A 57,671-nucleotide genomic window follows, 5' to 3' on the forward strand; every position below is an offset into this window, starting at 1 on the left:
TGTTATTTATGTTACTAAGGCAAATATGCACGCGGGAGGTATTCGACAACCCATTGCTATACAGCGTTCAGATATTTTGCAGCGCGAAGTACACCAAAACATGATTATTCGAAGCCTACTATCAGGTGGGCTACTAATCATGATTTTCCACTATTTAGTTCAATTCTTTTATTCTCGAGAGAATTTAACGGCGTTGTTGTTAGCATTTGTCTGCTTTTCAGCCCTGCTACGAGGGGTAAGCACTGCCGGTTTGTTGGAAATATTCATTCAGCCTATATCAATGAGGCATTATGAGATTAGCATTAAGGCTGAGTATCTCAGCGTGCTCTATATGTCAGTGTCCTACTTTGGGTTTTTATGTTTTTTAATGCCAAGGCTAGTACCGAAGCGCATAGTTTGGGGAGCGTTTGGCTCGGCGGCAATCGGCACCATTGCCACGATTATCATGCCGGCACCATTAGTTTCCTCTTTGTTAAATTACTACCTGGCTTACCTAGGTTTTTGGTGTGGCGCTATTTTACTCGTCATTATAATTGGCATAAGGCAAAAGCGGCGCTTTGCTTGGCTAATATTATCGAGCGCGCTCATTTTAGGTGTAGGTGCCGTTAACGATGTTATTGCCTCTAAAAATGCACTGCACAATGTTTATGTTGTTGAATATGTTTTTTATGTGTTCCTATTTTTCCAAGCCCAGCTGGTAGGGTTGCAGCTGAAAGAAAGCCGTGAAGCATCCATTGTGTTAAAGCAGGAAAAATTAACTCTTCAGCGCGCGCATTCCAAAGCGCTAATGGAGAGCCACCTCGATTTTTTGACGGGGCTTGCAAATAGACTGGCTCTCACTGAGTGGATTGAAGCCTTTGAACATGAAGGAAGTACACCGCCTAAAGTGACCAGTGTCATTATGTTTGATATTGATCACTTTAAAAGTGTAAATGATACCTATGGGCATGATGTCGGTGACGAAATTTTGGTATTTGTAGCGTCGCTTATTCATGGTTACTCATTGCGAGCTTCCGATTTTAAGTGCCGTTTTGGCGGAGAGGAGTTTTTAATTATTTTGCCTGGAGCCATGATCGACAAAGCTAAAGAAATTGCGGAGTCGCTCAGGGGAACGCTTGAAGAGTCAATCGCATTTAGAAAAGGTGATACTGAAATAAAAATTACCGCCAGTTTTGGCGTTGCCGAACTTAATCTGGCTACTACGGAGCCTCTCAATACTGTCATTCTTAAAGCAGATGAAGCTTTATATCGATCAAAAAACAGTGGCCGTAATAAAGTATCTGAGTAGGCTTCAATATAGAGTAACTTGAGAGCGCCTAATGGCGCTCTCTTAACAATTAGAACAGTGACTCGACAGCGCTGTCGAGGTCTTCTTGCGCCTCCGGAGGAGCTTCTTCGGCACTGAAATCAATTGTTACGTTAGAATTAGTATACTCCGTAGGAACGCTGCCTTCTTTAAAGTACTCAAAACGTGCGTCGGGTGTACTTGGCGTAGCAAGCAAGCCAGTTTTAGGGTCGATGCGAACTTGGGTAATACCAACGGGTTGTGGGAGGTTGTTCAATGGCTTATTTTTTAAAGCCGTGTTCATGAACTCAATCCAACCAGGTAAGGCTGCTTTACCCCCAAACTCATTGTAGCCTAAGGAAACATTGCTGTCGTATCCTACCCAGGTAGCGGCGACTATATCGCCGTTGTATCCTGTAAACCAAGCGTCGACGGCATCGTTTGTGGTGCCCGTTTTACCGGCTAAATCGTTGCGAGGAATCGCTCTATAAGCCGCACGGCCAGTTCCTTTGGTGATGACGTCCTTAAGCATGGAATCTACTAAAAATGCCGTTTGCGGCGATAATACTTGGGGTGCATAACGTTTCGCTAAGGTAGTTTTTGTGGCTTCTTCGCCATCTACATTCAGCTCTAGAGGCGTAATGTTTATAGCTTCTGCACTTTCAGGTGCCTCGGGCTCTTCTTCGAAGCTTTCCGACGCTTCAGGACAACCGCGGCAAACAATCGTCGGGTTTGCTTCAAAAATAATATTACCATTTAAATCTTCTATGCGATCAATGAAGTAAGGTTCCACTAAATAGCCGCCATTCGCAAATACCGCGTAGCCTTGTGCAATCTGCATAGGTGGCATGGCTGTACTGCCTAGAATCAAGGTCATATCATTGGCCAGCGATTCCTTTGCAAAGCCAAATCGTGTTGCGTAGTTTCGAGCATAAGACACGCCAATGTCATCTAGAATTCGAATGCCTGATAAATTGCGAGACTGATAAAGTGCTTGGCGCATCGGAATGGGACCGAGGTATCTGTCTCCAGAGTTTTTCGGTCGCCATACATCTTCTTGAGCCGAGTCGGCTCTTACAATAGGTGCATCGTTAACGATCGTTGCAGGTGTGTAGCCCTTATCTAAAGCCGCGCTGTAAACAAACGGCTTAAAGGTAGACCCTGCTTGGCGTGCCGATTGTGTGACTCGGTTGTACTTATTAAGGCTGTAGTCAAAGCCGCCGACAAGGGCTTGTACTCTGCCATCGGTCGGTGAAAGCGCGACAAGTGCTCCTTGAGCGTTTGGGATTTGGGCGAGTAAGAATCCATCGCTGCCTCCCTCTAGTCGAACGAAATCTCCTGGGTTGGCAACTTGAGTCCCATCAGTAATGGCAGGGCCGAATTCGTCAACTTTTATCCTTTCTCTTGCCCATTGAATGGATTCAAGGTCTAAAGCGATTGCCGTATCGTAGCCTTTAGGCTGAACAACCAAGCCATCTGGGCCGCTTTCTAATACGAGAGCGGGGATTAAACCGCCATATTCCGGCGTCTTATTGAGCACCGTTAAGCGCGATTCTTTATCAGTTTCGATATCAAAGTCTTCATTTTCAGGAGAAGACTCGGGACCTAAATAACCATGACGACGGCTATAGCTCACCAACGTTTTACTCACACCACGATTAGCGGCGACCTGAAGTTCGCTGTTTATGGTTGTGTATACAGTGTAACCATCGTTATAGGCGTCTTCTCCATAACGTTCTAGCATTTCCGCGCGGACCATTTCAGCTAAATACCAAGCTTCAAAGTCGGGGTTATTGCCATGATATTTAGCCGTAATGGGTTCGGCTTTAGCCAGCTCGTATTCGGCTGTCGTGATAAAACCGTTTGTGTACATAGCCGAAAGCACCGTATTTCTGCGCTTCTTAGCACGCTCTTTATTTGCAATTGGGTTTGCCGATGAAGGCGCTTGATGCAGACCCGCAATCATTGCAAGTTGAGCTAAGGTTAAATCATTGATGTCTTTGCCATAGTACACATTAGCCGCGGCTTGAATTCCGTAGGAGCGATAGCCTAAAAAGTGTTTATTGATATAAAGCTCAAAAATGTCAGCTTTAGTCAGCTCACTTTCCATTTTTAACGCCAGCAATATCTCTGTGAACTTACGAGTAAAGGTTTTTTGCTGAGTTAAAAAATAATTTCGAGCGACTTGCTGTGTGAGCGTTGAGCCGCCGGCGCCTTCTTTATCGCCAGTTATTAAGACGTCGAGGACTACTCTGGTGAAGCGTACTGGGTCGACTCCGGCATGTTGCTCAAACCGCTTATCTTCGATTGCGATGAGTGCTTGGACAAACCGAATGGGAATTTGATCGTAATTTAAAGGTGCTCGACGTTGCTCTCCATATTCGGCAATTAATTTGTTGTCCGCGCTCAAAATACGCATTGGAGTTTGTAATTTAAAGTCTCTAAGCTTCTGAACATCGGGCAAAGCGGGGGATAAATATAGGTACATACTGGCAGAAATGAGAACTAAGCCACAAATTCCAGCAAAGAGTGACCAAATAAATAGTCGTATTGTTTTAGTCAAAAATTTCATGTTTTTCCAATCAAAATAAGGAGTTACGTCACGTTTTAGATAAAAGCCCCCCATTATAAGCAGAATTTGTCCTTTTTATACATTGCGGATTGGTCTATTGTGTTATGTAATAGTTAATGTAAAAACTAAGAAACGTTCGTAAGTACGTGTTGTTGAAGGGAAACATCCGTGGCCTCCTTATTCAAAAAGAAACAAAAAAGGTTACTTGGTGTCGATATCAGTTCTACTTCGGTGAAACTGATGGAGCTAAGTCGTAATGGAGATGGGTATCGCGTCGAAGCATACTCGGTAGAGCCATTGCCTGAAAATGCAGTCGTTGAAAAGAATATCAACGATGAAGCTGCTGTGGGTGAAGCTATTGAAAAGCTCTATAAAAAGTCTCGTTCGAAAATTAAAGAGGCTGCCGTTGCGGTAGCCGGATCGTCGGTGATTACTAAAACCATCGAGATGAATGCAGGCTTGACCGATGAGCAGATGGAAACGGATATTGAGGTCCAAGCGGATCAATACATACCTTATCCGCTCGATGAAGTTGCGATTGATTTCGAAGTGCAAGGTCCGTCTGCCAAAGGCGACAATCTTGTCGACGTTTTACTCGCGGCTTGCCGTAAAGAAAACGTAGAATTGCGCCAAGATTCATTAGCCATTGCCGGTCTTACTTGTAAGGCGGTCGATGTTGAAGCTTTCGCTTTAGAGCGTGCTTACGGTTTGTTGTCCGATCAGCTAGAGAAGTCTGAAGAAGGAACCACCGTCGCTATTGTCGATGTTGGCCATACTATGACTACGCTCAGTGTATTAAATGAAGGCAATACCATTTATACCCGTGAACAGCTTTTTGGCGGCAAGCAATTGACTGAAGAAATCATGCGTCGTTATGGCATGACTCAACAAGAAGCCGGGTTAGCGAAAAAGCAAGGTGGCTTGCCAGATGATTACACCAGCGAAGTACTAGAGCCATTTAAAGAGGCCGTTGTGCAGCAGGTCAGTCGTTCATTGCAATTCTTTTTTGCGGCGTCTCAGTACAACGATGTCGACTACATTATCTTAGCGGGCGGTACGGCTTCTATTCCTGGTCTTGCCCAACGTGTACAAGAAAAGATTGGAACCAATACAATCATTGCCAATCCGTTTGCGAATATGACGTTGTCAAATAAAGTGAATGCTGCAAACCTGACAAACGATGCCCCTGCGATGATGATTGCATGTGGATTAGCCTTGAGGAGCTTCGAAGATGGCAAATATTGATTTACGCCCATGGCGTGAAGAGCGCCGTGAAGCGAGACAAAAACAATTCTTGCTAGTGCTGTTGCTCGTTGCGGCCTGTGCAGGCGCTGCTGGGTTTGGTTGGAATCAATCGGTTCAAGCTAAGGTAGACTACCAAGTTACCCGCAACACCTATATGACGAACAAAATTAAAGAATTAGACGGTAAGATCAAAGAAATTGAAGGTCTACGCCAGCAACGTGAAGCTTTAATTGAGCGTATGAATGTCATTCAGAGCTTGCAGGGTGATCGCCAAATTATCGTCCATGTGTTCGAAGAACTGGTCAGTGCTACTCCCGACGGTGTTTATTTTAATAGCTTAACTAGTAAAGGTTCGGTCCTTGAAATAAATGGCTTTGCGGATAAAAAATTGGCGATATCTGATTTCTTACGGAATCTTGATCGATCTGAGTGGTTTTCAGATACGTTTTTACAAAATGTAGAGGCGATCAAAGAAGGTAATGACGTCGTGGGCAATAACTTCAGCTTAAAAGTGAATGTTACGAATCCTCTGAAAATAGAAGAGGATGCATAATATGAGTGCAAAAAGCTTTTTCGAAGGATTTAAAGAATTCGATTACGAAAACCCAGACTTCAATAACATAGGGTCTTGGCCCTTGGTTGTTCGAATGACGGCGTTATTGTTAGTGGCCGTATTAATTGTGTTCGGCTTTTACTGGTTTGCTGTAAAAGGCTCGCAAGAGCGTTTTGTTCGTGAACAGGGCAAAGAGCAGGGTCTTAAAGAGCAATACCGTACTAAATCGTTCCGCGTTGCAAACTTGGATGCATTTAAAGAGCAGCTAGCCGAGATGGAAGAAACCTTCGGTGCACTTTTGTCTCAGCTTCCTGATGAAACAGAAATGCCAGGATTGCTTGATGACATAAGCACAACGGGTACGCAAAGTGGTTTAGAGATTGATAAAATCACACCACGAGGCGAGCAAGTTAAAGAGTTTTACATTGAAACGCCAATCGATATCACCGTTCGTGGTTCGTACCATGAAATGGGTAACTTCGTAAGCGCAATGGCGGCGATCCCCAGAATTGTGACGCTCCATGATTTTAGCATAACGACTCTGTCGCGAAGCTCAGCAAGTGATGAAGCCGCTGCACCGCTGACCATGCAGATTTCAGCCAAAACGTATCGTTATAAGGCGGAGGACTAATGATGAAAAAGTCTTTATTACTGCCACTAGCGGTTGTATCTGTATTAACCGCCTGCGTTCAGCAAGATCCATTGACCGATCTTAAAGCATATGTAAATGAGCAAGATTCTCGGCCTAAAGGCACTATTCCGCCACCGCCAGAATTTATACCACCAGATCTGGTTTCTTACACGGCCAGTGGTAACCGCTCTCCTTTTGAAGTTCCTCGGCCTATTGAACTTATTCAAGAAGAGCGAGCGGCTCCAAAGAGTAACGTGAAACCAGATTTTGATCGGGTGAAAGAGTATTTAGAAACGTTCCGTATCGAAAACATCACTATGGTGGGTACGTTAAACGGTTTAGATGAAGAAGAAGTGTTATGGGCCTTAGTGAAAGACGGCCAAAGCGAAGTGCACCGCGTAAAAGTAGGCAACTACTTAGGGCGTAATTTTGGTCGCATTATCGATATTTCAGAAACGCAAATAGATTTAATTGAAATTGTCCCGTCAGGGAACGATAACTGGGTAGAGCGCCCGAGAGCCATTGTTCTCGATGGCATAGAGCAATGAGCAAGGGTGGTGAGGTGAAAATAGTGAACGTTATAAAAAGTTATAAAGCACTGCTTGCTTTCGTAAGTATCTGCTTCCTGTCGAACGCGGTTGCGTCGAGTTTAACGGATTTGGAAGTATTATCGTTATCAGGTGACCGGACCCAGATAGTCCTAACCTTTGACGGAATCGCTCCAGAGCCCGTTGGTTATAGTATCGAAGATCCAGCGCGAATTTCGCTTGATTTCGCCGGTGCTTCTAGCCTACTTGGCGAAAAATACATACAGATCGGCAGCGGAAACACTCGAAATGCAGCGATTTTAGATACTGGTGACCGTACACGCGTTGTATTTAGTCTGACAAAATTAGTAAGCTATGCAACGGAAGTTAACGGCAATGTGGTCTCCATATTTATTGGTGATGGTGCAGAGTCTTTAGTTTCAAAAACTAAACCAACGTCTGCTGCAACGGCAACGCCTGCGGTATCAAGTGCTCCGGCCTTATCTGCTAAAAGCAACGAAGTTCAAAATGTTGATTTCCGCCGTACTGAATCGGGAGCAGGCCAAGTAGTTGTAGAATTTGCCAACGCTGGTGCGAACGCTTCTGTTTTCGAAAAAGGCGGCGATATTTACATTCAGGTAGACAGCTTTGAAGTTCCTTCTGAACTGCGACGCCGATTAGATGTTGTGGATTTTGCAACGGCCGTGCAGTTTATTAACGTTTATAATGAAGATGGTCACGCTATCATTCGATTAGAAGTTGATGGCGCTTATGACTATTTAGCTTATCAAGCCGACAACCGAATGACCGTTGAAGTTAATCAATTGACTGCGGCAGAAGAAGAAGAGCGGCTTAAAGAAAAATTCCCATACAGCGGCGATAAGCTTTCGTTAGTCTTCCAAGATATTGAAGTGCGTGATGTTCTACAGATTATTGCAAACTACGTTGGCATAAACCTAGTTGCTTCTGATTCGATTAACGGCACTATTACACTTCGCTTAAATAATGTGCCTTGGGATCAAGCCTTAGACTTAGTACTTAAAACCAATGGCCTAGATAAACGTCAAAACGGCAATGTGTTGTTAGTTGCGCCAGCGGCAGAATTAGCTGAGCAAGAGCGTTTAGAGCTTGAAGCGCGTAAACAAACAATACAATTAGCGCCGCTTAGAACCGAGTACGTGCAGATTAATTATGCTAAAGCCGAAGACATTGCACAAATCATTCAAGCGCAAAGTGGTGGCTCTGATACCACGACAACGACCAATGAAGACGGTTCCACGACAGAAACCTCGACAGCGTTATCGAATGGCTTCTTATCGCCACGCGGCAGTGTTGTAGTAGATACACGTACCAATACGCTGATCGTGACAGACGTTGCCATTAACTTGAGCGGCATTCGTCGAGCCATCGAAGTATTTGATGTCCCGGTTAAACAACTGTTGATTGAAGCTCGAATTGTTACGGCTCGAACCTCGGCAAGTGAACAGTTTGGTGTAACATGGCAAGGCGCTGCAGAACCTAATTTAGGTGGCAACCTCAGTACGCCAAGCTCTTTCTTTGTAGGATTACCACCAGGTGCCTCTAACAATACTTTCTCAATCGGGCTATCTCGTGCGGGTCTTTCATTGATTGATCTACAGATTGCCGCCTTAGAAAGCCAAGGGGATGCTGAGGTTGTTTCTCAACCTAAGGTGATTACCTCTGACGGACAATCGGCCAGTATCTTCTCGGGTCAAAGTATCGGTGTTACCGGTCCTGATGGTGAAACCGTATTTGTTGAAGCTGGCTTAAAGTTAGATGTTATTCCTCAGTTAACGCCTGATGACCGTGTCATTATGCAATTGAAAATTAACCAGGATTCTATTTCTTCTTCGGGTGCCGTAGGTGCTGTAACGTTAGATGTGAACAACGTGACAACCCAAGTATTGGTCGACAACGGAGCGACACTCGTCCTTGGTGGTGTTTACCGAGTGGGTAAAAACACCAGTACGGATAAGACGCCAATTTTAGGAGACTTACCTTTTGTAGGTGGCCTGTTCCGTCGTACGTCGGAAGTTGAAGAGAAAACTGAGTTATTAATCTTCATTACACCGAAGATTATTGAAGAGGGAATCGTGGCGAACTAATGCCTCTACAGAAACACCTCATATTAGTCGGACCAATGGGCGCAGGAAAAAGCACCATTGGTCGATTACTTTCAGAGCAGCTTAGCTGCTCTTTTGTTGATATCGACAAAGAGATTGAAGAGCGTTCTGGTGCGACGATTCCCTGGATATTTGATATTGAAGGTGAAGAAGGCTTTCGTGATCGCGAAACTCAAGCCATCGTCGAAATGTGTAAAGAGCCTCCGCAGATAATAGCGACGGGAGGTGGGTGCATTTTAAGATTGCAAAATCGGCAATGTATCGTGCAATCTGGCGTGGTAATCTATTTAGCGACATCGGTTGAGCAGCAATTGCAAAGAACGGGTCGTGATAAAAATAGGCCTTTGCTGCAAACCCAAAACCCTAAAAAAACATTAGAAGTTATGGCAGAAGTCCGCAACCCGCTTTACAGTGAGGTGGCAGATCTTTATATCGATACCAACTTAAAGCCAACCAAGCTTGTAATGCAGGAAATCCTTTCTTTTTTAGAAGAGTAAACATGAAAACAGTAACTGTTGCCTTAGGTGATCGGTCTTATCCAATCTATATTGGTGACTGCTTGTCTACACCGGAGCTTCTTTTAAAAGCCATACCTCATTTGGAAGTCATGATTGTAACGAATACAACCGTGGCTCCATTGTATCTAAATAAGATAAAACAGGCGCTTGAAGGAGCGAATAAATCTGTAGAGGCTGTTGTATTGCCCGATGGCGAGCAACACAAAACTCTTGATACGATCAATTTGATATTCGATGCATTGCTAGAAAAACCCTACAGTCGAAAGGTTGCCTTAGTCGCACTTGGCGGTGGCGTTATAGGTGACATGACTGGGTTTGCGGCCGCCAGTTATCAGCGGGGCGTAGACTTTATTCAAATCCCTACAACATTATTATCTCAGGTAGATTCCTCTGTTGGTGGCAAAACAGGCGTAAACCATCGACTGGGAAAGAACATGATTGGGGCGTTTAAACAACCTTTAGCGGTTTTTATTGATCCAGCTGTGCTCAATACCTTACCGAAAAAAGAATTTGCCGCAGGGTTTGCTGAGATTATTAAGCATGGTGCATTGCACGATGAAAAATATTTAAGCTATTTAGAAGCAAATATCGACGCTATATTTGCATTGGAGTCTAATGCCTTAATTGATGCAATTTCTAAATCGTGTGAAATAAAAGCATCTGTTGTCACGCAAGATGAAACAGAGCAAGGAATTAGAGCAACGCTCAACTTTGGTCATACCTTTGGCCACGCTGTTGAAACTACCATGGGCTATGGCACCTATTTGCATGGAGAAGCGGTGGCAATAGGCATGGTGATGGCGGCACATATGTCAGCACAATTAGGGTACATCACTGCTGAAGATGCCCAACGCTTATCACAGTTAATTAAGCGAGCCAGCTTACCTGTTGAGTCGCCAAAAGGCATGACGGCTGTGCAGTACGTAGATGCAATGTATAGGGATAAAAAAGTAGATTCAGGCACGTTAAAGTTGATTCTACTGAAACGCTTAGGCGAAGCATTCGTGACCTCAGACTTTTCAAAAGAAGATCTTTTACGCACCTTAAATCATTTTTGCCATTAAAGAGCACTATTACTCTAGACAGCGAGATTAATAGCCGCTTAAATGGCTGTTAATCGCATAGGTTGGAGAAATACGTGGATTTATCTGAACAATCCGAACGAATGCAGTCCTTTTATGGCTTGAAATACGATCCTTTTGGCGCTCTTGTCGATGCAATGGTATTTAGTGGTGCAGGGGGTCGTTACGAAATAGCCGAGACGATTCGCCACCTGCTGACTTATAGCCCCCAAGACGGTTTGGTGATTGGACCGGCCGGGTCAGGCAAGCGAATGCTTATACAGCATGTGGTTAAAATGCTTGAAGACCATTGGCGTATTGCTTGGATAGATGGCAGCGAAATAGAAACCCACGACGAATTTCTGCGTGAGATTGTTGGTCAATTAGGATTAGGGCTAAAAGTTGAATCCGATGTTGAGCTAATGACTCAGCAAATCAATCAAATAGTTGCATCTCGAACTGAAGCCGGTGAAGCCTTTCTGTTGGTTGTTCAATTCGCCGATCATTTGCCAGAGCCGATCCTTGCTCTGGCACATCAATTTAGACCCTCAGCAAGCCTTGATCATCGATTACATCAGTTATGGTTGATCGAATCTGAAGCGGCGGCTGCAGAACTGCATGAAGATGATTGGTTCAACTACCCCTTACTGCCCTTAACCGATGAAGATGCCACCTTATATTTAAAAGACAGGTTGGTTGCGGCAGGCAATGTTGGCGATTTGCCGTTTGCAGCTAAAGATATTTCGCGCTTAAATCAAATGTCTCAAGGCTCTTTACTGTCTCTAAATGAGCTCGCAAGAGACTATCTTATTGGCTCTACGTTTCGAACCGCTGAAAAAACCAAAGGTTTTCCGCTAACTCATGTGATCGCAGGTGTTGCCGCGCTAACCATTGTGACGATCGCTTTGCTTTATAATTTAAATGAAAACAAAGACCAAGTTGATACCGTCGAAGTTCCAGTAAGCTCGGCGCCACTTTCTAACGTACAACAAAAGCTGGCGGATGCCGCTGCAAAAATTGATGCTAAATCGCAGCAAACATCGCCAACGCAAGCTCCGAGTACCACTGATGCCGAAAAAGCGCCTGGTGAATCAGAGCCAGAACCCAGCTTGAACGAAACTTCCCCGCAAAGCGATTCAACTGCGCCAGCCACTGAAGAAGTGCCTGATCAGCCAGTTCAAGCGCAGGCAAGTGAAGTAGCGGTCGTTGCTGAGTCTAGTGTGCCCATGAGCAAGCCGACTCTTTTAGACAGGGCTGAGGATGCGCAATTCACCATGCAGTTAGTGGGAGTAAGAGATCGAAGCAAGTTAGACTCAGTGACTAAAGAGTTTAGTGCCCCGGAAAAAGTCGACATAGTTGAAACCACCTACCAAGGAAAACCTTGGTTTGTGCTCATATATGGGCAGTTTAACTCCAAGGCAGAGGCCGAAAAGGCACTGACTGAATTGCCTAAACGGTTTGAAGGAGAGTCTCCTTGGATCCGCTCGTTTAGGGATGTTCGGGAGACTGCTGTAAATTAATATAGCTTATTATACCGTTATAATTAGGTTGAAGATGTAATTGACCTTAAACTGACGTTCATCAACTAATTTGAAATCGCTTTAAAAATCGTCGAAACACATAAATTTCAGGTGCTTTAAGGCAAAACAAAGGTGAACGTTAATGAGTCAAGGTTTATATAACCCGGCGGAATTCCGTGACAACTGTGGTTTTGGATTGATCGCCCACATGGAAGGTCAGCCTAGCCATAATTTATTGTCTACGGCTATTGAATCGCTTACATGCATGACCCACCGAGGCGGCATAGCAGCCGACGGAAAAACAGGTGATGGTTGTGGTTTATTGTTACAAATGCCTGAGCGTTTCTTTAAAGCGCAAGCGCGCGCTTTGTTTGAAACTGAATTGGGTGACTCTTTTGCCATAGGCATGATCTTTCTAAGCCAAGATCCTGTTAAAAATCAAACGGCACGTTCCATTTTAGAATCTCAAATTGCCGATCAAGGCTTAGAAGTTCTTGGTTGGCGTACTGTTCCAACAAACACTGAATTTTGTGGCCCTATGGCGCTTGAATGCCTACCGGATATTCAGCAAATATTTGTTCGCGCAAAATCGGACGAAAAACTCGATATAAAACTATACACCGCACGTCGTAAAACTGAACAACAGTTGATAGAAGATGAAGAGTTTTACATTTGCTCATTGTCAAACACCGTTGTTTCGTACAAAGGTTTGGTCATGCCGGTAGACCTACCGGGTTTCTATTTAGATTTAGCCGACGACAGCCTAGAAACCGCTATTTGTGTTTTCCATCAACGCTTTTCTACGAACACAGCACCAAAGTGGCCTCTGGCACAGCCGTTTCGTTTGGTGGCTCATAATGGTGAAATTAATACCATTTCAGGCAATCGAAATTGGGCTAAAGCCCGTGCTTCTAAATTCAAAAATGACAACATCCCACACTTAGATGAGTTACAGCCAGTTGTGAATACAACTGGTTCAGATTCTTCGAGTATGGATAACATGATGGAGTTAATGCTACTTGGCGGCATGGATTTATTTAGAGCTTGCCGAACTATGATTCCGCCTGCTTGGCATAACGTAGAAAACATGGATGCCGAATTAAAAGCATTTTATGAATTTAACTCTATGCATATGGAGCCATGGGATGGTCCTGCGGGCATCGTTTTAACTGACGGTCGATACGCCGTATGTATGCTTGATCGAAATGGTTTACGACCGGCTCGCTGGGTAATCACGAAAAATGGCTACATTACCCTGGCCTCTGAAACAGGAACCTTTGACTACAAACCAGAAGATGTAGTGGCCAAAGGTCGAGTGGGTCCTGGTCGAATTGTGGCCATTGATACTCAAACGGGCGAGTTTTTAGAAACGGAAACTATTGATAACCGTTTGAAGAAAGCCCACCCATACAAAGATTGGCTTAAGAAAAATGCCGTTCGACTACGCAGCCGATTCGAGCAAGCAGAAGAAGGTGACGGCTCAAGTTTAAACAGTGAAACCGTTAACGTGTATCAAAAGTTGTTTCAGGTGAGTTCAGAAGAGCGAACGCAGGTGTTACGTATTTTGGCTGAGACTGGTCAGGAGGCGGTAGGTTCAATGGGCGATGACGCACCCATGGCCGTTTTATCGCACAAAATACGACCCGTTACGGACTACTTTCGCCAGCAATTTGCTCAGGTAACCAACCCACCGATTGACCCATTGCGTGAATCTGTCGTGATGTCGTTGGAAACGTGCCTGGGTCCTGAAGCAAACCTATTTACCCCGCAAGCTGAGCATGCTACTCGTTTAATTTTAGCGTCTCCTGTTTTGTCGCCGCTGAAGTATAAGAACATGCTTCAACAAACGTCAGCTCAGTTTAAAAATAGAACCTTGTCGTTGAGTTATGGACAGAACGAGACGCTGAAAGACGCCATTGTGAAATTGGCCGATGCTGCAGAGCAAGCCAGCCATGATGGTATTAAGATTTTAATTTTAAGTGACAGAGCACTTGAAAAAGGTTCGTTGTTGATACCTGCGGCGATGGCAACGGGTGCGGTTCATCACCGATTAGTAGATAAGGGGTTGCGCTGTGATACGAATATTGTGCTCGACTCAGGCGCTATTCGCGACCCGCATCAGTTCGCCGTGGCATTAGGCTTTGGGGCAACCGCTGTGTACCCATATCTAGCCTATGAAGTGATTGATGACATGATTCGCACCAGCGAAGTGATTGGTGATCATCACATTCTGCATAAGAATTATCGCAAAGGCATCAATAAAGGCTTGCTTAAGATCATGTCCAAAATGGGCATTTCTACCGTAGCTTCTTATCGTGGCGCGCAATTATTTGAAGCCGTAGGGCTTTCAAAAGATATTGTAGATTTATGTTTTAGTGGCGTCACCACTCGTATTGAAGGCGCGCAGTTTGAACATTTTCACCAAGAACAAATTCAATTAGCCGCCGATGCTTGGAAAGCTCGAAAGTCTATTGATCAAGGCGGCAAATTAAAATATGTGCACGACAGTGAGTATCATGCATTTAACCCAGACGTTGTTACGGCATTGCAAGATGCGGTTCAGCAAGGTAATGAAAAGCGATACCGTGATTTTGCACGTTATGTGAATGAACGAACGCCTGCAACGATTCGCGATTTACTGCAATTAAAAAGTGATCGTCCTTCGCTAGATCTGTCTGAAGTTGAGCCTGTGGAAGAGATTTACCCTCGCTTTGATTCGGCCGCGATGTCTTTAGGGGCACTTTCACCAGAAGCGCATGAAGCGCTTGCGGTGGCCATGAATGAACTCGGTGGTCGGTCAAACTCTGGCGAAGGCGGTGAAGACCCACGCCGCTATGGCACTATGAAACGATCTAAAATTAAGCAAGTAGCGTCTGGTCGATTTGGTGTAACGCCCGCTTACTTGATGAGCGCTGATGTTATTCAAATTAAAGTTGCTCAAGGTGCAAAGCCGGGTGAAGGTGGTCAGCTACCTGGGGGTAAAGTTAATAAGTTAATTGCCGAACTACGTTATTCAGTCCCTGGTGTGACGCTTATTTCACCGCCACCGCATCACGATATTTATTCAATTGAAGATTTAGCTCAGCTTATTTTTGATTTAAAAGAGATTAATCCTGAAGCTCTGATCTCAGTGAAACTAGTGTCAGAGCCAGGCGTTGGAACCATTGCAGCAGGCGTTGCAAAAGCCTATGCCGATCTAATTACTATTTCAGGCTATGATGGCGGAACTGCCGCGAGTCCGTTAACCTCTATTAAGCATGCTGGCTCGCCATGGGAGCTTGGTTTGGCGGAAGTGCAGCAAACTTTACGCGGTAATAATTTACGAGACAAAGTTCGCTTACAAACTGATGGTGGTTTAAAAACTGGGTTAGATGTAATTAAAGGGGCCATATTTGGAGCCGAGAGTTATGGCTTTGGTACCGCGCCAATGGTCGCCTTGGGTTGTAAGTACTTGAGGATTTGCCATTTAAATAATTGTGCAACAGGGGTTGCAACACAAGACGCGATGCTGCGCGAGAATCATTTCCGCGGCACTGTTGATATGGTTAAAAACTATTTCCGTTTTGTTGCAGAAGAAGTACGTGAGCACCTAGCGCATTTAGGGTACCGATCTTTATCTGAATTAATCGGTCAAACTCAAATTTTAACACCTCGTACCGATTTAACCGGCAAGCGCAGTACGCTCGATTTATCCAACTTATTGTTCAGTGACCAAATTCCGAGTGACAAGCCACAAGTGTGTCTAGTTGAGCGAAATGAACCGTTTGACAAAGGTGAGAAGCAGCGTGAAATATTTGCTGCAATCGAGCAAGCGATTGAAACTAAATCGGGGGGTGAATTCAATTTCACCATAGGCAACTGTGATCGCTCAATTGGCGCATTGGCCTCTGGCGCGATCGCTAAAAAGTACGGCAATTTGGGGATGTCAGACTCTCCAATTACCTTGAATTTATCGGGCATTGCAGGGCAAAGCTTTGGCGTTTGGAATGCTGGCGGGTTAAATCTAGTGCTAGATGGCGATGCAAACGATTACGTTGGTAAGGGTATGTCGGGCGGTAAAATTGTTATTCGCCCACCGAAAGGCAGTGCCTTTGAAACACAGAAAACTTCTATTATGGGTAATACCTGTTTATACGGCGCAACCGGTGGTGAGCTGTATGCAGGTGGTGCCGCAGGTGAACGTTTTGCCGTACGTAACTCAGGGGCGCATGCCGTAATAGAAGGCGCTGGGGATCACTGCTGCGAATACATGACCGGAGGTATGGTCGCCGTATTAGGGAAAGTAGGCGGTAACTTTGGTGCTGGTATGACCGGCGGATTTGCCTATGTGCTAGATTTGGAAAATACCTTTGCCGACAAATATAACCGCGAGTTGGTGGATATTCACCGCATTCACATTGAACAAATGGAAAATCACCGTGATCATTTATTCCGCATAATTGCGCGATTCGTAGATGAAACACACAGTGCATGGGGTGCCGAATTGTTGGATAACTTTGACGACTATATTGGTAACTTCTGGTTAGTGAAACCAAAAGCGGCCGGGTTAACAGACTTGCTTTCTACCACACGTGCACGCACTGAATAATTGACGGAGAACTGAAAATGACTGAACGATTAAATAATGATTTTCAATTCGTTGATGTTGGCCGTCGAGATCCAGCCAAAAAAGAATTGAGCGCGCGTAAAGAAGAGTTTGTTGAAATATACGAGCCTATGGGTCAACGCCAAGCGGCGGAGCAATCGCATCGTTGTTTAGATTGTGGTAACCCCTATTGCGAGTGGAAGTGCCCAGTGCACAACTATATTCCGAACTGGTTAAAACTGGTCAGTGAAGGAAATATTTTAGAAGCCGTTGAGTTGAGCCATCAAACAAACTCATTACCAGAAGTGTGCGGACGAGTTTGCCCGCAAGATCGACTTTGTGAAGGCGCGTGCACACTCAATGATGACTTTGGTGCGGTCACCATTGGTAATACAGAAAAATATATTACCGACACCGCTTTCGCCATGGGTTGGAAGCCAGACTTAACCAATGTCACCAAAACCGATAAACGCGTTGCAGTTATCGGTGCAGGTCCAGCTGGATTAGGGTGTGCTGATGTGCTTATTCGTAACGGTGTGACACCGGTGGTATTTGATAAATACCCAGAAGTAGGTGGCTTGCTGACTTTTGGTATTCCAGAGTTTAAATTGGAAAAAACCGTCATGTCTAAACGCCGTGAGCTTTTCACAGAAATGGGGGTAGAGTTTCGTTTAAATACCGAAGTGGGCAAAGATATTGAGTTTCAATCGATTATCGATGAATTCGATGCGGTATTTTTAGCGATGGGAACTTACACTAATATGAAAGGCGGCTTTGACGGGGAAGATTTAGACGGTGTCTACGATGCGTTACCCTTTTTAATATCGAACGTGAATCACAATCAAGGTTGGGAAAAAGACCCGAGTGAATTTATCGATATGAAAGGCAAAAAAGTTGTTGTACTTGGCGGTGGTGATACCGCGATGGACTGTAACCGCACCTCTATTCGCCAGCAAGCTAAATCAGTCACTTGTGCTTATCGTCGAGATGAAGCCAATATGCCAGGCTCGGTTCGCGAAGTCGGTAATGCCAAAGAAGAAGGCGTTCAGTTTCTATTTAATCGTCAGCCAGTAGAAATTGTTGGCGACGGTAAAGTAGAAGGCGTTAAGTTGGTCACCACCAAGCTTGGTGAGCCGGATGAAAACGGTCGTCGTCGCCCTGAGGTGATTGAAGGTAGCGAAGAAGTTCTTGAAGCTGATATCGTTTTGGTCGCCTTTGGGTTTCAACCAAGTCCAGCGCCATGGTTTGAAAATTTTGGTATCAAGCTTAACGATTGGAAAGGCGTTATTGCACCCGAGCAGCAAACCTATAAATTCCAAACCAGCAATGAAAAAATATTTGCCGGTGGCGATATGGTTCGCGGATCCGATTTAGTCGTAACGGCAATTTACGAAGGCCGACAAGCGGCAGAAGGCATAATGGATTATCTTGACGTTTAAGCGTTAAGTTATTGTTCTTTTCAAAAAGCCCGCCTATTTAGTCGGGCTTTTTTAGGTCTTTAATTCCAGGAACAATATCCTGGGCATTCAAGTGCTGGGTCAACGATGCTAAATAATCAGAAAAACAGCCATCGTATTCGGCCACTAACGCACAAGCTTGATGCGCTTGCCTTGCCAAAGGCGTGGTAAATTGTATACGCCGTGACATACCTTTTAATGCTCGCTCAATACCCCACGAGTGTGCGTATGCGTTAAACCAATCATGTTCAGTCATCCAAAAGAGTGTTTGCTCGAAACGAGGGCTAAGTGGGAGTTCTTTAAATTGGTTCAGATGTTGGTAGCAATTGTTTGCAAACCGCTCTAGTGGCACGGGGTGTAACGTTTGCCAGTGCTTTGCCAAGTAGTGATCGATCAGAAGATCAATCACCAGTGGCGATGTTTTTCTAAAAATTGGTCGTAACGTCTGTCGAATCGATTCAAGCTCGTCGCACTGGTCGGTAAATTTATCGATGGCTTGGTGTCGGTCGAAATGGGTTAAAAATATAGGTGATGCTTCTTCGCTTGGACGCAAGCCAAAATCTGGCCACAGGCTGCCCGCAAGCGCTGCTGGCGATTGGTCAGAAAACAGGCAATGGCCAAGAAAGTTCATAGTTAGGTAAGCACCATCGTAAGTTGATGAAAGTCACAGTATAATGGCTAACTTACTTAATTAGGGGTCTAAGTTGTGGCTGAATTGAAAAATGATCGCTTTTTGAAAGCGTTGATGCGTGAACCCGTTGATCGAACACCGATTTGGATGATGCGACAAGCTGGGCGTTATTTGCCTGAATATCGTGAAACACGTGCGCAAGCGGGCGATTTCATGAGCTTGTGTAAAAATGCCGATTTAGCGTGTGAAGTTACCTTGCAGCCTTTAGAGCGCTACCCCTTAGATGCGGCCATCTTATTCTCAGATATTTTGACTATTCCTGATGCAATGGGTTTAGGTTTATATTTTGAGCAAGGCGAAGGACCAAAGTTCAAGCAGACCGTTCGTTCGGAGGCTGACTTAAGCCGGCTTATTCAGCCGAAAATGGATGACCATTTAGGCTATGTTATGAATGCCGTCAGCACCATTCGTAAAGAGTTGAATGGCAAAGTGCCTTTAATTGGCTTCACGGGTAGCCCTTGGACGCTTGCGACGTACATGATTGAAGGTGGCTCCAGTAAAGATTTCCGTCACAGCAAAGCCATGCTGTATTCGCAGCCAGAGCTGTTGCATGCGTTACTTGATCAGTTAGCTGATGTCATTATTGACTACTTGAATGCGCAAATTAAAGCGGGCGCACAAGCGGTTCAAATATTCGACAGTTGGGGCGGCAGTTTAAGTCACGCGGCCTATACCGAGTTCTCTTTGAAGTATATGAAGAAAATTATTGCAGGTTTAACCCGTGAGCATGAGGGTCGTAAAGTGCCTGTGATTATGTTCACCAAGGGCGGTGGTCAGTGGCTCGATGTGATGGCCGATAGCGGCGCTGACGCGCTGGGACTAGATTGGACCACCTCTTTGGCCACGGCCCGTGCGCAAGTAGGCGATAAAGTGGCATTACAAGGCAATATGGACCCGTGTGTATTGTACGCCAGCCCAGATAAAATCCGCATTGAAGTGGATCGCATCTTGGCCGAGTACGGCGCAGGTACCGGACACGTCTTCAACTTAGGCCACGGTATTCATCAGTTTGTTGATCCAGCACACGCTCAAGCCTTTATAGAAGCCGTTGTTGAATTGTCTCCAAAGTATCATCGTTAACCTTAAACGACCGCGCGGCTGCTCGGCCGCCCGGTACTATTGTTCTCATCGCTAGAAACTGCGACACTAAGCCAACAACAACGCTAATTATCTGATTTTAAACAGGTTCCCTAATGTCCGAACAGAACACTGATCTTTCAGAATCGATTTCTTTAAGTCAATTTACTGAAAAAGCGTACTTAGATTATTCGATGTACGTCATTCTAGATCGCGCCTTGCCGCATATTGGCGACGGATTAAAGCCCGTTCAGCGGCGTATTGTTTACGCAATGAGCGAGCTTGGCTTAAAAAATACCGCTAAGTATAAAAAGTCGGCTCGTACCGTCGGCGATGTACTGGGTAAGTATCATCCGCACGGCGACAGCGCCTGCTACGAAGCCATGGTGCTGATGGCTCAGCCGTTTTCTTATCGCTATCCTTTAGTCGATGGGCAAGGTAACTGGGGTTCACCGGACGATCCAAAATCGTTCGCGGCCATGCGTTATACCGAATCGAGATTGCATAAAAACGCTCAGCTGTTGTTGTCAGAATTGGGCCAAGGTACCGCCGATTGGGTGCCTAACTTCGATGGCACTATGGACGAGCCGAAGGTCCTTCCCTCTCGCTTACCTCATGTACTGCTCAACGGTACTACGGGTATTGCCGTAGGTATGGCCACCGATATTCCGCCTCATAACTTGAAAGAAATTGCAGCCGCCTGTATTCATTTGATCGATACGCCAAGTGCAAGTGTTGCAGATATCATGATGCATGTGCGCGGACCCGATTTTCCGACAGGTGCGGAAATGATCAGCCCTCGGGCGGACATTGAAAAAATTTATGAAACTGGCCGCGGAACCTTGAAGATGCGCGCCAAATATATCCAAGAAGGTTCCGATATCGTCGTAACCGAGCTGCCACACCAAACGTCGGGCAGCAAAATTCTTGAGCAGATTGCAGCCCAAATGCAGGCTAAAAAGTTGCCCATGGTGGTTGATCTTCGTGATGAATCCGACCATGAAAACCCAACGCGCTTAGTGATTGAACCGCGCAGTAACCGGGTTGATGTCGATGCAGTGATGAACCACTTGTTTGCCACCACCGATTTAGAAAAAACCATTCGTGTAAACTTGAACATGATTGGTATTGATGGTCGTCCGCAAGTTAAAGCACTAAACACTATCCTATCTGAGTGGCTTGAGTTCCGTACCGATGTCGTCCGTAAGCGCTTGCAATACCGATTAGATAAAGTGCTCGCGCGTTTACATATTTTAGATGGCTTGTTGATCGCCTATTTAAACATTGATGAAGTAATCGAGATTATTCGGACTGAAGATAAGCCCAAAGCCGAGCTAATGAGCCGTTTTGGCTTAAGCGATATTCAGGCTGAATCGATCTTAGAAATTAAACTTCGCCAATTAGCCAAGTTAGAGGAAATCAAAATACGCGGTGAGCAAGATGAGCTTTCTGCTGAACGTGAAAAGTTGGAAAAAATCTTAGGCTCTGCCGCTCGAATGCGTACTTTGATCAAGAAAGAAATACTAGCCGATGCTGAAGAATACGGTGATGATCGCCGCACAGCATTAGTGAGCCGAGCGGAGTCTGTGGCATTTAGTGAAAATGAAATACTCCCTTCAGAAGCCGTCACCGTGGTCTTATCACAACGTGGATGGATTCGCAGCGGTAAAGGTCATGAGGTAGATCCGGAAGGTTTAAATTATAAAGCAGGCGATAGTTTTGCGTTTGCTGCGGCAGGTAAGAGTAACCAACCAACGGTGCTACTTGATTCAATGGGCCGTTCTTACTCATTGCAAACGCACCAGTTACCGTCAGCCCGTGGTCAAGGAGAGCCTATTACCACTAAGTTAAACCCGCCACCGGGTGCCGAAATGAAAGGGTTGCTTGTTGGAGAGCCCGATCAGCAATTCTTAGTCAGCTCAGATGCCGGATATGGGTTTATTGCGAAATTAAGTGACATGGTCAGTAAAAATAAAGCCGGTAAGGCGTTGTTAACTTTGCCCAAAGAAGCCCAAGTTTTGCCTCCTCAACCGATATCGCAAGCATCGACTGATTACCTCGCGGCCGTTACGAATGAAGGTCGGCTTTTGGTCTTCCCGGTTCGAGATTTACCAGAGCTGGCCAAAGGTAAAGGCAATAAAATTATTAACATCCCCTCTAGCCGAGCCAGTGCTCGTGAAGAGCTTATGGTGGGCGCAAAAGTTGTGGGCGCCAAAGATACCTTGTTGGTGTTCTCTGGCAAACGTAAGCTGAAACTCAAAGGCGCAGACCTAGAACACTATCTAGGAGAGCGCGGAAGACGTGGCAATAAGCTACCCCGTGGCTTCCAAAATGTATCTGGGCTCGATATCGAATAGAGACAACAAGCCTCTACTGCAAGCCCCTTCACTGTCATGGTGTGGGGGCTTTTTAATGCCCGAAGCTAAATGTACTAAATAATCCGAACACCTAGAAATATGCTGCTAAACTGAATTGAAACAACAACATTCGAAACGCAAAGGGTGAGCTATGAGCTTTGAAAGCCAAATTTCTAATTATTACGAAAAGCTAGTCGTGGACGACCTTTCAAAACGGCCCGAACTCGACAGTATTGATGAAAGTGAGTTAATTGACATTGCCTGTGTCGCTTTAAACCAGTTACCGGCACGTTATTATCGTTACTCAGTCGATATGGCTTTTTATTTAGCCGCCCAAGAAACGCAGGCGATGGAGGATGAGGTAAGCAAGGCCGTGACTTACGCCTTGTCATTTGTGCAGTCGAATAAAAAAACGCAGTAGGCCACAATGTGGCACTACTGCAAAGGTCGTACTACTTACAGGCTACCTAATAATATATTGGCCATAGCGAATTGCTTTTACTAACTCCTTCGCCGCTTTCTCTGGTGACACAGGATTGCGTGTCAGCTCGCCTATTCGCTCTAAAAAATACCCTTGAATAGTCCCGGTGGTGGCCATGCCATGCGCAATACTGGGCAGCAAGGTACCTTTTTCACTCGACGATAAAAATTCATTCATGGAAAACTTAGAACAATAATCAAATCGAGTAAGAGACATGTCGGTACGCACCGGAATGGAGCCTTTGTTAAGATTGAATGCTTCTTGGAACGGTTCGCCCATAATATTTCTAGCGAGTGCTGTTTGGGCGATTTGATCTTCCGGTTTAGTCTTTTTCAATTTAAACATGGCAAAGCTGTCGATGTTGAACAAAAACATTTCTTGAGTGCCTGGAACGGGTAAGCAAAAATAATCGTTGTTGGGCTGCTTGTTAGCGTTGGTAAATTCACCTTTTGCCCAATCACCCATGACCTGAAACGCCGCTTCGCCGGAGATAACACTCTCAGTTGCATCCGTCCATTCCGTTACAGCATTTAGGTTTGCGTATTGAAGAACTTGGTAATAGCGGTCAAACACCTGCGCCAGTATTTTGCTGTTTTTAGCATTAAAGGTGTGATCGGCAAAAACGTCGCTATAAAACTCAGGACCACCCACGGAAAGTGCTAATGTTTCAAAAAGCGTAGCGTGTTGCCAGTCTTGATCACCCAATGCAATTACTTGGTAACCGGCTGAGGCAATTTTTTGAGCCGCAGCATCAAACTCTTGCCAATTTGTGGGTGGCGTAATGTTGAGTTGGTTTAGTATGCGTGAATTAGCCCAAAGCCAGTTAACTCGATGTACGTTTACCGGAACCGCAACGAAATTGCCTTTGTGTTTCATTACGTTGGCTACTTCAGTCGGTAATATATTGGCCCAATTTTGCTCGGCGGCTAAATCATTTAAGTTGGCTAAAAAGCCTAATCTAGCCCAACGTTGAATGTCGAGCCCTTTAATTAAGGCTGCTGTTGGAGGGTCTCCTTTCAGGACTCGAGCTTGTAATTGTTGGTTTGCATTTTCACCGCCACCTCCGGCGACTTCGAAATCTAGCCATTGGTGGCTACTCTCTGCCATCTGCTCTTTTAAAACTTCTAATGCAGCGGCTTCCCCGCCCGAAGTCCAGTAGTGTAAAACTTCTACTTGCCCAGCAAAGGATTTTGCTAAAAGAAGGGTAATGAGTAGAGGTACTGCCAAAATTAGACGCATATGCTCTCCTGGCCGAAAGATTTTTGTATTTGTGTAAGTCGGCTCGTATCGATACTACTCCTAAACTTTGTAACCTTTTGTATCATAAGGTGGTTGTTTCCTTACTTATGTAACGAGCGTGTAACATGGTTCGGTTCTGGTCGGTCAGGTGGTACAATTGAGCCTATTGAATCGCGAATTTACTTAGAGAGCCTTTTTATGACGCAGCACCTTCGGATCGCCACTCGCAACAGTCCACTTGCCTTGTGGCAAGCTGAATTTGTAAAAGATCAATTGGCGCACTTTCACCCCAATTTACAAGTAGAGTTAGTTCCGATGACGACCATTGGTGACCAGCGTCTAGATGTGACCTTGTCAAAAGTAGGTGGGAAAGGGCTGTTCGTAAAAGAACTTGAAGCCGCCATGTTGGCTAATAAAGCCGACATCGCAGTACATTCAATGAAAGATGTTCCCATGGTGTTACCAGAGGGCTTTGAGTTAGCGGCAATTTGTGAAAGAGAAAACCCTTTTGACGCTTTCGTGAGTAATACATATCAATCGATTGATGATTTGCCCCAAGGCGCCATAGTAGGTACATCGAGCATGCGGCGTCAGGCGCAACTGCTCGCGAAACGCCCCGATTTAACGATTAACTTTTTGCGCGGAAATGTAGGCACGCGGTTAGGTAAGCTCGACGCTGGCGATTACGATGCAATTATCCTCGCGTCAGCTGGATTGTTGCGCTTAGGGTTAAAAGATCGAATTGCACACAGTATTGATAGCGAATTCATTTTACCAGCGGTAGGGCAAGGCGCGGTAGGTATAGAAACCCGAGAAGGGGATGAGACAGTAAAAGCACTTTTGAAACCGTTAAACCATGCACCCACCGAGCTGCGCTTGGTTTGTGAACGCGCAATGAATCGGACTTTAAATGGTAGTTGTGATGTGCCTATTGCCGGCTATACCGAATTGAGTGAGCATTCACTTTCCTTGCAAGGGCGCGTCGGCACGGTAGATGGAAAGACACTCTTAGTCGCGAAGTCTAAAGTTGAGCTAATCGGCGATGCATCGAACGATTTGGCTGCAGCTGAAACAATGGGGATTGCCGTTGCTCAAGACTTATTTGCTCAGGGTGCGGATAAAATATTAGCGGAACTAGGCAAATAACAGTGCAAGTGATTGTACCAAAAGCGAAGTCAGAGTGGGCGCGCTGGCAGGCCGCAATACCAAGGTGGAAAGATTCAATCGTTTGGCATAACCCATGGCGGTTAGAGCGGTTGCCACACACCGAAGAAATGAAGCAAATTTGGCTGAATATAGATCAATTTAAAGTCGTTGAATGTGTCAGCCCAGAAGCTGCTAATGTTTTAGTTGAACAGCTTGATCACTATTGGCCTATGCCGCCAACTGGGGTAAATTGGTTATGCAATGGACCAGGTACCGCACAAGTTTTGGAAGCCTTCGGATTATCGGTGCGCTACCCTGAATCTGGTTATACCGCAGAAGACGTAATAGCAATAGCCGCGCCTTTAATGTCAGCCCATGATTCTATTTTGGTGGTTAAAGGCGAGGGTGGCCGAAATGCTTTTAAAGAGTACTTCCAAAGCACCGGGCAAAAATACGTAGAAACACAGGTTTATTCTCGTAGTATAGATAAGCAAATATTAAAGGATATTAAAGCAAGTGCTCAAAAGTCCGATGCGATTTGGCTCAGTTCGAGCGCATTAGGAGAGGCAATGCTGAATGATGATTTAAATTACTGGCGTACCTGGGCGGGTCAATTTTGGGTGTCCTCTGAGCGGCTATTGCACTGGTGTAACGAAAATGGATTAACAAACATTGCTCTGGCGGCCGATGCATCGGTTAATGGTTTAGCGGCAATGCTGCACAAACAACAAGGTGAGTTATGACGGATCAAACTGATAAAGATAACCAACTCAATAATGAATCAATTGATGAACCGCAAGCACAGAGTTCTTCTGAGGCAGAACCAGAGCTCGATACTGTTGTAAAAGAAGAACCAAACGTCGGGCAAGAAGATCTTAATCAAATAGATGAAAACGATGAGTCTCCACGCACGAAATCTACGAGTCGATTCTTACTGGTCGTTATTGTATTAGTTATCCTATTACTTGGTCTTAGTGGGTTCGGCGGTTGGTGGGTGTGGCAGCAGTCTCAAACGCAAATAGAAGCTCTGGACGCGCAAAATAAATTACTGGCCGATCAAATAGCCGCTGCGCAAGTGCAAATCACCGAGGTAAGCAATCGTCGAGCGTCTTATGCCGATGGCATTTCAAATGAAATTGCAAAAATAGAAGCGTTGGTGGTTCAATCAGCCCAGCGGATGAATCGCCAAGCGGATCAAACCGAAAACCGTTGGCCATTAGAAGAGGCGCTAACGCTCACTCGGTTAGCGCAAAGACGACTTTTTTTAGATAAAAACGCCGCTGTTTCAATCAGTTTGCTAAAATCAGCCGATGACATCTTAGCCTCTCTTGATGCCGCCGCGGTGTTACCTCTGCGCGAACAAATTGCAAAAGATATCCTCGCCTTACGTAACGCTCAATCGATCGACCTCAACGGAACTTACTTTCATTTAGCCGCCATCGCAGATGCTGTTCGCGAACTGACTTGGTTGCCCAAACCAGCATTAGCCGAAAACATAGAGCCAGAAGCCAACTTGGTTGAAGGGTTCTGGCAAAGCATCAAGCAGGTGGTGGTGGTTACTCGTATGGATGACATCGTACAAGCTCCGCCCTTACAGAGCGATTTTGAATTATGGCGTCAACATACTCTTATGGTATTAGCACAAGCTCAACTGGCTCTCTTAGCTCAGAATCAGGCGTTGTATGAAACAGCAATAGCGCAATCTATTGACCAGCTATCTCAAATGAAAAGCCAGTTTGATTTTACCGCCTACCTTGACCAGTTGACTCAGTTGAAGCGTTATAAGTTAAACCCTACCTGGCCCGATATTGGCAACAGCGTCAACCAATTAAACGATTACATACAGCAGCAAAATGAGTCAGAACAAAGCGCTTCCGAGGAGGTTCAATCATGATTCGACTACTCGGTTGGGCGATTGTGTTTATTGCCATCTTATTGATTGGCGGAGTGCTGGCAAAAATGATGTTGGCCGATTCTGGCGTCATGATGATTGCTTGGAATGGCTGGCTCGTTGAGACGACTTTTTGGGCGGGTGTTGGCTTAATCTTACTGAGTTTTGTCTCTATTCTAATCATTATTCAAATATGGCGAGGAGTAGCGCCAACAAGGCTGTGGCAGAGATTCCGTCAACATCGTAACCAAAAGGCGGCAAAAAAAGAGACCATTCAAGCCATTAACGCTTGGTTGTCGGGTCAAGACGATAAAGCCATTCAATCTTTGCAACGTGTCGCTGACGCGGGCGGCTCCGATAGATTGCCTAGAGCTATGACGCTGGCGCTCGGCTGGCACCAAGGTGATTGGCTTGAACGTCAAGCAGAACTGTTGGCCCATGATCCAGAGCTAAAAACATTCGCTCATGCCATCGCGGCTCAACGCCTTTGGTTATTAAATGAACCCGCCCAATTTATGAACCATGTACAGCAGCATGAAGCGTTGCAACATGTACCTTGGCTTCGTCAACACTATTGGCAGGCTCTATATGAGCAGGGGCATGTTGAACAGTTACTTGATCAAGCACAGGTTGCGGCCAATATACACCCAGATGAGCGCAATGAATGGGTAGCAAAAGCCGCGATAGCGGCACTTAAGCGTAATTTTGGCAATGCTGAGAACGGTCGCTCTATACTGAAGAAAATACCGAAGGCGATCAAAGCGCTAGAGTCAGTTGTCGCCGTTGAAATTGCTTACTTAGTCTCCATTAAAGAGCACGATCAAGCATTTAAGAAATTACAATCGACACTGAAACAAAACACCAGTGAAGCTTTATTGTCTCTGGTCCATACCATCGTTGTTGAGCCGACTAAAAAGCTAAACTTGATTGAACAGCACGAACCTGCTCAGCCAAGCGCGCTCTACTGTCGAACAGCTGGGCAGCTTAATTTAGCGTTGCAACTTTGGGGGCAAGCCCAAAATTGGTTAGAAAAAGGCTGGGCGCATCAAGATTTACAGTGTGGCGTATTATTAGCCGACCTATTTGAACAGCGTAATATGCCTGACCAAGCCAACAAATTGTATAAACAATTGGCACTTTCAAAGCCCATTTTAAAGGTAGAATAGTAGTAATGGCCGAACAACTCACCACCCAGGCAGGGTTAAATAAAGCACAGCAATACGCTGAGTTAATTCCTCAATTAAAAGCGTTAACCGAAAGTGAATCGAATACGGTTGCTAACTTAGCCAATATAAGCGCCGCGCTAAGGCAAACTTTTGGATTCTTTTGGGTTGGTTTTTATTTAGTCGATGGCGATAGCCTGGTTCTAGGGCCTTTTCAAGGGGATATTGCTTGTACTCGAATCGCCCCTGGTCGAGGGGTTTGCGGTACCGCTTGGCAAACTCATCAAACTCAATGGGTTCCCGATGTAGATGCTTTTCCTGGGCATATCGCCTGCAGTAGCTTGTCGCGCTCAGAAGTCGTGGTTCCGATTATAAAGAATGGAACCGTTTTAGCCGTTCTCGATGTCGATAGCGAGAAGCTTGATGACTTTGAACAGGCCGACGTAGACGGCTTGGAGCAAATTGCCCTCCTAGTTGCGCAATTAATGTAACAAAGCTGTTACGTTACGTTGCTCTTCGGAACGTTACTTCCTTTGTCGATCAGACTAAATTAATCCTTGTCATAGACAGCAAGTTTAAAGACCTCGAAAGGGGTCATCGGCGGATCACCTCTGTCCAAGCCTTGCTGTTGCGAAATCAGATGAAGAGCCTGATTAAAACAAAAACAAACAAAGGATAAGACGATGTTAAAAAAGACACTTTTAGCCGTTGCATTAAGCGGATCAATGATCGCACAAGCAAGCGCCGGTGAAGTAGAAGTTATGCACTGGTGGACATCTGGTGGTGAAGCTAAGTCTATTGCTGTACTTAAAGGTATGGTTGAAGATGCAGGTCACAGCTGGAAAGATTTCGCTGTTGCTGGTGGTGGTGGTGAAAATGCCATGACCGTACTTCGTTCTCGTGCGGTTTCTGGTAATGCTCCGGCGTCAGCTCAAATTAAAGGCTTAGAAATTCAAGAGTGGGGTGATTTAGGTTTCCTTGCAGATTTAACGCCTGTTGCGAAAGCGCAAAACTGGGACAATGTTTTACCATCAGTTGTTTCAGATGTAATGAAACATGAAGGTAACTACGTTGCCGCGCCTGTAAACGTTCACCGTGTAAACTGGATGTGGGCCAACAAAGAAGTATTTGATAAGAACGGCTTGAAAGTACCTACCAGCATGAAAGAGTTGTGGCAGGTTTCTGAAGCATTAAAAGCAAAAGGCATTACGCCAATTGCTCACGGTGGTCAGCCTTGGCAAGATGCTACAACCTTTGAGAGTGTTGTATTGTCTGTTGGTGGCGCTGAGTTCTTCGCAAAGGCTTTCGTTGAGCACGACATGAAAACGCTAGAAAGCGACACGATGAAAACCGCCTTCACTGAATTCAAAAAAGTTAAAAACTACATCGATAAAGGTGCACCAGGCCGAGATTGGAACGTTGCAACGTCTATGGTTATTAAAGGCGAAGCGGCTATGCAGTTCATGGGCGATTGGGCGAAAGGCGAATTCTCGGCTGCGAACAAGCAACCTGGCGTAGATTACTACTGTGTGCCGTTCCCAGGAACAGACAACACCTTTACCTTTAACATTGATTCATTAGCGATGTTTAAGCAAAACAACGCCGATAATGAAAAAGCTCAAATGAAAATGGCTGAGTTGGTGGTTTCTCCTAAGTTCCAAGAAACATTCAACTTAAACAAAGGTTCAATTCCAGTTCGTTTAGACCAAGATATGTCACCATTTGATGCGTGTGCGATTGCATCAATGGATACATTCAAATCTACGGCTAAATCTGGCAAGGGCCTAGTTCCTTCAATGGCACATGGTATGTCTACTACCTCTGCAGTTGGCGGCGCTATATCTGACGTAGTCACTGACTTCTTCAACTCAGACATGAGCTCTGATGAAGCGGTTAAGCGTCTATCTCGTGCCATTCGCGCAAACTTGTAATTCCAATAGTTAGCGACAAACGTCGCTAGCTTCGGCAAGCTCAGGGAAATATTTGAGCTGAGCTTGCCATTATTCACCCTTTATTAACTATGCTAAATCAGCAGTTTATTGGAAAACGGCTCAGGAGCAGTGTGCCAGTAAAAAAGCAATGGCTTGGCCTGTTTCCAAAAAGCTGAAATAACGGTAATGTGAAAAGATGATTAAATTAACCTTTGAAGGGCGGAGTATGTATGTCCGAATCAACTAGAAAGAAAGGCATCGATTACTGGCTTCCAAAGTTAGTGTTGTCGCCAACGGTAGCGATCACGATCGTGTTTATATATGGATTTATTATTTGGACGACTATTTTGTCCTTTACTAAATCTCGATTTTTACCACAGTACGACTTTGTCGGTTTCGACCAATACGTTAAGTTGTTTTTAAATGACCGCTGGATGGGGTCGTTAGCCAACTTGGCCATATTTGGCACACTGTTTATCTTAATCTGTATGGTGATTGGGCTGGTCTTTGCCATTTTGCTGGACCAAAACATCCGTGCCGAAGGGGCGTTAAGAACAATCTACCTTTACCCTATGGCGCTGTCATTTATCGTAACAGGTACCGTATGGAAGTGGATATTGAACCCTACAGTGGGCATTGAAAAATTCATGCGCGACTTAGGCTTTGAGAATTTCACGTTCGATTGGATCGTCGATCCAGATATGGCTATTTACACCATTGTTATTGCCGGCATATGGCAATCGAGTGGGTTTGTAATGGCTATATTTTTAGCCGGATTGCGAGGCATCGATACCTCCATCATCAAAGCCGCTCAACTAGATGGCGCTAACCTGTTCTCGGTATACACTCGAATCATCATACCTTCAATGCGTCCAGTGTTCTTTTCGGCCTTTATTATGTTGGCTCATATTGCCATTAAGAGTTTTGATTTAATCATGGCATTAACCGGCGGTGGCCCAGGAACATCAACCGATGTCCCAGCGATATTCATGTATCAAATATCATTCCAGCGAGCGCAGTTAGGCGTCGGTGCCGCTTCAGCCGTCATAATGCTAATGGGTGTTACGGCTATTTTAATCCCCTATCTCTATTCTGAATTGAGGGTAAAGAACAATGATTAAATCTAACGATAAGCGTTATTCAGAAATCACCTATAAAGCACTACTTTATGCGGTGTTGGTCATCGCGGCTCTTTATTATCTAGCCCCTTTGTTGCTCATGGTTTTAACGTCCTTCCGATCTATGGATGAAATTCGAGTGGGTCAACTGATTGAATGGCCAAAGTCATTTACCTTTGACGCTTGGAAAGAAGCCTGGAGCGAAGTACAAATTGGTGCACGAGAAGATAAAGGGTTACGTCCTTACTTTATTAACTCATTGCAAATGGTTATTCCGTCAGTGCTTATCTCAACTTTGTTGGGCGCATTGAATGGTTACGTATTGAGCTTTTGGCGCTTTAGAGGCAGCGAATTATTTTTCGCCTTCTTGCTTGCAGGTTGTTTTTTACCATTCCAAGCTATCCTACTTCCGCACTCTGTTGTACTGGGTAAATTAGGATTAAGTGGAACCTTAGTTGGTTTGATATTTACCCACGTAATCTACGGAGTTGCGTTTACCACGCTGTTTTTTAGAAATTACTACGTCAGCTTACCCGGTGAGCTCATCAAAGCAGCTAAGTTAGATGGCGCTGGTTTTTGGCTTATTTTTACTCGAATCATCTTGCCGTTATCAACACCGATCATCGTCGTGAGTGTGATATGGCAGTTCACCCAAATTTGGAATGATTTCTTATTTGGCGTGGTGTTTTCTGACCCAGATTCTCAACCGGTAACGGTCGGTCTCAATAATATGGTTAACTCAACTACAGGTGAAAAGCGCTACAACGTAGATATGGCAGGCGCCATTATTGCGGCATTGCCGACTGTGTTTGTGTACGTGGTTGCTGGAAAATATTTTGTTCGCGGTCTAACAGCCGGTTCAGTTAAAGGTTAATAGGAGTTCTAGAATGGCTGGTTTATCAATTCAAAATGTACAAAAAAGCTTTGGTCAAACACATATCTTAAAAGGTATTGACCTTGAAATTAATGACGGTGAGTTTGTAATTTTAGTAGGACCTTCTGGTTGCGGTAAATCGACCCTACTTAATTGTATCGCTGGGTTAGAAGAAGTGACGTCGGGTAAAATCCTAATGGGATCAACCGATATGACCCACGCAGCACCAAAAGACCGTGACATTGCCATGGTGTTTCAAAGCTATGCACTGTACCCAAACATGAGCGTTCGTAAAAACATTGCCTTTGGTTTAGAAATACGAAAAATGCCAAAAGCGGAAATTGCCGAAATTGTAGATAAAGTATCTAAATTACTTCAAATAGAAGATTTGTTAGATAGAAAGCCTTCGCAGCTTTCTGGTGGTCAACGTCAACGTGTCGCCATGGGTCGTTCGTTAGCTCGCCAACCGTCGGTGTTTTTGTTCGATGAACCTTTATCAAATCTTGATGCAAAATTACGTGTGGAAATGCGCACTGAAATTAAAAAGCTGCATCAGCGTTTAGGCACCACAATTGTTTATGTAACACACGATCAGATTGAAGCGATGACCTTGGCTGATCGAATTGCGGTCATGAGAGGTGGTGTATTGCAACAATTTGGTTCACCACAAGAAGTGTATGACGAACCTGAAAACATCTTTGTTGCTGGGTTTATGGGGTCGCCTTCAATGAACTTTTTGAAGTGCGATGTGGTAGAGCGTGACTCTAATGTGATGGTCCAGGTTGAGTCAGAAGGGACTCACTATTACCTACCTGTACCTGCATCTCAAGCCGATTTGTCGAGCTATGTGGGTAAGCAAGTTATATTGGGTTTACGGCCAGAGCAGTTAACTCACGTTATGCCGCATGTTCAAGAAGATCCTAACGTGACACGCGTGACGATTAAAATTGAAGTCACTGAGCCAACAGGCGCAGATACCCTAGTTTTAACTCGAATTAACGACGAAGAATGTGAATGTCGTGTACACCCTGCTGAAGCAGGTAAGCCGGGTGAAATGATGGACATATTGTTTAATATGGGTAAAGCCGTGTTCTTCGATAGTGAAACGGAAGCCAGAATTCGCTAGAGCTTCTGATCAAATAGTGTTCGGTTGTCAGGTACTTAGTCGACATATCCTCCGAATTACCCCCTAAAAACGCGGTTATACCGCGTTTTTTTGCTTTTTAGTACTGCATTTTTACCCGAAACCGCTAGACTGAATAGATGTAAAATTTGAATAGAAGCGAATGCCAAATACAAAGTTATTGCCTCAAAGCTTTGCTTCCGACTTGGGCTGGTCGGAGGTCTGTCGGTTAGCGGAGTCGCTGTTTCAGGCCAATATCGAAAAGCTGCAAAAAGATCGCCCAGCTTTGGTTGGGGTCGTGGTGTTTGCGACGAGCTTTGTGACCGGTCGTTTAGAAATATCCTATCGGTCAACGAGCGCTGATCAGCTGTCTAACGTCACCTGTCATGATTATAGTGTAGGTGAGTTTACTCAAATACAGCTGTACGGTGAGTTGTCTCTAGCCGAAATTGAAGAAATACAGTCCTCTCTAGAGTTTAGCGCAAGCGTGCTGGGTCGATACCCTCATCAACAAATGGGCATTCGCACCATCAGTAATATTCCTTCCATTATTTATCATGCCGCAGAGCTGGATGGAAAGTGGACCCTTTTGTATGCAAATGAAGCACTCACTGAAATGTTTGGCTTTCCGGTGAGCCAATTCATTGGCCGACACGCAAAGCAACAAGCCATTGATTTTATTCATCCCGATGATCGTAGTTCTGTACTAACGGGCTACAGCTTTGCGCGTTCGACCCGAAATGAAGTGTGTTTGTCTTATCGAATTATCGACCAAGAGGGCAAAGTTAGGCACGTTTCTGAAAAGGTTAACTACCAAAAGGTTCTAGGGCGCTATCAATCTTTTTCTGAAATATGGGAAAAAAATGCCGATAAGAATGATCAAGCCTTTAATGTGCTAGATCAGCTTGAAGACTTTACTCACGACATCAGCCTGCAAACAGGGCAAGAATTTATAAATCATTTTGGGTTACGTATCGGTCAGCTTGTCAATGTGGATCGCGTAATTTTATGCTCCAAAACAAAGCCCAAGTGGTGGGCTACATGGCTTATTGCAAGCCAGGCGGTAAAAGAACCCAATTTTCATTTTCGTGAAACAGACGAACAACTCTATGCAAAACCTCGTTGGGATATTGCAACCAATCCAAAAGATGAATTTACAAAGCTGCTATACGGCGGGTATCGATACTTTTCTGTATTACCCATTCAAGATGAACATGAGCAAATTAGCGCAGCATTGGTACTTTGTGCTGATACGCCTATCGGGAATAAAGAGTATATCTCTAACCTCATAAAACTGTTTGGTGTTCGTGTTTTACGTGAAATAACCCAATGTGAATCAAAAGAACGCCAAGAACAGCAAAATAAATTACTTACGCGGCAAAAGCATCAATTAACTCAGCTAGTGACCCTATTAGGCGAATTGGATAACGTATCGGATGAAGCGGAATTTTTAAGCAGGTGCCAACATTCATTTCAAAGCGCTTTTGAATTGTCTGAATTAGAATGGCTATTGTGGGATTCTGGCGATTGGCTACGATGTAAAAAGCAACTTATCCCAAATAAATATTGGTATAAAGAAACGGTTCTGGTGACAGAGCCTACGGAAATTTCTTATTTGGACCATTGCCGACGAACCGATGAGTTGACGGCTGTAAAAAATACCCAACAGCTATATTGGCCCGTAGGTCGCAGTCACGCTGGTTTTCTAGTGTTGAGGCTAAAGTTTTGTCAAAGCCTTCCCGATGAAGAGGTGATACAGTTTTCGAAAAACGCCATTCACCTAGCGCTGCAAGGGCTGTCACAACGCAAGGTGTTGCGACGACAAGCCATGCGAGACAGCTTGACCAGTCTGGGTAATCGAAGCCAGTTGCATGCTTGGATGATTTCTTCCCTTCCTAGCCAAACCCAATCAGCACTGATGTTATTTGATTTAAATCGTTTTAAAGAAATTAATGATAGTTTCGGGCATCAGTTTGGCGACAAATTATTGAGAGAAATTGGCCCAAGAATAGATCAAAGTTTGCGTGGTGAAACTTATTACCTTTCTCGTTTAGGTGGCGATGAGTTTGCGCTTTTTTATCCGAATATCTCAAGAGGTGGAGCGTTAGAAAAGGCGGCGATGTTACACGAAGCTTTGGCTCAGCCTTATGTGATCGACCAATTGACTTTTCAGGTTGAGGCCAGTGTTGGCGTGTCTTTTTTTCCACAGCACGGGGCAGATGGCCACGAGTTGTTAAGATGTGCCGATGTTGCTATGTATGCCTCTAAAAGTACGGGTCAACCAGTCACTCAATACAATACAGACTTAGACACCAGCACACCTCATAAAATAGCCGTGTTGTCCGAACTCGATGAAGCCTTAAAATCTGGCCAGTTGTCTGTGGTTTACCAACCGCTGATGGATACTAAATCCGGGCAGACAGGTGGTTTAGAAGCTCTAGTTCGCTGGCAGCACCCTGAGTTTGGTTACTTATCACCGGCTGAGTTCATTCCCATCTCAGAAATGGGGGAAGGGATTCGAAAAATCACAGATTTTGTCATTCGCGATGCGTTTTCAAATATCAATCACTGGCGAGAGCTCGTTCCTGAATTACAAGTATCGGTCAATATTTCTCCACGAGTCTTACTTAATCAAAATTTCCCTCAGTACATTGAAGCGCTGCTTGAAGAATACAATGTCGATGGCCACAGTATCGTCATGGAGCTTACAGAGTCTACTTTGTTAGTCGACCCAGGCCGAGCGATAGAAATCATTAATAGCTTAGCGTCATTGAATATAGAGGTAGAAATTGATGACTTTGGAACCGGCTACTCGTCATTGTCGTACTTAAAACAGTTGCCAATATCCGCGCTGAAAATAGACCGTAGCTTTGTAGCCGATTTATTGAGTGATGCTAGTGATGAAGTGATTGTCTCATCAACCATTAAAATGGCGCACAGCTTGGGGCTTAAAACCGTAGCAGAAGGTGTAGAAGATGAGGTTACACTGGTCCGATTAATGCGATTAGGTTGTGATATTATTCAAGGTTTCTACTATGCTAAACCGATGCCAGTGAATCAGGTCTGGGCATGGCTTGAACGCAATCGTTAACCAAAACAAAGGTTTTTATGAATCAAGAAAAGTTACGGGTTGAATTGATTGAAGCAATGGATCTTGTATCGGTAGATCCTTCGAAGGCTCAGCTTTTCGCAGAAAAAGCAATGATACGGGCGCAGCGACACGGCTGGGTAGGGGCATTGGCACTCTCGCATATGGTCGTCGCTCTTATTTCAATTGATCGCGAGACAAGTAAGCCGTCTTTAGAAGATTTTTATAAAGCGTTGACACTTTTTCGCGACTTAAATGAATCCAATTATGTCGCGCAGTGTTATTTTGGGTTGGGGCGTAGTTACTCAAAAATGGGGCAGTATTCGTTAGCGCTTGAGCAATATCGCAAAGCACTATCAAATGACCTCAAGTCTCAGCGCGGCATCAATCATGATATTCACTTAGCTCTGGCTGAAACGCTGATGAATATAGGTCAGTGGTCCGATGCCGAACAAGAGTTAATGGGCTTACCTCAGCAATCAGAGTTGTCCGATATCCAATTAGTAAAGTTTCAATTGCAAGTATTGCGACTAGCCTTTTACCGTGGCGATAAAAAAACCATTAAAGATCAGTTAAAACTGTGTGAACAGTTGGCAGCAGGGTTTGATGACCAGGTATGTAGGATTATGGTGGCGTATTACCAAGCTCGGTATGAGGCAAAATTTGTTCGTTTCAAAGTGGGTTATAAGCAACTCGAGCAAATGTGGCGTAAGGGGCTTGGAGAACGATTTTTTTACCTTCAGTATGAAGCTGGGCAAGATTTTCTGCGCTCGGACTACCCTAAAAAAGGGATTCAAGCGTTAACTTATTTGCTCGAACTAGAACACATCCCAGAAATATTACGCCTGAATATACATCAGCTGTTAGCACGTTTTTATGCCAGCCATTTAAGGTATGAATACGCTACTTTGCATTATCAGTTTGCTGAAGAGCTCAGCAAGCAACTACGTGTAAGTGAAATAAACGAACAATGGGCAAGGCTACAGGTAGAAGAACAGCAGCAATCGTTAAAAGAACAAATAGCAATAGAAAAACACAATAACTCTGTTCTCGCTGAAAGTAACGCCATGTTGCAAGCCGTGAACAGAATTGCCATGTCCGTAAATGCCTCTCTTGACTATAAAATGCTATGCCAAAGCCTGCGCGACCAGTTGGTAGGGTGGATTAATGTATCGGTGGTTGGTATTGCCGAAGTAACCGAAGAGCGCCTAGATTTCAAATGCATAATTGATAACAACGTTTTTGTAGAAACAGATTCAATACCGTTAACTGAAAATCGTTCATGGTCGGTTCGAGCCGTGAATGAAGGACGCGTTCTGTATGACAATAACTTTGTCATTAGTGATGAGATATTGGTCACTGAAAACAGCGAGGTGGTTAAATCGGTTTGTTTTGTGCCATTAAAATTCGAAAGCAAAGTAATTGGTATATTGTCACTGCAATCAAACAAGCCTCAGGTATTCGATGTTCGTAGCATTTCGCTGTTGGAATACATTGCGCCAGTTGTAAGTATTGCATTCGCTAACCTAGTGCATCTCAATAAAAATTTAGAGCTTAAAGGGGAAGTAAATCGCCAGCGAGATGAACTGAGGGATGTTCGTGACCTAGTTGCGCACTTGTCCGATCATGACGAGGTTACTGGTTTGCCTAACCGCCAAAGTTTAAGCGGTCATTTTAATCGCTGGCGTCCTCATGGAAACTTTCACTGTTTAATGATGTCGGTAACAAATTTATCCGAATTGGCGAATCTTTTAGGTTACGGCTCAGATGAAGAAATTATTAAGGTAGTGGCTAAACGGCTAATAAACCGATTGCGCCCTGATGATTTATTAGTAAGAGGCGCGACGGATCAGTTTATTTTCTTTGTTGAGCGGATGAAAAGTGAAGAAGTACTATTGGAGTTCGCGAATAAAATGAAATTTCTTTCCGAGCAACCGTTGCGTGCAAAAGACCAAACCATTAATGCCAGTATTGCTATTGGCATTGTAAGCTTTCCTGATCACGGAGAGTCACTAGAAGAACTTATGTCTATGGCGAGTATTACATTAAGCCATGCACTCAGTTCAGAGGATGGCTTATTTTTAGCCGGTTAGTTGTTTACAATATTGTAAGTCTTCAGGGTTGGTATCGAAAAACTCTGGGCTTTGTCGTCGGTTTGCTTGTAATAGAGGATGAAAGTCGCTTTTTCTAAGACGCCTCGGCGCTTAAAGTATTTTCTATCTGCGTTTTGTTCCCGAGTGATGGTCCAATCGGAGCGATACCCGTTGTCATAACCTCGGTAGTGATGAAAGCTTATGTCTGCCGATTCAGACGCCGTGCGTTTTTCGCCGCCTAAATAAGCGATTAAACAATTTTCAGCACACCGTTGCTCAATATGGGTGTTGTACTTGTTGATGGCTAGATATCTAGAAAGTTTTCTAGCTTCGTGTAAATGACCGCCTTCAAGGTTAAACTCAACTGTTTTTAACGATCCGTTATTGTTTAACTGATCAATTATCGTACTGCTGCTGCCATAAGTTAAATAGCCAGAGACGAGCAGACGTTCGTTGCCACTTATTGAGCTAAAAGACTCTGTGTCTTGTTTCATGGCTATGTGCACCATGTTGGTCAAACCTGGCCAGTACCCCTTTATTTGGTGAGCACAATATAAGAGTGTCAGAACCAGTAACACCATCAACCAGCCACCCGTAGTACGGTCTCTAAACAGGCGAATGTGCTTCCATGTAGACCGGAAAGAACCAATGAAGCTCCAAGGTAAAACAAGAGCGACCGTCAAAGTAATCAGCAGTAATCCAAGCCGTGTTGAGACAACTTGGTCTTGAATGATGTTTGTAATCGATAAAATGGCAATGCTGAATTTTACAAACACAAGCAACAGCACCACATTTATCCAAAAAGCTGTGCCCTGCGTGCGGTCTCCTTGCCAATGCAGTTTAATGTAATTCCACATCAAAAAAATTCCTTTAAATTAATAAAAAGCGTTAAGAGCGTTCTTTTATTTTTTCTTCCGCTCTTTTAGCCGCCTGTATAACTTGTTCTGGAGCCGTTCCTCCTAAATGATCTCGAGCAGCAACCGAACCCTCTAGTGTAAGCACTTGAAAAACATCTTCTGTGATATCGTTCGAAAAACTTTGTAATTCACTCAAGCTCATCTCGGAGAGGTCTTTGCCTTGTTCGATGCCATAAGCAACCGATTGTCCGACGACTTCGTGCGCATCACGGAACGGTAGACCTTTTTTCACCAAATAATCGGCTAAATCGGTTGCCGTAGAAAATCCACGAGCCGCCGCTTCATACATGGCTTCACGCTTAGCTTTAATGTGCGGCACCATATCGGCAAATGCGCGCAAGCTGCCTGCCAGTGTATCTACAGTGTCGAATAGAGGTTCTTTGTCTTCTTGGTTGTCTTTGTTATAAGCCAAAGGTTGAGATTTCATGAGCGTGAGTAAGCTCATCAAGTGGCCAAAAACTCGGCCCGATTTGCCACGAACTAATTCTGGCACATCAGGGTTTTTCTTCTGAGGCATAATAGAAGAACCCGTGCAAAATCGATCGGGTAATTCGATAAAATTAAATTGGGCTGATGCCCAAAGTACAAGCTCTTCGGACATTCGAGAAAGGTGCATCATGATCAATGCACCAGTGTGTGTAAACTCAATACCAAAATCTCTATCGGACACTGAATCTAAAGAATTTTCGCTCGCTCGATCAAAACCGAGCAATTCGGCTGTACGTTCTCTGTTAATTGGGTAAGTCGTACCCGCCAATGCAGCTGCGCCTAATGGAGAAATATTCACTCGCTTGCGACAATCTTGCAAGCGCTCATAGTCACGTTGCAACATTTCATTCCAAGCTAAAAGATGGTGCCCAAATGAAACCGGCTGAGCGGTCTGTAAATGCGTAAAGCCTGGCATAATAGTGTTGGCTTCTGCGGCTGCTAAGGTGATTAATCCTTGCTGTAGGCGAGTGAGCTCACGGCTTAAAAAATCTATCTCGTCTCGAATGTACAAGCGAATATCGGTGGCAATTTGATCGTTTCGGCTACGACCTGTGTGCAATTTTTTACCGACGGTGCCTATTTTATCCGTTAGCGCTTTTTCGATATTCATGTGAATATCTTCAAGCGCGACAGACCACTTTAATGTTCCGGATTCAATATCGGCTTTTACCGCATTCAAGCCATCGATAATTTGGTCTTTTTCATCGGAAGTGAGTACACCAACTTCACTTAACATAGTGGCATGTGCGATAGACCCGGCGATATCCTGTCGGTATAAGCGTTGGTCAAAGCCTATTGAAGCTGTAAATTCGGCTACAAAAGCATCGGTCGCTTCGGCAAAGCGGCCTCCCCAAGCAGAGTTCGTATCGGTCATAACATATGTCCTAGTGGTTGGTAAAAAACTTCATTATAAAGGCAGTATTCACGCTGTCACCACTAAATGCGGCAATACTGTTTTTTACCTCGAGTCATTGGGTTAAAAACAGGAGTCGCCTAAACCCTTGGACTGAAGCGTGACCTACTATACATTAGTCAACATCCAGCTAATGTTTTTGTAGAAAGTTTGAGATACTGACATTTATGAGAAAAAAGCATTTTTTATTACCCGATTTATGTCAAACCACGAGTTTGTTGCTCATTATATTAGTCACTGAGCTGGGCGTGCTCACCTGGGAGCTATTGAGCACTGGTTTTAATTGGTCACGAATGGGCTATCGCAGTTTAATTATCCAGTGGATGGTGCTACTCAGTGCTTCTGTGTTGTGTAAAATACGCCCTTGGTTATCTAATGTGTCTGTTGCGACGGGTTGGTTCACGGCTTTTTCAGTGTCGGTCATCATCAGTACATGTATTTTGTTTGCTGGCCAAATAGTGATAGGAGGTTGGTCTCGTCTCGATTATTGGCAACTGGCGCAGCACATTATGGCCATTGCTATGATCACCGCGATGGTGTTGCGCTACTTCCAGTTGAGACAACACCTCATTGTGCAAAATAAAGCAGAGTTGAATTCGAGATTGAATGCACTTCAGTCACGCATTAAGCCCCATTTTTTGTTTAATAGTTTAAATACCATTGCTGAACTGATCGCGACTAAACCGGATGCGGCTGAGTCGGCTGTACTTAATTTATCAAGTTTGTTTCGAGCTAATCTCAAAGAAGTTGAAAGCTTGTGTGACATTCAACAAGAAATAGAATTGATAGAGGGCTACCTTAATATTGAGCAATGGCGCTTGGGCGAAAGGCTGACCATTCAGTGGCAGCGACCAGCCGAGCTTCAACCTTGGCAAGTGCCGGTATTGTCTATCCAGCCCATTGTAGAAAACGCGATTATGCATGGCATTGCGGCCAGTGAAAGCGGAGGTACACTTACCATTGCAATTTCGCAGACAGAAAAGTTGTTGACGGTATCCGTGACCAACACAGTAGCGAAAAACTCGGTGTATCAAGCAGGGCAGGGCGTCGCGCTAGATAATATTCGCCACAGACTCTCGGTAATATACGGTGAGGGATCTAAACTGACTATTGACGCTAGCGATGAGCAGTATCAGGTGGTGATGGTGTTCCCTGCGTTAAATGAGAGGGTGCAATGAAAATTTTGGTCGTGGATGACGAGCCGCTAGCAAGGGAGCGTTTGTTACGCTTCGTAGAGGATATTGACTCGGTCAGTGCTGTGGCCACTGCATCGAATGGCTTTGATGCGCTAGAAAAGCTAAAAGCTGCCCCGTTCGATATCGTGTTGTTAGATATTAGAATGCCAGGGCAAAGTGGCTTGGAGGTAGCTCGAACTATCCGCACGATGACCGATCCGCCTGCAATTATTTTTTGTACCGCATACGATGAGCACGCATTAGAGGCGTTCAAAGTAAATGCGGAGGCTTATTTATTAAAACCGGTCCAAAAAGATGAATTTATAGCCGCGATAAAGCAATGCCAAACTATTAATCGAGCGCAGAAGACAGCCTTGGCTACACAATCTGAAATTCCGACGCTCGTTGTTCAAAATGGCCGTGAGAAGGAACGAATTCCCCTGACTGAGGTGTATTACCTTAAAGCCGATCAAAAGTATGTGTCTTTGTTTTGTGTTTCAGGTGAGCGCGTATGCGATGAAAGCTTAAAAGCCCTAGAGGAGCGCTTTTCAACGCAGTTGGTGCGTATCCATCGCAATGCCTTGGTGTTAAAAAGCCGGGTGCAACGGCTAAGCCGTGACGCCAGTGGTGGCTATTGGTTGCAGGTCGAGGGTGTCGAAGAGCCGCTTTCGGTCAGTCGACGCTTTGCTCGCGAATTAAAGCCTTTGTTTCATTCTTAGTGCTTTTCGTAACGATGTGTAAAACTTTTTTGGCAATTTACTGGAAAAACTGGCTATTTGGGCTATAACTCAGTGGTCGAATTTTAAAAGTGTCAAATCTAACACTTTACGTTTTTGCTCAGGAGCCTAAAAATATGACAGCGACCAAACCGGTTACCCCAATTACCCCTGAAGAATTAGCTCGTACCCCTAAGTGCCAAGAAGATGTTCGCTCTCAGATGGCCAACGAAGTCGAAGCATTTTTAGCCAAAGGCGGTGCAGTAACAGAAGTTGAACGCGGTTTCAGAGCCGATCCTCCGAAAAAACCTGAAAGCAAATACGGATCACGCCCTATTTAGTTTCGGTACAACCCTAATACACACAAAAGCAAACGACTCCACACTGTTGGGGCGCTCAAAGTAATGACGCGAATAGGGTGCCACAGTCCGCTTCGGTGGCTGGCGTTGCTTTTGTGGGTCGCTTTTCGCGCATCCTGCGCCGCTAAACTTCGCCATCCCTGGCTCAGATGCCCACTGCAGCAAAACCACCCACCAAAGCTACCCAATTCCACCAATCTATAAAGTAAGAGCGCTCGAAGCAAAGCGAAGAAGCGACCTGTTTAAAATGTGTTGACCAAACCCGCAGCACGCAGCTGTGAACCCTTACTAACTTCCAACATTCACCACATCAATGCTAAAAATATTAAAAAATTTTTAGTTTTTTGAAATGTTTTTAAATTACCAAATATACAAATTTTTTTGCAAATCTTCGTAACATAACAACATTAGATTGCTTGCTATTTGTCCGTATTTTTTTGGCACTTGTGTTGGTTCTTTGCCATTTTTGTTTTCTGAACATTTGGCCAAGTATCGCTTCTTTGACGAGATCTATGGGGGTATAGGTGGACTGTATGTTGTATTTGACCGCTATAGAGGCTTGGTTAGCGCATGCTTAAGTAGTATGTCGACTCAATCTCTGGCTAATTGTGTAGAAGTTTTGAGGTCATCCGTTTTTGGCCTCTGTTGCTTAGTTTCAGGTTAGCGAAATATCGCGAACCTTTGTCAGTAAATAATTGACATTGTAGGGGTGTTCTCATCACCTTGGTTGTCGTTACACTTGTCCTATACTGATGATCTTGATTGTCAATTTTACTTTTTTGCCATCGAAGGCAAGCCGTTTTTAGATTTATTAAAGGAGAGTATCCATGAACGCCACCGCTCAACCCACTCATGTCGATATAAGCACGCCAAATTTATTGGAGCATGCTGCTCGCCGTGCAGAGGGACGTTTTGCCGACAACGGAGCATTTGTTGCCCTAACCGGTGAAAGAACGGGTCGCTCTCCCAAAGACCGTTTTATTGTTAGAGATGCTTTAACTGAAAACACGGTGCAATGGGGTCCTGTAAATCAACCTTTTTCAGTTGAGCAGTTTGATGCGCTTTGGAGCAAAGTCTCTAACTATGTTAACGCTCGTGAAAAATTTGTGGGGCATTTAGAAGTAGGCTCTGCCAAAGAGCACATGTTGCCGTTAAAAGTAACGACTGAGCTAGCTTGGCATCAGGTATTTGCACGCAATATGTTCATTGTTCCTGAAACATGGAATGAAACCAATGCTCCGGCTTGGGAAGTACTTAATGTACCTAGTTTTGTGTGTGACCCTGAAGTAGATGGTACACACAGTGAATCAACTGTAGTGGTGAGTTTTGAGCAACGTAAAGTTCTGGTGGCGGGGCTTTATTATGCAGGCGAAATGAAGAAGTCTTTATTCGCGGTACAAAACTTCTTACTCACTGATAAAGATGTATTACCAATGCATTGTTCGGCCAACGTTGGTGATGACGGTAAAACGGCGCTTTTCTTTGGTTTGTCGGGCACCGGTAAAACGACCTTAAGTGCAGACCCAAATCGCTTTTTGATTGGAGATGACGAACACGGTTGGGGTCCTGGCCAAGTTTTTAATATTGAAGGCGGTTGCTACGCAAAAACCATTGATTTAACGCGTAAAAACGAGCCGGTGATTTACGATGCGATTAAATTTGGGGCGGTTTTAGAAAACGTGATGTTGGATGACAATCGCAAGCCAAACTACGCCGATACAAGCATTAGCCAAAACGGTCGAGTGGCTTACCCGCTTTCGCACATTGAAAAGCGTGAACTGAGCAACATGGGTGGCGAGCCAACGGCGGTTGTGTTTTTAACGTGCGATCTGAATGGTGTGTTGCCACCGGTATCTAAGCTAAGTAAAGAAGCTGCGGCTTATTACTTCTTAAGTGGTTACACGGCGTTGGTTGGCTCTACTGAGGTAGGCCAGGGAACGGGGATTAAATCAACCTTTTCAACTTGCTTTGGTGCACCGTTTTTTCCTCGCCCAGCATCGGTTTATGCCGATCTATTGATCAAGCGTATTGAAAATACGGACGTTGATGTTTACATGGTGAACACCGGCTGGACCGGCGGGCCGTTCGGAACCGGTAAGCGTTTCGATATTCCGACAACACGTGCGGTTGTTACAGCCATCACTAATGGCTCCTTAAAGAACGTAGAAACACAGCACATTGCTGAACTTAATTTAGACGTTCCCGTCAGTGTAGATGGTGTTGATACTCAATTGCTAAACCCAAAGAACACTTGGGCCGATGCGGCTGCTTTTAACGAGCGAGCGAAAATGCTGGCGACTGAGTTCCAAGAGAACTTTAAAAAGTATGATGTTAGCGAAGCCATCGTTAAGGCAGGACCAAAAGCTTAAGTAAACGATTCCTTTACTTTATTTGCCCGCATTTTGCGGGCTTTTTTTTGCTTATCTTTTTTTTGAGCTTTCAAATAGGCAGGCGTTGTCGCACAATTCAATCATGCATGAATTTGATTTAATTAAGCAATGTTTTACAAACTGGCCGCAACAGCATAATGATGTCGCGGTGGGTATTGGTGATGACTGTTTATTATGGATGGGAACCACCCCTTTGGTGGTTTCGGCCGATACCGCTGTTTCGGGTCGGCACTTTCCTGAGTTTGCGAGCCCGGAACAAGTTGCACAGCGAGTTTTTTTACCCGCTATCAGTGATTTAGCCGCAATGGGGGCTAAGCCTGCCTTTTTTACATTGGCGCTTACCTTACCCAAGCGCTTTAATGACGATTGGGTTATCGCCTTCGCTAAACGATTGCAGCAATTGTCCGTTCAAACTCAGTGTATGTTAGCCGGTGGTGATACAACACAAGGTGAACAGCTGACTATCACCTTGAGTGTGCATGGAACCTGTGCACATCCGTTACTGCGTAGCGGCGCTAACGTGGGTGATGATGTTTGGGTAACCGGCTGGTTGGGCCAAGCCGCGGCCGCCTTGCCTGCCGTGCTGTCACGTCAAGAAAACACAGTGCCCAATGCTTGGCGACAAGCTTATTGGCAACCTCAACCGCCCTTAAAATTCGCCGAGCAATTGGTGGGTATTGTTCACAGTGCTATGGATATTTCTGACGGGTTGGCAGGCGATGCGCAGCACTTGGCGAAAGCAAGCCAAGTAGATTTGGCGTTAAATCTCAATTCGCTGCCATTAGATGAACCATTAAGGGCGTTAGGAGAAGAAGGTGTTAGGCATGCCGTAGCCGGTGGTGATGACTACCAGCTGCTGTTTACCGCAGACTCGAGTGTTCAACGTGAAATTTTGGCGTTGGCCAATACAGAGAACGTTAACGTTACTAAAATTGGGTCGGTTCAAGCAGGAAGCGGAAGCGTAAAGTGGTATGATAACCAGCAATTAATTGATCTGCCTTGGCAGAGTTTTCAACATTTTTAGAGAGTAACCTTATGATCGAACCATCTCAACGCCGCTGGAATAACCACTGGGTGCACTTTTTAGCCTTTGGGCTAGGCAGTGGGGCGGCGCCAAAGGCCCCTGGCACTTTTGGTACATTAGCGGCTATCCCATTTTTCTTGCTCTTGGCGCAGTTGCCTTTGTGGGCTTATATTGCGGTTTTAGTGATCAGCTTTGTGTTTGGTATTTATTTATGTGATCAGGCCTCTAAAGATATGGGCGTGCACGACCACGGCGGTATAGTGTGGGATGAATTTGTCGGCTTTTGGATTGCAATGACAGCGTTACCCTTTCATTGGGCTTGGATTCTCGCCGGTTTTGTATTGTTTAGATTATTCGATATTTTAAAGCCTTGGCCGATAAGCTGGTTAGATAAACGTGTTCATGGTGGCTTTGGCATAATGATCGACGATGTTATAGCCGGTCTGTTTGCACTATTGGTTTTGCAAGCCGTCCATTTGGCTTGGTTTTAACTTCCTACTTTTAAAATGACAAACCCGTACACAGCTTGAGCCGACTCTGTGCTGAAGTTGTGTTGAATGTCTACCATGTTCGGCTGTGTGGATAACTGATCTAACAGCCATCGCCAACTGTCGAAATAGGGTGAAGGTTTACCAACCTTTACCTGCAACTCACAACTGACTTCGCTGCAAAAAACATTGTCTATTGAAACCGCCGGAGCGGATTCAGGTAACTCGGCCACCAACTTTTCTAAGCTGTCGTAAATGGCGTCTGTATGGGGGTAATGTTCGGCTTGGATCATGATCTCGAAGCGAGCGTTCACCAAAACGAGCCCAATTTCTGGTTGCTCTGTAAGGGCAGGGTTTAAAACGGAGTTACTGTTTAATGGGTGTGGATACGCTAAGAGTGCATTTAATTCGTTGATGCGTTCGTAGTCGTAGGTTTTGGGTCGTTGTGCCGTCAGTGCGACGGTTTCTGTAATTTTAGAATCGAGCGATTTGATTTTTTCTGTGAGGGCTTCTTTTTGTTGCTCAATAGATTGAAGTAACTCCGATTCGCTGTTTCGATACACCTGCATTTCACTGACTAACGCTCTAGCGTGGCCTTCGGTTATTCGGTGGGCTTCTTTTGCTTTAGCGAACGCTTGCTCTTTTTGGCTTAACAAGGTTTTAACTTCTTCGAATTCAACTTGAGATACGGGCGAAGGCGATTCTGAAACTATAGCGGTCTCTAGCGCTTGCTGGTTAGATTCTATAGTAGGGCGAACTTGGCGATGTAAAGCCAGCGTCGTTAAAAAGCCTGCAATAAAGCCGATGATTGCCACACTCAGCAAAATAGACCAAGTTCGTTTCATTGCGCCACCTTAAAATACCAAACGCCAATGTGTTGGCCGCTGCCACGGTATTCATGTTTACCTTGGTAAGGCGTTAAATTAAACCAAGGTTGTAATTGCAGTTGGTCTTTTAAGTAAGCCATGCCATCGTAGTAAGGATCTTGCCATTGATGGCCAAGGTGAATGGCGCAAATCGAGGTGTGACATTCTAATTTTACATTGCTTATTTTTTGCTGGGAAAAAAAATTACGCATGCTGGGTTCGTAGTTGGCGGCAATACTGGCATTGCGAGGTTCGGTAATAAATTCGTTATGGGCTTGCGCTAAAGCACCGCCTTGTTGGGTGATAAGATCGTTGTGGATAGACGGCAGAGAAAAGAGGCTGTCACTTTCTATTAACGGTATGAATTGTTCGTTACGCTTAGCGCTCTCAAACTGATTGTGTTTTTTGACCAATTCAATATATAAGTCTAAACGCTCATCGAAGCTCTGCTGGGTTTTTTCGGAAAAAGCCAGTCGGTAATCTGTGACCTGTTTTTGCAAAGGTACTAAATATTCTTCAACGGCGGCTTTTTTTTGTGTTAATTCTTCAGTTTGATTTTCTAGGTAAGCGATTCTTTGTTGGTAAATGGCGTTTTGCAGTGATCTATTTTTTGGGTTATTGGGCTTGAGTGCTTGCTGTATTTCTTGTGAAAAGAATTGACGATCGGCATGAATCGAAACGTTTAAATAGGTCACTAGTTGGTTTCCCACTAATGACCCAAAAACAAAGCAGCCGATAAACAGTAATAAGTACTTCAGGGCGTGGCTTTGTGATCGCTTCATTACTGACGCCCAAACATTTTGGCATAACCTATTTTTTCAAGGTGTGCTTGCAAGTGAGCTTCAATGGCTTTGGTTGTTGATAAATCTCTAACGTGATCGAGAATGGTGCGGCATTCTTGCGTATCGGCATGGCGCACGAGCCATTTAATGATTGGCAATTTAAACGCCGACATACTTAAAGTGCGTATGCCCATGCCCATTAACAATAAAACTGCTTTTGGATCAGAAGCCATTTCACCGCACACACTTAAATCGATATTTAGGCGCTTGCATTCTTTAGCAATAAGGAAAATAGCATCAATCACGGCTGGGTGATTGTGGCTGTATAAATGGGACACTCGGCTATTGTTTCTGTCAACCGCGAGCAAATATTGCGTTAGGTCGTTTGATCCTATCGAGACAAAATCTATGTAGTCTCGTAATTTAGGCAGCATCCAAATCACCGCTGGCACTTCGGCCATGATACCAATGGCCGGCTTGTGAACGGGTTGGCCTTCCTCTTTCAATTGGCTGATAGCCTCATCTACCAAACGATGAACACTGAGCAGCTCTTCTTCATTGCTCAGCATTGGCACCATAATTTGTAGATTATCTAAACCAATATTCGCCAGTAACATGGCACGAATTTGATCGAGCTGAATATTCCGATAATCCAACGCGAAGCGTATACCGCGCCACCCCAAGAATGGGTTTTCTTCTTGTATGGGAAAGTAGGGTAAGGCTTTATCTCCACCTATGTCTAGCGTTCGCATGACTACCGGTTTTGGAGCATAGGCTTTTAATACACCACGATAAATTTTTACTTGCTCTTCTTCTGTCGGGAAGGTGTCGTGCACCATAAAGGGAATTTCAGAGCGATACAGACCGATGCCTTCTGAGCCACGTTCCAAACCGGGGGATATATCGGCTAATAGCCCTGTGTTGCAGAACAAGCGAATGGTTTTGCCATCGGTCGATTCCGCCGGTAATTCTTTTAAATGCGCTAAATTTGCTTGGCGAGCGGCTTCTAACTTAATTAGGCGCTCGTATTCTTCAATTATTGGCTCTGGAGCGTTGGCAATCAGTAACCCCAAGTTACCGTCTAAAATAATATCGGTACCGTGTAAGTCATCTAAGTTATGTTCATCTAGCCCAACAACGGCTGGAATCCCTAACGCATTGGCCAATACAGATGTGTGAGAAAGCGAAGACCCTTGGCTACTGGCAATACCAGCGATCCATTTTGAATCTACTTTGGCAAAGTGTTCTACAGAAATATTTTTACCAATGAGTACGATCGGCTCATTGGTTTCAATAATTTCGGGCTCTAAATTTTGTAATTGGCGGTATATTCGAATCGCCAACACGCGTAAATCATCGGCGCGCGCTTTTAAATAAGGGTCTTCCATGGCATCAAACACAGCGATTTGCTTTAACATTGATCGCTTTAACGCCGTACTTGCGCTGACACCTGCTAAGAGCTCTTCTTCAATACCATCGCTTAACTCGGGGCTAACTAATAAAAGTCGATACACTTCCATTAACGCATTGAGCGTATCGCCGCCATGGTTATTGAGTGTTTCGCCGTCAAGGTCTTCCCGTGTGGATAGCAGTGCATCGGCAATGCGAGTGCGCTCGAACTCAACTCCTGAACCGGATCTTTCGGGTATGCTTTCTAATGACAGCTCATCTTTTACTACCCAGCCTTTGGCAATACAAACGCCAGCCGCACCATTAATACCACGTAATCGACGAATATTACTGGTGTCACTCAAAGATTCTATATCAAGCAATTTCTGTAAGTTGCCAGATAAGCTCGACACCAGATGAGCCCCCATGGTCACTAGAAAGGCTTCTTCTTCATCACTAAAGCGCCGCGTTTCTTTAACCTGTACCACCAATACACCTAGGGTATTCCCTAGGTGAATCATCGGAACGCCTAAATAACCTTGATAATGTTCTTCGCCGGAGACAGGGAAATATTTATATTTCGGGTGTTGTTCTGCATAGGGCAGGTTCATAAGATGTTGGCGTTGAGCAATAGTGCCAACTAACCCTTCACCAAATGCTAACTTGATATTTCCTACTGCGCCATCTGCCAGCCCTTCCGTTGCTGTCAGGGTTAGGTGCTCATTGCTGTCCACTAAATATAGGCTGCACACATCTACATTTAAGGAGGAGCGAATACGGTTCACAATAAGTTGAACCAGCTCTTGTGTATCAGCAGCTTGAGCGGATTCTTGCAGTATTTTTTTGGCGACCAGTAACGGTTTTGGCATAACGGCCTTTCAATAGGAAGTTACCCTGATTGTACCTGTTATCGGCGCACTGGCAATATCTACCGAGTACGTCTTATGACTAATAGTACAATGCCCAACAACAACCAATAAACCCCGAATGCACCCGCTTTGCTATTAGAGCTCGTTAAACTCGGCCGATTGGTTGAGTTGGTAGTGAGTAATGGTTTCGTAGTTGAACTCGCTACGCTGTCCTCGCTGTTGGTAACATCCCCGGTAAAATCTAAACGGCTATCACCCTGGCGAGAGTTCGCGCTGATAACATCAGCGGTTCCGCTGCCATCAACATCGACCAATAGAATAGAATCGGCTCCTTGAGTATCCATTACTTCAACAGTGTTGAGCTGATTAGACATCACTTCCAGTGCGCCGCCGGCATGCAGCACCGCAATTTCATCAATACCATCGCCATCGTAATCACCTATGCTCATGTCGTTGATTTGGCTGGTGGGTTGCTCTTGTTGTAACGACGTGGTTTCATTGGCGTTGACCGCGTGAATTTGGATGTTTGCGCCGATTTCGGCAGAGCCTTCATTAACAAGAACTACATCACTGGCGATACCGTCACCGTCTAAATCGGCGAGTGAAACATGGCTAGTCAAATCTTCAGGGTTGCCAAACGATACTTCATTGAAATCTAAGCCATTCGATTCTGTTGAACGTTCAAAAGAACGACCAAGGACGACCGCACCGCGACCGCGGTTAAAGAATATACGGTTACGATAGCCGCGATTCGCAAACAAAATATCGAGTTTTCCATCGCCATTAAAATCATAAACAATGACACCGCGCGAACGTCGAGCAGGGAACTCGGCCGCTAAAGTAAAGTTACCGGCACCATCGTTAAAGTACAAAGTGTTATTGTCTTCATTATTGGCAAAAAGTAAGTCTACATCGCCATCACGATCCATGTCGGCGTAGGTTACCGCGCGTGAATCTTTATTGCCCAAAAGGCCATGTAATTCAAACTGGCCATCACCTTGGTTTAAGTAAACGGTATTCGGTTCACCCTGGCCATTCGCCAGTACCCAGTCTTTGTGACCGTCGTTGTTGATATCGGTAATTGCCATGGCATAGCTGTTAGACGCATCGGCTAAGTGTGTATGCAGAACAGGGCGGAATAATGATTTTTCAAAACGATACGCTGTGCTCGCCTCGGTTGGACCGTTTGCAAACATCACTTCTGGCCAACGTCCGCCTTGTATATTGGCAAGTGCAATAGCTCTTACAGTGCCTTGCCCAAAACTAGGTACCGTAAATTGTGGCGACGTGATCGGGGCATCGGTAAAGGTGAGCGCTATCGTTGCTTGGTTGTTTTCAGCATTAATTTCAAAGCCACTGTGCTGCCAGCTAGCGTGAAAGTTCAAGCTGGTCGCGGTGGTTTGTTTAATCAATAATTTAATTCGGCTGGCATCGGTAACCGTTAAGTTGCATTGGTTATCTATAACTGTGCAACGGGTATCCTGGCTTTGCCACTCGCCATCAAAGCTGATAACCAAGGGAGCACTTACTTCGCTCATAGGGCCTTTGTTTTGGACAATTATTTCAACAGGTACCCATGCATTTAAGCCCCAAATAGTACGCTCGACCACCGCTTCTAAGGTTAAATCGGTAGCGGTAGGATCGTTTATAATGTGTAAGGTTCGCTGCTCGCTGATGGTGCTTTGTCCATCTGATACTTTAATGGTAAGTGGCCACTCACCTACCGCTTGGGCATCGGCGTAAACGCTTAACAACCCTTCCGGTGTAACGCTCGCCCAAGTAGGAGGGTTATCTAAACTAAAAGTTAAGGTGCTGCTGTCTACATCGGTCGCTGATAATTGTTGAGTATGGTTGCGATAAACAGCCACTTGGTTTAGTTCGCCAGTGGTAAGCTCTGGTAAATCGTTGACGGGAACCACGCTTAGATTGAGTACCTGGGTTTGGCTGCTCAATTCACCATCACTCACGGTAACAGGAATGGACAATTCGCCCGACCAGTTGGCATTAGGAATAACTTCTTGACCGGCCACTTGATAATGCTCGCCTAAGCCAATGGTTAAAGTGAAAGCGTCGCTGTCTGGATCAATAATGTTTAGAAGCGCTTCAGTAATAAAAAAACTGATATCTTCCACAGTCTGCTGAGGGGTAATGGCGGCTAGTTGGGGGGCATCGTTAACTGGCAATACAGTAGCGGCTGCATAAAATACCGCACTGTAATCAAGGCCATCAAACACCTGCACACCTATGGTTAACTCACCACTAAAATTTTCTTCCAAGCTTAAAGTATTCGTCGTTACGTCATAATGATTGCCAGGTAGTACTCGTAAACTGAATTGGGTTGAATCTACATCGGTAAAATTAACCCAGCTGGTAGAAATTACCGGTTGGCTATCTTCGGACCATTGCAAGATGTTTTGCGATTCAATAACAGGGGCATCGTTTGTGGCTTGTACATCGACAGTAACATTGAAAACGTTGCTTAAATCAGTTCCATCAAAAGCTTGCACCGGTACAGATAAGGCTCCACTGAAATTTTCAGCGGGCGTAATGGTGTTACCATTTGCACTGTAGTTGGTTCCGTTTAAAACGTTTAAAGTAAAAACACTATTATCTACGTCGGTAATTGAAAGCATATCAATGCTAAGCGTAATTGATTGCTCTTCAATGGTGCTAACGACCGATTGCCCCGTGATAACAGGTGCATCATTCACATTTAATACCGTGGCCGTTACAGCAAACCATTCGCTCTTAAACTCTCCATCATTAACGCGGACATTGATGTTTAAATTACCCACAAAATTTAAATTTGGCGTTATGGTTTGACCAGAAACTTGGTAGTTGTTGCCGGACTCTATTTCGAGCGATAGGGTTTCTGGTTGTTCATCGCTAACGATTAAATCGGATAACGACAAGGTGTAGGCAGTATCTTCGGCAAAGCTAATGGTTTGTTGATTTAAGATTTCAGGCGCCTGGTTTGATCCAACAGTCCAACCAATATCTTTTAACATCGCAAGTGCAATGCCCTCATCTGGCAAATAGCCACTAATATAAGGAAGGCTCAATGTGGTTTGGCTATCTACTTCGCTGCTGAAATGCGCCGCTACGGTGCCGCGATTATAATAAGGCGTTGAATAAAGTGAGACGCCATTTTCAATGATGCCCGAGCCGAAATTTTCTTGAGCATACGCCACAGCATTAGTGCCGTTAAATGTTATGCTTCGAGAGGAGGTAGCGGCATCATACAGTTCGGTAGCGCTTAACTCGTGTGCCATTTTTCCGTGCTTTACGGATCGAACAAAAGAGGTGTAAATGTCTGGCTTGTTGTTAGCCCGAGCACCTGTTTTAAAATCGGTCAGTGGAAACAAGCCTAAGCCGTGCGCAATCTCCTGAATTGTTTCCCAATAGAGTGACAGTTGGCCAAACTGCTCAAAGTTAGCATCTTTTTTAAGGTAAAAATCGCGACAACGGCCAACCCCTCGCACATTACGGCTGTTGTATCGAATTTCAATATCGGGCTGGTTAGGTAACAAATCATAGCCAGCATAAGCATTGGCAAGAGCGATAGGGTAGCTAACATCCGCCTGAGGGGCGTTAACAAAATTGACCGCCGATGCCGGCTCTGAGGTAAGAACAAAGGCATTATCGGCAAAAGAACAATAGTAGCGTTGAACGATGTCAACCGTTACCTGGATAGGAACATCACTGTGAACTTGCTCTGCCCAGTAGGCTGCGGCTTCATTCATCACATCTATTTGAGATTGTGAATAATCGCTTGAATAGCTGATGTCAAAAGTACTGGCTTGACCCACAACACTGTAAGTTTGCGCATGAGCCAAAGCGCTAAACATTACCGACATAAAAATTGAAAAGATGACTTTACTCATACCAGATACTCAAAATGATCAATATGTGATCAGAGTATCGTTATTTTTTAAAAGTCACTAAAGAAAGAGTCCCGTCACACAATTTTTGTGACGCGAACAGTGTTAAAGTTTATTTTTGACGCGAAAAAGTGTCAAAAATACGAATATTTGAATGGTAGAGCGATTTAACGTCAAAACTAAAAGCGACTGAAACGGTTTAGCCATTCATAGCTATGGTGGCTACAAAAGGCTAAAAACTGTTGAAATAGCAAAAATTTAAGGAATGAAGGCTAAATTTTAATCGACCAAAGCGAAAAAGTTCATATAAATCAATAAGGTGGCTAGACTTGTCAAAGTACCACGGTATAATGCCTGCCACTGTAAGGGCCTTTAGCTCAGTTGGTTAGAGCATACGACTCATAATCGTCAGGTCCGCGGTTCAAGTCCGCGAAGGCCCACCATTTACAGACTCTCTGAAACCCGCTTCTATGCGGGTTTTTGCGTTATTGGGCTATAAAATTCGCTACATATATTGCATTCGCTCATATCAAATTCTATATCTCCCTAAAAATCAGTTATAAATTGCGCAAATTGTGAGTTTTCTGAGTAAGCAAGTATAGGTACTTTAACATTGTTAAATTGACCCGCTAGGTGTTTTATGTCATTTTCGTAGATAAGGTATTGGAGAGTTACAGGATTTTATTCGTAATCCTCATTAATCAAATAAAAGGAAGCTACTGATGAAAACGATACTTACTGCGATAATCTTAATGGCGACGTCTACCCCTTTTATAGACATGAAATCTGATGACATGCTTTATTCTACAATAGCCCCCATAGCCGCGTTACTTGGCGTAATATTATTCATTTTAGGGCTTATCTATTTTGTAAAAAGTAAAAGCTCTTCTTCGGCATCACCTAGCCCGAAAAGATTTTCAGTAGGTAGCAGTTTAGATGGTACTCATATTGGTGGCGGGGAATAGGATTCATTCTTGATAGTCCGAGAGATATTCTTACTTAACTGAGCTATTAAACAATCCGTTAGTCGTTTGTTTTGATAGCTTTTAATTTTCTAATAACCTTTGTTGATAACACGACCTTCCCGATTACAGTGAATTGAAATTCAGTGCTAAAGTTTTACTCACCAATGAGTATTTGATAGTGTGATTTTTAGGTGCAAATTTCTTTCAATTTAAATGTATAAATTGTTGTATCTATTTATTAACTATTGATCAAGGGTGCGCAACACTTTCCAGTTATAATGACAGAGATATCTAAATGGAATTTAAAATTAGAAAAGCAGAAATACGAGATTACATCGACATTCAAGAGATTCATTCAATGACAAATGCCTATTCAGGTACTTTACAGTTGCCTTTGCCTTCTGAAGAGCTATGGAAGCAAAAATTGACGAATCAGTCGCCATACAGGCATCTTTTTGTTGCAGAAGTAAGTGGTAAAGTCGTCGCGATTACAGGGTTAATGTTAGAGCAAAATGTAAGGCGGAAGCACGTTGGCAGTTTGGGAATTTCAGTTCACGATGACTATGCGAACAAAGGCATAGGCACGGCGTTAATGACAAAAGTAATCGATATTGCTGATTACTGGATGGCGATTCTTAGGCTTGAGCTCACTGTGTTTGATGATAATAAAGCCGCTATAAAACTGTATGAAAAACTTGGCTTTAAAAAGGAAGGCGTTCATAAGCAGTATGCCTTTAGAAATGGTCACTATTGTGATGTAATTGCAATGGCAAGAATAAAAGGCACTGTTTAGTATTCTATTCTTAATGCGTTATAGGTAGTAGCAAGTGACGTGAGGACGACCTCAACTCTCAGATTCATTAGGGGACGGCCCCAAAATCAATTGAGAGGGTTATATGAACTGGTTAATTTTATTTATAGCTGGCCTGTTAGAGATCAGCTGGGCTGTGGGGTTAAAGTACACAGACGGCTTTACGAAGTTATGGCCTTCCGTTGGCACCTTGATTTCCTTAGTTTTAAGTTTTCTTTTGCTGGGTTTTGCTCTGAAAACATTGCCCGTTGGTACGGCCTACGCCATTTGGGTCGGTATTGGTGCAGTGGGTACAGCGATTCTAGGAATTATATTATTCGAAGAGCCTATTGATGCCCTCAAGTTAGTTAGCCTAGCATTGATTTGTGCCGGAATCGTAGGGCTGAAATTAGCGCATAACTAGCCAGTGCTATCGACAAAGTCACCTAATTAAGGAGATGTTAGTAAGAAATGCCAACAGCGCGGCTTTTGAACCCTTTGTAATAGGGTCGAGAACTGGTAGGTGTTATAGGCTGCATCCGCTAAACTAAGCTGCGTTTTAACCTCTTAGTTGAAACGATGATTGTATTTGCAAATAGGGGATTTTTGGGGGAGCGGCGAAACCTAGTCTATAGTTTATGAATTGTATTTATCAGAACACCGTATTATTGCTACTGGAGCATAACTTTTGAGTGAGCAGCTTTTTCTCTTGGCATTCGTAGGAACCGTTTTTTTGCTGAATGTTTCCGCAGCTAGTTTCTTTACCTATCTGGCTAGGCAAGTCGACACCAGTAATTTATTTGGCATTAAATACTTTATTTTTTACTTTGTTGTGATTTCTTGCAGTTACATCGCTGGTGCTCTCTTACCCATCGTCGACCCTGTAATTGGTAATGTTGTTGGCAACGTTCTCGTTATTGTCGCTTACTTTATTTTACTGGCGGGGCTAATAAGCCGACAAGGGCAATTAGGTAATAGACGCACTTGGGCTTTAATGTCGATTTTTATATCGACGTATATCGCCATAGAAGTTGCCTCTCATGCTATCGATATCGGCCCTAGCAATTCTGTTGTTTCTAGAACCAGTACTCTATTGATGATTATGGGGGTGGTGCTATGGGGGTACCGCTTCGTCGTCATTGATAAATCGAATGTTTTATTTGGTGAGAAAATCTTAAAGTTATCATTGATAATACATTTCTTCGCAGGATTACTTACACTAACGCTGGCTTATGTCGTTGTAGACCCCCTACTTTATTTGATCGTTATCATGATTATTCTTTGTTTC

The 57,671-nt window shown here is 44.4% G+C and carries 52 protein-coding genes and 1 tRNA gene (2 of these 53 running past the window's edge); 39 read left to right on the top strand and 14 right to left on the bottom strand.

The genetic code is table 11. The features are described 5' to 3' along the window. On the top strand, positions 1 to 1,288 hold the 3' portion of the coding sequence (locus tag QWZ13_RS05475) for a GGDEF domain-containing protein (protein ID WP_290280870.1). Its footprint begins 503 nt before the window's first position; only the last 1,288 of its 1,791 coding nucleotides appear in the window; its start codon lies off the left edge, out of view; it ends in the stop codon at positions 1,286 to 1,288. 49 nt (positions 1,289 to 1,337) lie between these two features. Here QWZ13_RS05475 and QWZ13_RS05480 read toward each other — a convergent pair whose 3' ends face one another. Further along, on the bottom strand, positions 1,338 to 3,857 hold the full coding sequence (locus QWZ13_RS05480; RefSeq protein WP_290280871.1) for a penicillin-binding protein 1A: 2,520 nt from the start codon (positions 3,855 to 3,857) through the stop codon (positions 1,338 to 1,340). A 168-nt stretch (positions 3,858 to 4,025) separates the two neighbouring features. Here QWZ13_RS05480 and QWZ13_RS05485 point away from each other — a divergent pair, with 168 nt between their 5' ends. The 10 genes from QWZ13_RS05485 to QWZ13_RS05530 all read left to right on the top strand — a co-directional run bounded on the left by QWZ13_RS05485 (position 4,026) and on the right by QWZ13_RS05530 (position 18,080). Next, positions 4,026 to 5,102: a pilus assembly protein PilM gene (locus QWZ13_RS05485; RefSeq protein WP_216001404.1), complete on the top strand. Its 1,077-nt coding sequence runs from the start codon at positions 4,026 to 4,028 to the stop codon at positions 5,100 to 5,102. After that, positions 5,089 to 5,655, top strand: coding sequence for a PilN domain-containing protein (locus QWZ13_RS05490; RefSeq protein WP_290280872.1), 567 nt, complete (start codon positions 5,089 to 5,091; stop codon positions 5,653 to 5,655). The genes QWZ13_RS05485 and QWZ13_RS05490 overlap by 14 nt, the downstream gene beginning before the upstream one ends. 1 nt (position 5,656) lies before the next feature. Further along, complete coding sequence (locus QWZ13_RS05495; protein WP_290280873.1) at positions 5,657 to 6,286, top strand: type IV pilus inner membrane component PilO; 630 nt, start codon at positions 5,657 to 5,659, stop codon at positions 6,284 to 6,286. Further along, positions 6,286 to 6,834 carry a pilus assembly protein PilP gene (locus QWZ13_RS05500; RefSeq protein WP_216001401.1) on the top strand — a complete coding sequence of 183 codons (549 nt, stop codon included), beginning with the start codon at positions 6,286 to 6,288 and terminating at the stop codon, positions 6,832 to 6,834. The genes QWZ13_RS05495 and QWZ13_RS05500 overlap by 1 nt, the downstream gene beginning before the upstream one ends. Continuing rightward, entirely contained in the window at positions 6,831 to 8,939 is a 2,109-nt protein-coding gene (locus QWZ13_RS05505; protein ID WP_290280874.1) for a type IV pilus secretin PilQ, read from the top strand. Before QWZ13_RS05500 ends, QWZ13_RS05505 begins: the two co-directional genes overlap by 4 nt. After that, positions 8,939 to 9,454, top strand: a complete 516-nt coding sequence (aroK, locus tag QWZ13_RS05510) for a shikimate kinase AroK (protein ID WP_290280875.1) — start codon at positions 8,939 to 8,941, stop codon at positions 9,452 to 9,454. The genes QWZ13_RS05505 and aroK overlap by 1 nt, the downstream gene beginning before the upstream one ends. A gap of 2 nt (positions 9,455 to 9,456) precedes the next feature. Further along, the gene (gene aroB, locus QWZ13_RS05515) at positions 9,457 to 10,539 is read left to right on the top strand and encodes a 3-dehydroquinate synthase (protein ID WP_290280876.1); all 1,083 of its coding nucleotides are present in this window, start codon (positions 9,457 to 9,459) and stop codon (positions 10,537 to 10,539) included. 74 nt (positions 10,540 to 10,613) lie between these two features. Then, complete coding sequence (locus QWZ13_RS05520; RefSeq protein ID WP_290280877.1) at positions 10,614 to 12,056, top strand: SPOR domain-containing protein; 1,443 nt, start codon at positions 10,614 to 10,616, stop codon at positions 12,054 to 12,056. 142 nt (positions 12,057 to 12,198) lie between these two features. After that, positions 12,199 to 16,644 (top strand): glutamate synthase large subunit, encoded by a 4,446-nt coding sequence (gene gltB / locus QWZ13_RS05525; RefSeq protein ID WP_290280878.1) that lies wholly within the window; start codon positions 12,199 to 12,201, stop codon positions 16,642 to 16,644. A 17-nt stretch (positions 16,645 to 16,661) separates the two neighbouring features. Beyond that, positions 16,662 to 18,080 (top strand): FAD-dependent oxidoreductase, encoded by a 1,419-nt coding sequence (locus QWZ13_RS05530; RefSeq protein ID WP_290280879.1) that lies wholly within the window; start codon positions 16,662 to 16,664, stop codon positions 18,078 to 18,080. A gap of 37 nt (positions 18,081 to 18,117) precedes the next feature. Here QWZ13_RS05530 and QWZ13_RS05535 read toward each other — a convergent pair whose 3' ends face one another. Next, positions 18,118 to 18,729, bottom strand: coding sequence for an acyl carrier protein phosphodiesterase (locus QWZ13_RS05535; RefSeq protein ID WP_290280880.1), 612 nt, complete (start codon positions 18,727 to 18,729; stop codon positions 18,118 to 18,120). 75 nt (positions 18,730 to 18,804) lie between these two features. Here QWZ13_RS05535 and hemE point away from each other — a divergent pair, with 75 nt between their 5' ends. The 3 genes from hemE (at position 18,805) to QWZ13_RS05550 (ending at position 22,644) form a co-directional block, all read left to right on the top strand. Further along, positions 18,805 to 19,869 (top strand): uroporphyrinogen decarboxylase, encoded by a 1,065-nt coding sequence (gene hemE / locus QWZ13_RS05540; RefSeq protein ID WP_290280881.1) that lies wholly within the window; start codon positions 18,805 to 18,807, stop codon positions 19,867 to 19,869. A 113-nt stretch (positions 19,870 to 19,982) separates the two neighbouring features. Continuing rightward, the gene (parC, locus tag QWZ13_RS05545) at positions 19,983 to 22,223 is read left to right on the top strand and encodes a DNA topoisomerase IV subunit A (RefSeq protein WP_290280882.1); all 2,241 of its coding nucleotides are present in this window, start codon (positions 19,983 to 19,985) and stop codon (positions 22,221 to 22,223) included. 151 nt (positions 22,224 to 22,374) lie between these two features. Next, a complete protein-coding gene (locus QWZ13_RS05550; RefSeq protein ID WP_216001391.1) occupies positions 22,375 to 22,644 on the top strand; it encodes a late competence development ComFB family protein in 270 nt (89 codons plus the stop codon). A gap of 42 nt (positions 22,645 to 22,686) precedes the next feature. On the opposite strand, the gene QWZ13_RS05555 is transcribed toward QWZ13_RS05550, so the two are convergent. After that, a complete protein-coding gene (locus QWZ13_RS05555) occupies positions 22,687 to 23,943 on the bottom strand; it encodes an ABC transporter substrate-binding protein (protein WP_290280883.1) in 1,257 nt (418 codons plus the stop codon). 198 nt (positions 23,944 to 24,141) lie between these two features. Between QWZ13_RS05555 and hemC the strand changes: the two genes are divergently transcribed. From hemC to QWZ13_RS05590, 7 genes are all read left to right on the top strand, one after another. Next, positions 24,142 to 25,089 (top strand): hydroxymethylbilane synthase, encoded by a 948-nt coding sequence (hemC, locus tag QWZ13_RS05560; RefSeq protein ID WP_290283282.1) that lies wholly within the window; start codon positions 24,142 to 24,144, stop codon positions 25,087 to 25,089. 2 nt (positions 25,090 to 25,091) lie between these two features. After that, complete coding sequence (locus QWZ13_RS05565) at positions 25,092 to 25,832, top strand: uroporphyrinogen-III synthase (protein ID WP_290280884.1); 741 nt, start codon at positions 25,092 to 25,094, stop codon at positions 25,830 to 25,832. Further along, the gene (locus tag QWZ13_RS05570; protein ID WP_290280885.1) at positions 25,829 to 26,983 is read left to right on the top strand and encodes a uroporphyrinogen-III C-methyltransferase; all 1,155 of its coding nucleotides are present in this window, start codon (positions 25,829 to 25,831) and stop codon (positions 26,981 to 26,983) included. Before QWZ13_RS05565 ends, QWZ13_RS05570 begins: the two co-directional genes overlap by 4 nt. Next, a complete protein-coding gene (locus QWZ13_RS05575; RefSeq protein WP_290280886.1) occupies positions 26,943 to 27,104 on the top strand; it encodes a hypothetical protein in 162 nt (53 codons plus the stop codon). Before QWZ13_RS05570 ends, QWZ13_RS05575 begins: the two co-directional genes overlap by 41 nt. Next, entirely contained in the window at positions 27,076 to 28,146 is a 1,071-nt protein-coding gene (locus QWZ13_RS05580; RefSeq protein ID WP_290283283.1) for a heme biosynthesis HemY N-terminal domain-containing protein, read from the top strand. Before QWZ13_RS05575 ends, QWZ13_RS05580 begins: the two co-directional genes overlap by 29 nt. A 5-nt stretch (positions 28,147 to 28,151) precedes the next feature. Beyond that, a complete protein-coding gene (locus tag QWZ13_RS05585; protein ID WP_290280887.1) occupies positions 28,152 to 28,634 on the top strand; it encodes a GAF domain-containing protein in 483 nt (160 codons plus the stop codon). A 192-nt stretch (positions 28,635 to 28,826) separates the two neighbouring features. Continuing rightward, positions 28,827 to 30,074: an ABC transporter substrate-binding protein gene (locus QWZ13_RS05590; RefSeq protein ID WP_216001384.1), complete on the top strand. Its 1,248-nt coding sequence runs from the start codon at positions 28,827 to 28,829 to the stop codon at positions 30,072 to 30,074. Between the two features lie 120 nt (positions 30,075 to 30,194). Here QWZ13_RS05590 and QWZ13_RS05595 read toward each other — a convergent pair whose 3' ends face one another. Then, positions 30,195 to 30,317, bottom strand: a complete 123-nt coding sequence (locus tag QWZ13_RS05595; RefSeq protein ID WP_290280888.1) for a hypothetical protein — start codon at positions 30,315 to 30,317, stop codon at positions 30,195 to 30,197. Here QWZ13_RS05595 and QWZ13_RS05600 point away from each other — a divergent pair. The 5 genes from QWZ13_RS05600 to QWZ13_RS05620 all read left to right on the top strand — a co-directional run bounded on the left by QWZ13_RS05600 (position 30,305) and on the right by QWZ13_RS05620 (position 38,370). Beyond that, positions 30,305 to 31,195, top strand: coding sequence for a carbohydrate ABC transporter permease (locus QWZ13_RS05600; RefSeq protein WP_290280889.1), 891 nt, complete (start codon positions 30,305 to 30,307; stop codon positions 31,193 to 31,195). The two genes, QWZ13_RS05595 and QWZ13_RS05600, sit on opposite strands and share 13 nt — an antisense overlap. Then, the gene (locus QWZ13_RS05605) at positions 31,188 to 32,066 is read left to right on the top strand and encodes a carbohydrate ABC transporter permease (protein WP_290280890.1); all 879 of its coding nucleotides are present in this window, start codon (positions 31,188 to 31,190) and stop codon (positions 32,064 to 32,066) included. Before QWZ13_RS05600 ends, QWZ13_RS05605 begins: the two co-directional genes overlap by 8 nt. Positions 32,067 to 32,079: 13 nt before the next feature. Continuing rightward, positions 32,080 to 33,192, top strand: a complete 1,113-nt coding sequence (locus QWZ13_RS05610) for an ABC transporter ATP-binding protein (protein WP_290280891.1) — start codon at positions 32,080 to 32,082, stop codon at positions 33,190 to 33,192. 160 nt (positions 33,193 to 33,352) lie between these two features. Then, positions 33,353 to 36,280: a bifunctional diguanylate cyclase/phosphodiesterase gene (locus QWZ13_RS05615; RefSeq protein ID WP_290280892.1), complete on the top strand. Its 2,928-nt coding sequence runs from the start codon at positions 33,353 to 33,355 to the stop codon at positions 36,278 to 36,280. 17 nt (positions 36,281 to 36,297) lie between these two features. Further along, complete coding sequence (locus tag QWZ13_RS05620; protein ID WP_290280893.1) at positions 36,298 to 38,370, top strand: diguanylate cyclase domain-containing protein; 2,073 nt, start codon at positions 36,298 to 36,300, stop codon at positions 38,368 to 38,370. Here the strand turns inward: QWZ13_RS05620 and QWZ13_RS05625 are convergent. Both QWZ13_RS05625 and argH read right to left on the bottom strand, forming a co-directional pair. Beyond that, positions 38,367 to 39,227 (bottom strand): hypothetical protein, encoded by an 861-nt coding sequence (locus tag QWZ13_RS05625; RefSeq protein WP_290280894.1) that lies wholly within the window; start codon positions 39,225 to 39,227, stop codon positions 38,367 to 38,369. The genes QWZ13_RS05620 and QWZ13_RS05625 overlap by 4 nt on opposite strands. Before the next feature lie 31 nt (positions 39,228 to 39,258). Continuing rightward, on the bottom strand, positions 39,259 to 40,650 hold the full coding sequence (gene argH / locus QWZ13_RS05630) for an argininosuccinate lyase (RefSeq protein ID WP_290280895.1): 1,392 nt from the start codon (positions 40,648 to 40,650) through the stop codon (positions 39,259 to 39,261). Positions 40,651 to 40,667: 17 nt separating this feature from the next. On the opposite strand from argH, the gene QWZ13_RS05635 reads away from it, so the two are divergent. From QWZ13_RS05635 to QWZ13_RS05650, 4 genes are all read left to right on the top strand, one after another. After that, on the top strand, positions 40,668 to 40,793 hold the full coding sequence (locus QWZ13_RS05635) for a hypothetical protein (RefSeq protein ID WP_290280896.1): 126 nt from the start codon (positions 40,668 to 40,670) through the stop codon (positions 40,791 to 40,793). A 63-nt stretch (positions 40,794 to 40,856) separates the two neighbouring features. After that, positions 40,857 to 41,867, top strand: coding sequence for a sensor histidine kinase (locus QWZ13_RS05640; protein WP_290280897.1), 1,011 nt, complete (start codon positions 40,857 to 40,859; stop codon positions 41,865 to 41,867). Then, entirely contained in the window at positions 41,864 to 42,583 is a 720-nt protein-coding gene (locus QWZ13_RS05645) for a LytR/AlgR family response regulator transcription factor (RefSeq protein WP_290280898.1), read from the top strand. The genes QWZ13_RS05640 and QWZ13_RS05645 overlap by 4 nt, the downstream gene beginning before the upstream one ends. Before the next feature lie 89 nt (positions 42,584 to 42,672). Next, a complete protein-coding gene (locus QWZ13_RS05650; protein ID WP_290280899.1) occupies positions 42,673 to 42,921 on the top strand; it encodes a hypothetical protein in 249 nt (82 codons plus the stop codon). Here the strand turns inward: QWZ13_RS05650 and QWZ13_RS05655 are convergent. After that, positions 42,907 to 43,104, bottom strand: a complete 198-nt coding sequence (locus QWZ13_RS05655; RefSeq protein ID WP_290280900.1) for a hypothetical protein — start codon at positions 43,102 to 43,104, stop codon at positions 42,907 to 42,909. The two genes, QWZ13_RS05650 and QWZ13_RS05655, sit on opposite strands and share 15 nt — an antisense overlap. Next, complete coding sequence (locus tag QWZ13_RS05660; RefSeq protein WP_290280901.1) at positions 43,085 to 43,210, bottom strand: hypothetical protein; 126 nt, start codon at positions 43,208 to 43,210, stop codon at positions 43,085 to 43,087. Before QWZ13_RS05660 ends, QWZ13_RS05655 begins: the two co-directional genes overlap by 20 nt. 141 nt (positions 43,211 to 43,351) lie before the next feature. Between QWZ13_RS05660 and QWZ13_RS05665 the strand changes: the two genes are divergently transcribed. Next, the gene (locus tag QWZ13_RS05665; RefSeq protein WP_290280902.1) at positions 43,352 to 43,603 is read left to right on the top strand and encodes a hypothetical protein; all 252 of its coding nucleotides are present in this window, start codon (positions 43,352 to 43,354) and stop codon (positions 43,601 to 43,603) included. Here QWZ13_RS05665 and QWZ13_RS05670 read toward each other — a convergent pair. Further along, on the bottom strand, positions 43,542 to 43,793 hold the full coding sequence (locus QWZ13_RS05670; RefSeq protein ID WP_290280903.1) for a hypothetical protein: 252 nt from the start codon (positions 43,791 to 43,793) through the stop codon (positions 43,542 to 43,544). The two genes, QWZ13_RS05665 and QWZ13_RS05670, sit on opposite strands and share 62 nt — an antisense overlap. On the opposite strand from QWZ13_RS05670, the gene QWZ13_RS05675 reads away from it, so the two are divergent. From QWZ13_RS05675 to QWZ13_RS05685, 3 genes are all read left to right on the top strand, one after another. Next, positions 43,767 to 45,308, top strand: coding sequence for a phosphoenolpyruvate carboxykinase (locus QWZ13_RS05675; protein ID WP_290280904.1), 1,542 nt, complete (start codon positions 43,767 to 43,769; stop codon positions 45,306 to 45,308). The two genes, QWZ13_RS05670 and QWZ13_RS05675, sit on opposite strands and share 27 nt — an antisense overlap. An 85-nt stretch (positions 45,309 to 45,393) precedes the next feature. After that, on the top strand, positions 45,394 to 46,353 hold the full coding sequence (gene thiL, locus QWZ13_RS05680) for a thiamine-phosphate kinase (RefSeq protein WP_290280905.1): 960 nt from the start codon (positions 45,394 to 45,396) through the stop codon (positions 46,351 to 46,353). Between the two features lie 11 nt (positions 46,354 to 46,364). After that, complete coding sequence (locus QWZ13_RS05685) at positions 46,365 to 46,844, top strand: phosphatidylglycerophosphatase A family protein (RefSeq protein ID WP_290280906.1); 480 nt, start codon at positions 46,365 to 46,367, stop codon at positions 46,842 to 46,844. Here the strand turns inward: QWZ13_RS05685 and QWZ13_RS05690 are convergent. The 5 genes from QWZ13_RS05690 to QWZ13_RS05710 all read right to left on the bottom strand — a co-directional run bounded on the left by QWZ13_RS05690 (position 46,841) and on the right by QWZ13_RS05710 (position 54,989). After that, positions 46,841 to 47,686: a hypothetical protein gene (locus QWZ13_RS05690; RefSeq protein ID WP_290280907.1), complete on the bottom strand. Its 846-nt coding sequence runs from the start codon at positions 47,684 to 47,686 to the stop codon at positions 46,841 to 46,843. The genes QWZ13_RS05685 and QWZ13_RS05690 overlap by 4 nt on opposite strands. After that, complete coding sequence (locus tag QWZ13_RS05695; protein ID WP_290280908.1) at positions 47,683 to 48,489, bottom strand: hypothetical protein; 807 nt, start codon at positions 48,487 to 48,489, stop codon at positions 47,683 to 47,685. The genes QWZ13_RS05690 and QWZ13_RS05695 overlap by 4 nt, the downstream gene beginning before the upstream one ends. Further along, positions 48,489 to 50,747: a phosphoenolpyruvate--protein phosphotransferase gene (gene ptsP / locus QWZ13_RS05700; RefSeq protein ID WP_290280909.1), complete on the bottom strand. Its 2,259-nt coding sequence runs from the start codon at positions 50,745 to 50,747 to the stop codon at positions 48,489 to 48,491. Before ptsP ends, QWZ13_RS05695 begins: the two co-directional genes overlap by 1 nt. A 59-nt stretch (positions 50,748 to 50,806) precedes the next feature. Further along, positions 50,807 to 54,631, bottom strand: coding sequence for an FG-GAP repeat domain-containing protein (locus tag QWZ13_RS05705; RefSeq protein WP_290280910.1), 3,825 nt, complete (start codon positions 54,629 to 54,631; stop codon positions 50,807 to 50,809). Between the two features lie 229 nt (positions 54,632 to 54,860). Next, entirely contained in the window at positions 54,861 to 54,989 is a 129-nt protein-coding gene (locus tag QWZ13_RS05710) for a hypothetical protein (protein WP_290280911.1), read from the bottom strand. A 5-nt stretch (positions 54,990 to 54,994) separates the two neighbouring features. On the opposite strand from QWZ13_RS05710, the gene QWZ13_RS05715 reads away from it, so the two are divergent. The 5 genes from QWZ13_RS05715 to QWZ13_RS05735 form a co-directional block, all read left to right on the top strand. Beyond that, positions 54,995 to 55,071 (top strand) — tRNA-Ile (locus QWZ13_RS05715). A gap of 279 nt (positions 55,072 to 55,350) precedes the next feature. Continuing rightward, on the top strand, positions 55,351 to 55,593 hold the full coding sequence (locus QWZ13_RS05720) for a hypothetical protein (RefSeq protein ID WP_290280912.1): 243 nt from the start codon (positions 55,351 to 55,353) through the stop codon (positions 55,591 to 55,593). 295 nt (positions 55,594 to 55,888) lie between these two features. After that, positions 55,889 to 56,386, top strand: coding sequence for a GNAT family N-acetyltransferase (locus QWZ13_RS05725; RefSeq protein ID WP_290280913.1), 498 nt, complete (start codon positions 55,889 to 55,891; stop codon positions 56,384 to 56,386). Positions 56,387 to 56,489: 103 nt separating this feature from the next. Next, the gene (gene sugE / locus QWZ13_RS05730; RefSeq protein ID WP_290280915.1) at positions 56,490 to 56,807 is read left to right on the top strand and encodes a quaternary ammonium compound efflux SMR transporter SugE; all 318 of its coding nucleotides are present in this window, start codon (positions 56,490 to 56,492) and stop codon (positions 56,805 to 56,807) included. A gap of 285 nt (positions 56,808 to 57,092) precedes the next feature. Beyond that, a protein-coding gene (locus QWZ13_RS05735) for a GGDEF domain-containing protein (RefSeq protein ID WP_290280916.1) crosses the window boundary here: on the top strand, positions 57,093 to 57,671 show its 5' portion. It continues 555 nt past the right edge of the window; 579 of the gene's 1,134 nt are visible here — the first part of the coding sequence; the start codon lies at positions 57,093 to 57,095; its stop codon lies beyond the right edge, outside the window.

The sequence above is a fragment of the Reinekea marina genome (genome assembly GCF_030409715.1).
Lineage (GTDB): Bacteria > Pseudomonadota > Gammaproteobacteria > Pseudomonadales > Natronospirillaceae > Reinekea > Reinekea marina.

What these genes read in the sequence shown, in the direction of transcription:
- QWZ13_RS05480 (WP_290280871.1), bottom strand. Translation starts at nt 3,857, where the DNA reads ATGAAATTTTTGACTAAAACAATACGACTATTTATTTGGTCACTCTTT.
- QWZ13_RS05490 (WP_290280872.1), top strand. Translation starts at nt 5,089, where the DNA reads ATGGCAAATATTGATTTACGCCCATGGCGTGAAGAGCGCCGTGAAGCG.
- QWZ13_RS05495 (WP_290280873.1), top strand. Translation starts at nt 5,657, where the DNA reads ATGAGTGCAAAAAGCTTTTTCGAAGGATTTAAAGAATTCGATTACGAA.
- QWZ13_RS05500 (WP_216001401.1), top strand. Translation starts at nt 6,286, where the DNA reads ATGATGAAAAAGTCTTTATTACTGCCACTAGCGGTTGTATCTGTATTA.
- QWZ13_RS05505 (WP_290280874.1), top strand. Translation starts at nt 6,831, where the DNA reads ATGAGCAAGGGTGGTGAGGTGAAAATAGTGAACGTTATAAAAAGTTAT.
- aroK (WP_290280875.1), top strand. Translation starts at nt 8,939, where the DNA reads ATGCCTCTACAGAAACACCTCATATTAGTCGGACCAATGGGCGCAGGA.
- aroB (WP_290280876.1), top strand. Translation starts at nt 9,457, where the DNA reads ATGAAAACAGTAACTGTTGCCTTAGGTGATCGGTCTTATCCAATCTAT.
- gltB (WP_290280878.1), top strand. Translation starts at nt 12,199, where the DNA reads ATGAGTCAAGGTTTATATAACCCGGCGGAATTCCGTGACAACTGTGGT.
- QWZ13_RS05530 (WP_290280879.1), top strand. Translation starts at nt 16,662, where the DNA reads ATGACTGAACGATTAAATAATGATTTTCAATTCGTTGATGTTGGCCGT.
- QWZ13_RS05535 (WP_290280880.1), bottom strand. Translation starts at nt 18,729, where the DNA reads ATGAACTTTCTTGGCCATTGCCTGTTTTCTGACCAATCGCCAGCAGCG.
- parC (WP_290280882.1), top strand. Translation starts at nt 19,983, where the DNA reads ATGTCCGAACAGAACACTGATCTTTCAGAATCGATTTCTTTAAGTCAA.
- QWZ13_RS05550 (WP_216001391.1), top strand. Translation starts at nt 22,375, where the DNA reads ATGAGCTTTGAAAGCCAAATTTCTAATTATTACGAAAAGCTAGTCGTG.
- QWZ13_RS05555 (WP_290280883.1), bottom strand. Translation starts at nt 23,943, where the DNA reads ATGCGTCTAATTTTGGCAGTACCTCTACTCATTACCCTTCTTTTAGCA.
- hemC (WP_290283282.1), top strand. Translation starts at nt 24,142, where the DNA reads ATGACGCAGCACCTTCGGATCGCCACTCGCAACAGTCCACTTGCCTTG.
- QWZ13_RS05570 (WP_290280885.1), top strand. Translation starts at nt 25,829, where the DNA reads ATGACGGATCAAACTGATAAAGATAACCAACTCAATAATGAATCAATT.
- QWZ13_RS05575 (WP_290280886.1), top strand. Translation starts at nt 26,943, where the DNA reads ATGAGTCAGAACAAAGCGCTTCCGAGGAGGTTCAATCATGATTCGACT.
- QWZ13_RS05580 (WP_290283283.1), top strand. Translation starts at nt 27,076, where the DNA reads ATGATTGCTTGGAATGGCTGGCTCGTTGAGACGACTTTTTGGGCGGGT.
- QWZ13_RS05585 (WP_290280887.1), top strand. Translation starts at nt 28,152, where the DNA reads ATGGCCGAACAACTCACCACCCAGGCAGGGTTAAATAAAGCACAGCAA.
- QWZ13_RS05590 (WP_216001384.1), top strand. Translation starts at nt 28,827, where the DNA reads ATGTTAAAAAAGACACTTTTAGCCGTTGCATTAAGCGGATCAATGATC.
- QWZ13_RS05600 (WP_290280889.1), top strand. Translation starts at nt 30,305, where the DNA reads ATGTCCGAATCAACTAGAAAGAAAGGCATCGATTACTGGCTTCCAAAG.
- QWZ13_RS05605 (WP_290280890.1), top strand. Translation starts at nt 31,188, where the DNA reads ATGATTAAATCTAACGATAAGCGTTATTCAGAAATCACCTATAAAGCA.
- QWZ13_RS05610 (WP_290280891.1), top strand. Translation starts at nt 32,080, where the DNA reads ATGGCTGGTTTATCAATTCAAAATGTACAAAAAAGCTTTGGTCAAACA.
- QWZ13_RS05615 (WP_290280892.1), top strand. Translation starts at nt 33,353, where the DNA reads ATGCCAAATACAAAGTTATTGCCTCAAAGCTTTGCTTCCGACTTGGGC.
- QWZ13_RS05620 (WP_290280893.1), top strand. Translation starts at nt 36,298, where the DNA reads ATGAATCAAGAAAAGTTACGGGTTGAATTGATTGAAGCAATGGATCTT.
- QWZ13_RS05625 (WP_290280894.1), bottom strand. Translation starts at nt 39,227, where the DNA reads ATGTGGAATTACATTAAACTGCATTGGCAAGGAGACCGCACGCAGGGC.
- argH (WP_290280895.1), bottom strand. Translation starts at nt 40,650, where the DNA reads ATGACCGATACGAACTCTGCTTGGGGAGGCCGCTTTGCCGAAGCGACC.
- QWZ13_RS05640 (WP_290280897.1), top strand. Translation starts at nt 40,857, where the DNA reads ATGAGAAAAAAGCATTTTTTATTACCCGATTTATGTCAAACCACGAGT.
- QWZ13_RS05645 (WP_290280898.1), top strand. Translation starts at nt 41,864, where the DNA reads ATGAAAATTTTGGTCGTGGATGACGAGCCGCTAGCAAGGGAGCGTTTG.
- QWZ13_RS05675 (WP_290280904.1), top strand. Translation starts at nt 43,767, where the DNA reads ATGAACGCCACCGCTCAACCCACTCATGTCGATATAAGCACGCCAAAT.
- QWZ13_RS05670 (WP_290280903.1), bottom strand. Translation starts at nt 43,793, where the DNA reads ATGAGTGGGTTGAGCGGTGGCGTTCATGGATACTCTCCTTTAATAAAT.
- QWZ13_RS05685 (WP_290280906.1), top strand. Translation starts at nt 46,365, where the DNA reads ATGATCGAACCATCTCAACGCCGCTGGAATAACCACTGGGTGCACTTT.
- QWZ13_RS05690 (WP_290280907.1), bottom strand. Translation starts at nt 47,686, where the DNA reads ATGAAACGAACTTGGTCTATTTTGCTGAGTGTGGCAATCATCGGCTTT.
- QWZ13_RS05695 (WP_290280908.1), bottom strand. Translation starts at nt 48,489, where the DNA reads ATGAAGCGATCACAAAGCCACGCCCTGAAGTACTTATTACTGTTTATC.
- ptsP (WP_290280909.1), bottom strand. Translation starts at nt 50,747, where the DNA reads ATGCCAAAACCGTTACTGGTCGCCAAAAAAATACTGCAAGAATCCGCT.
- QWZ13_RS05705 (WP_290280910.1), bottom strand. Translation starts at nt 54,631, where the DNA reads ATGAGTAAAGTCATCTTTTCAATTTTTATGTCGGTAATGTTTAGCGCT.
- QWZ13_RS05720 (WP_290280912.1), top strand. Translation starts at nt 55,351, where the DNA reads ATGAAAACGATACTTACTGCGATAATCTTAATGGCGACGTCTACCCCT.
- QWZ13_RS05725 (WP_290280913.1), top strand. Translation starts at nt 55,889, where the DNA reads ATGGAATTTAAAATTAGAAAAGCAGAAATACGAGATTACATCGACATT.
- sugE (WP_290280915.1), top strand. Translation starts at nt 56,490, where the DNA reads ATGAACTGGTTAATTTTATTTATAGCTGGCCTGTTAGAGATCAGCTGG.